The following is a 57,671-nucleotide window of genomic DNA, read 5'->3' on the forward strand; positions in this document are numbered from 1 at the left end:
CTCTCCTTCTGAATTTATTTTATTTATATCTAGCTTTTTTACAATTATGAGTTAATTATAGCATATTTTTCAAATACCGTACTATTCAATTTTCTAAGATCACTTAGTTCGCAATATCTACACAGCTTGTACTTTATTAGTATTACGCACTAAAAAATACCGCATATTCATTTTCAATAACACGGTATTTTAAGTAATTTAATATTTAATTTTATCTTCGTAGTACTTTAATATTCCTCACTAAATATACTCTACAAATTGGAATTTATCTTTTTGATTTATCTTTTCTCATTTTCCACACATTGTATAAAATATCCTTTAGAACCAGTAAGCTGTCTAATTCACTGTATTGATATTCCTGCTTTAATTCATCCAACATTACACACAATCTACGAGCATAGTTTGGATGATTAACTTCACTTTGGTATCTTAACAGAATAGGGTACTTTTTCCCCCATGCATTTGTCCAATCAATTTTTTCTTCTACTTCTTCACTGGTTTTATCAATAATCTCCTGAATCTCATTTATGTCAATGTCAAAATCAATCAGTTCATCCAACGACATATTGTACAGCACAGCCATTTTTTTCGACTGATAAATGTCAGGAACCGTTTCATCTGTTTCCCATTTTGAAATGGTCTGCCTGCTTACCCCCAGTTTCTCTGCTACGTCCTCTTGAGAAAGCCCACATTTTTTTCTTGCATGAAACAAACTGTTTCCTAGATTCATTATTTTTCCTCCTTGTCAGTTTATATTTTTATTATAATGTTTGACAAGGCCAAACTCCACCAACTATACTTATCATATTTGCCCGTATTCTTAACATGATTTAATTCACCGATGCATATAATGGATTTGCTTCTCTAACCATACCTGAATATACTTCCTTTAACTCTAAAAATGCCTCTTCAACTTCATTTGGTATATCAACATGAGCAATGAAACCTTTACCCCTAGGACCATATCCATCTTCATTATCTGCTAACCTTGGAATCTCCCCCATTAAAAGCGTTATATATCTATCCATGTCCCACATCCCCAAAATTTCATCTTCAAAAGCAAGTTTTGAGTTTTTAACAATAACTTTTGCTGAGTAAACTGCGTAATTAATAATTGTAATGTTATCATTAATATACTTGCGAAGTCCTGCTTCCATTCGATGTTGCATAGTTGAATCTTGAGCTAATAATATACTATTAAAAGAAATATTATTTTGTTTTAATAGCTCTAGAAGAAATGTTATATTGTTGCCACAATTTGTAGAATTGCACTCTAAATAATCTACTTCTAATTCGTATTTATATTTTAAGTATTTAGCAAATATTTCTGCTTCAGATAATCCATTTGTTCCAATACTCGGAAATTCTTTATTTATTTTTATGCGTAACGCTTCTGTTGTATGACCTACTCCACCTACGATTATATATTTCTTTGCAATATTATTCTTTATTGCACTTGCTAATACATCACCACCATATATAATACTTCCACCAAATAGAACCATTACATCTACTTTCGAAAAATTATATTTTCTTTCTAATTCTTCTGTGGTTAAGTATTCTATATCTCTCTTTCCACAAAATCTTCCTAATACATTTATGCAATGGGCAATCCTCTGTTTCATAAATAACCCTCCTTTAAAACTTGCTAATTAAACTTTTTTATAAATTGTAATTTAAACGTCCTTTTCTATAAAATGAACTTCATAGTTATCCCAGTATTTTTTATACACTCTGTCATCTTGTCCATCAAAATTTAATTGATACATTCTAAATGTTACTAATATATCTTTAGGTTGCCATTGTTCTTTATAAGAATATTTATAGCTCATACCTAATTGTTTCATCACTCCACCACTACGAGTGTTTTTGACATCATGTGTGGCTGTAACGTATAAAAGTCCATCTTTTTTCAACTGTCCTATAACAGCTTTACATGCTTCTGTTACAATTCCATTATGCCAGAATTCTTTCCTTAATCCATATCCCAAATCATGACTATTATCCATGCTTACGTTAACATAACCAATAGGTAAATTATCTGTTTTTAAACAAATAGCATATCTATATCCCCTATCCTTTTTATATTCTTTGATATATTTCTCATAAAAAAATGTTTCTGCTTCTTTCAATGATTTAAGAGGAAACCAGGGAAGATATAAATTTACTTCCTCATCTTTATAAATATCAAACAAAGCTTTTATATCATTCTCAGTGAATTTTCTTAATATCAATCGTTGAGTTTCTAATACTGGCGTATTCTGATTATTCATATCCTTCTCCTACTAAATTCTAATTTGTAATTTAATAAAAAACATAATCCATGTAATCGTAAAATCTTAGCTAATTATAGCATATTTCTCCAATACCCTAATATTCAATTTTCACAGATTATATTTGCTTAATTACTTCGTACTTTCTACATGGCTTGTCCTTTCTTAATATTGCACATAAAAAAATACCGTATATTCTTTTTTAATAATACGGTATTTCATGAGTTCAAATTTTAACTTTTGTATATAACAAATAATATCATTTCTAATTCCATTATTTATTTTCATGATTACTTCTATAATTAAAAATCATTCCGCTAATTAATATACACAGTGATAAAATAACACCACCTATTTTTATTGGTGCTGTAAAATCTCCATACAAAAATAATCCTATTAACCCAACTCCAACACCAATCAGCAATGGATAAATGATTTTTTTCACCATAATTATTTCTCCCTTTATTATCATTACGAATTCATTATAACATATTTTGTAAATGCCGTACTATTCAATTTTCACAGATTATATTTGCTTAATTACTTCGCACTTTCTACACGGCTTGTCCTTTCTTAATATTGCACATAAAAAAATACCGCATATTCTTTTTTTATAATACGGTATTATCGATAATCTTATTTCACAGGTTATTTAGATGGTTCAAATGTTATAGCTATCTCCCCATCTCCTACTATTCCTATTGTTTTTCCAGGTTCGATATTACGTAAGTAGAAATGATATTGATATGGTGCACTAGTTAAAAACTCAACATTCATTCCTTTATCAATAATCATAATTTTAGTAGGTGTATCATTAAGAAGCGTTATACCTATATCAACATTAGTTTTATTATCAAAACTATAAAATCCTGATTTATAAGTGTCAGAAACAGTTGGTATCTTTATTTCATTAGAAATTGTACTTGCTTTAACACTATTAGGTAATATTATAAACATTATAGCTACTATTAAAAAAAATATTTTTTTAATCATACAAATTTCTCCTTTTACCTTTACTTTTAATCTTAGTATTCGGCAAAATAGCTTTTTTATACTATTTCTCAGTGAGCCTCTCTTCAAATATCTTCAGCACTTTCTTAAGTCCATCATTCTCTTCCATCAACTTCTTATTCTCCATAGCCAAAATCAAATTCCTATTAGCATATCCACTAAGAGCAATCTCCAACCTCTTAATCCTCTTCTCATCCTCTCCATTCAAACTTACCACATCCTTATACCCAATGCTTGTCCTCACTAAACTCTAAGTTCATTAGTATATCCCAGCCTTGTCCACACGTTCCTCTTATTATCCCCACTGCTTATCCACCCCCTTCTTATCTTTGTTATCCTTATTCTCTCTATTAACTCTTCTTACCTTCTTACCTTTATTACCTTTATTATCTTTATTAACTCTATTAACTCTTCTTACCTTTTTATCTTCTTACCTTCTTACCTTGTCTCTTCTTCCCTATCTCAACCTATAGTTATTCTCAATCTTTTTAGGTATCTCCACCACATACCTCTTACACATTTCATATATTCTAGAGCCAACCCCTTCATCAACAGATAGGAGCTTGTCTACAGTAAACTCAGTAGAAACTATAATTGGTAGGCAGTTATAATACCTGTAGTTTATAATCTCAAACATTATGTTAATATCACTCTCATTTATCTTCCCTTTAAAGAGATCATCAATTAAAAGCACATCACAAACCTGATATTTATTAATAACATTTGCATAATAATCTCCATCTAACATATTCTGCTTTATTGAAGTAACCACATCTCTATAAGGCAAATACACAACATTTAACCCACTCTCAAGGAAATTTAAGCTTAGTGCAACAGCTAAGTGAGTTTTACCAGCGCCTACTTGTCCACAAAATATAATGCTATTATGCCTTGAATATCTTATAACTTCAAATTTTACATAATATGAAGATGCACTATCCTTAGCTTTTCTAGAAAAATCATTCCATACCTTATAATTACTAAATGTGTACTTGCACATGTCCACTTTAATTCCCGATTCTTTCCACTGTCCCTTTACCTTAGTAACATTTTGACATTCACATTTCACAAACAAGGCTTGGGCATGTTCCCTAGGAATTATAATCCACCCTCTATCATGACACTTTTCACACTTATATAAGGTCTTCTGCTCTTCCTCTCTCATTCTCTGACAAAACTTCTGGCTCATTTGGTTTAAATCCACTAAACTCCCCTCCATCACTAACTCCCTTCTCCTTTGGGTACCCTTCTCTTGCCCAGTTTTTAAGAATACCATTTATATACCCCATAGTAATCTTATCCACTTCAATAGCCTTATCAATTGCCATTTTCACATATTTAAGATCATACATTTTTAAAGCTAATCTTATTGATGATATATTTAGCACTCCAACTCTACCTAAAAGCTTTTCATAGTAAGATATTAATTCCATACTTTTTTTATCTATATCTTCATTCTCTTTCTTAATAGATATATTTATATATCTATTATCTTCTTCTTCTTTCTCTTTAGTTACTGTAACGTTACTTTCCATTACGTCATTTATACTCTCTTCATTTTTCTTTTTAGTTCTACATTTTGCTACCCTTTTTCTAGTTTGCTCTCTAACTCTCTCCATACCTTCTACATTTTGATATTTTTCCCAATTAACAATTCTTATAATATTATTTTTGTCAATATCTATCATACCTAAATTTCTCAGCGTTCCCACACCTAACCTAATGGAGTTTATTGGTCTATTAAATATAGTAGCTAACATTTCTTCTGTGTAAGGTTTTCCTTCTGATAAAAAAATTAAACCACCAGCATTAGTCCTTGCTGCTTGAATCAGTAACTTAATCCAAATACAAATTATAGTATCATTTTCTTGCATTGCTTCTATTAGCTTCATCTTTTCATCATGAAATATACTTGTACTTAACTTTATCCATTTTAAATCCATCGTAAGCCTTACTCCCCCAAAAAATTTATTTTTAAATTCAATTAAGCCTTCCCAAGATGCATCTAATTTCTTTACTTCACAGAAATTTATATAAGCTTGTAGAATTTTGAAATCCATTCCTCCCCCTATGATTATCCCTCACCATCTTTATTAAATAATTCATCAACAGTAAAATTTAGAGCATCTGCAATTTTATTTTTAGTGTCATTTTTTATGTTCTCCCCCTTATTTTGTTCAAGCCTTGAAATAATTGTTCGACATACCCCAGACTTTTCTGCCAGTCTTTCTTGAGTAAGCCCTTTAATAGCCCTTGCAACCTTTAAATTCATCATTTCCTCCCTATAAAAGTTAATGGTTTTTACATATTTTGTTAATATTCTTTACAAAAAGTATATCTACTAATAACACTAACTGTCAACCATTATTTTACAATTTGTAAAATTTCTTAACCTTTTGTTATTCATCTCTACTTATCGTTTACTTTTTTACACATTTTGTATATAATTCCAATTGTGAGGTGTTTTTATGGATATTAATAATAAAATAAGAAAACTTAGGTTTGAGTTGAATTTAACCCAACAAGAATTTGCAGATAGAATAGGCATATCTAGACCCTCTTTATCTAATTATGAAAAAGGTACTAGAATGCCTTCCATGACTGTAGTTCAAAAGATTTGCAAAGAATTTAATGTAAGTCTTAGCGACATAATTGATCAAGATTATTCAATTTCATCATCAGACTCTAACTTATTAAAAAAAAGTAATTTATATGAATATCAAGTTAATACTAAAAAGTCAGCTGATCATCTTAGTTATAAAATTTTTAAAGAATTCTTAACATCTTTAGGTTATCCTGTAGAATCTATGGAGGATATAAAATTATTGAAACTTTATGAAGCTAGTAAAGAATTTTATCAATTTGAAATGTTTAAGATTGGTTACATACAAATTTTTGAAGATTAAATTAAGAGGTGATTATCTCACCTCCTTTAATCATATTTTGCTAAAATCGTGATTTATTATTTCTATTAGCTTAAATTCATCATTTTCAAATTCAAATTTTAGTATACAGCAATTACCTAATCCCTCTTTTTGATCAACATCACTAGTATGAGCCCAGTATCTCATAAATTGGCGACAAGCAGCTCCATGAGAAACAGCTAAAACTGTTTTATGATCATCATTTTTCATAATTTCGTAAAGAGTTTCTGCCACTCTGTTTCTTAATTCAAATTCATCTTCACCACCATACTTAACAAAAAAGTCTCCATAAGGTAGGGGTGGATTTAAATCTTCACTTTCTCCCTCAAAAGTGCCAAAATTCCATTCTTTCAGACCTTTTACTCTCTTATAAGGAATATCAGTAACATACTCTAATGTATCACAAGCTCTTTCAGATGTAGATGAATAGGCATGATCAAAGGTTATGTTATTACTCTTAAAATACTCTCCAGCAATGATAGCTTGTTTAACTCCTAGATTAGTTAATGGAGCATCACACCATCCTTGAACCTTTCTTCTAAGGTTAAATAGTGTTTGTCCGTGTCTCATTAAATATAATGTTTTTTTCATAAATCTCTCTCCCCCTAATTATCTAATAAGGCTTGCCAACATTTCTACTGATGAGGCTTCTTGATGATTAAAGAAAGAACTTTCTTTTTTATCTAAAGCAGAAATTTTATTCATATCATCTTCATTTAATTCAAAATCGAAAACATCTATATTCTGCAACATTCTTTCTTTCTTCACTGTTTTTGATAGTGGAACAATTCCTCTTTGAAGTAACCACCTTAAAATAACTTGTGCAATTGATTTACCATACTTATTTCCAATTGACTTTAAGGTAGCATTATCAAATATTCCATTTTTTCCTTCTGCAAATGGAGCCCATGCCTGTAGTTGTACCCCGTACTTGCTATTATAGTCCTGTGCCATTAATTGTTGATGGAATGGATTAATTTCAATTTGGTTTACTGCTGGTGTTACTTCATTGAATAAAGCTAAGTCAACTAAACGATCTGGATAAAAGTTTGATACACCTATAGCCTTAATTTTCCCCTCTTTATATAAATCCTCCATAGCTCTATAAGTTCCATAGTAATCATTTAGTGGTTGGTGGATTAACACTAAGTCTAAATAATCTAACTTCATTTTCTTTAATGAAACTTCTATAGATTCTTTTGCTTTATCATATCCTCCATTACTAATCCATACTTTAGTTGTAATAAATAATTCTTCTCTAGATACAAATGATTTAGCAATAGCTTGTCCAACCCACTCCTCATTTCCATAGGATTGTGCTGTATCAATTAAGCGATATCCAACATCAATAGCATCTAGTACAGCCTTAATGCATTCTTCTTTATCTGTAATTTGAAAAACTCCAAACCCAACTGCTAGCATTTTTATACCATTGTTTAATGTTATATATTCCATTTTTACCTCTCCTTTATTTTTATTATTTTATTCTATATAATATATACTATCAGTCGGTAGTAACTACCGAGCAAGTTTTTTTATTATTGGGGAGTGATTTTATGTTTACACCAAAAGGGGTATGTGAGGAAGTAGGAATATCTTACGAAACATTAAAGTTTTACTGCAAGGAAGGTTTAGTTCCAAATGTGAAAAGGGATAAAAATAATTATCGTATTTTTGATGAGAAAAACATTGCATGGTTAAAGGGATTACAATGTTTAAAGAAGTGCGGTATGAGTATTAAGGATATGAAATTATATATGAATTATTGTATGGAAGGTCCATCTACAATTCCTGAAAGAAAAGAAATGCTTAACAAATTAAACGAATCTTTAGTGAAAAAAATTAATGACCTTAATGAATGTATTCATTTTATTGAAAATAAACAAACATTCTATGATGATGTATTAGATGGAAAAATAAAATATATAAGCAATTTAATTGATATAGAAGATTAATAAAGCCAATGACTCTTTTAAAGTCATTGGCTTATTTCTATTTTGCTTTATTTTTAAATATTAGCTTAGCTACAAATGCACCAATTAATGCAGGTATAATCCAATTAAAACCTAGATTATTAAAAGGAAGCTTGTGTATAAAACCTATATTAATACCGAAGCTATCTATAACAGTTAATGCACTAATAACAAGTGTGATATAAGCTGCCCCCTTGAACATGCTGTCAGTAGTAAATATTTTTGGCATAGAACTAAGTAAAACTAAAATGATAGCAACAGGATATAAAACTGTAAGTATTGGCACTGCAATAGCTATTATCCTATCAACCCCTAGGTTGGACATTATTGTACTGTATATGCATATCCCCATTACTAAGTACTCATATTTAATTTTATTCTTTGTTAAATCTGAAAAGTACTTAGCAGTAATTGATGTTAAACTTGCTGCAGTTGTAAAACATGCACAAGCAACAATTATACCTAATAATATAGTTCCTAAGTTTCCTAATAAACCTCTAGTTATAGTAGATAATAGCTCTGTTTGAGACATTAATCCATTATAACTATTTGACATAGTTGCTCCTAAGAACGCTAGTCCACCATATACAACTATCAATCCAATTCCAGCTATTAAAGAAGCCTTAATAGTAAGACTAGCTACTTCCTTTTTATCACTGTATCCCCTACTTTTAAATGAGGCTATTATAAAGGCAACTACTCCACCCATTCCTAAGGCATCCATTGTTTGATACCCTTGTGTAAGTCCATGGGCAAATAAACTTTCTGAATTTATATCTGTTCTGATATCTCCAAGGGGAGAAATTATACCCTTCACAATTAGAACAAATAATGTAACTAAAAGTACTGGGGTTAAGTATTTTCCAATAATGTTTACAGTCTTAGATGGCCTCATTGTTAGTAAAAATACTAGTGCAAAGAAAATAATTGAAAATATAACTTTATTAAAATCACCAAATATAGGTGCTATACTTAGCTCAAAAGTTGTAGCACTAGTTCTAGGAATAACAAGTATTGGTCCTAAACAAAGCATCATGATAAGTTCAATTCCAATACCAAACCTTTTACCTGCACGACTAGCGATATTTTGGTATGATCCTGCCTTTGCAATGGCATAAATAGATAAAAGTATTATTCCTATATCTGCCACAATAAATCCCATAAAACTAGTTAACCAATTACTACCTGAAGTTGCTCCCAAAAATGGTGGAAATATTAAATTTCCTGCCCCAAAAAAGTTAGCAAATAGCATAAATCCTATAATTAAAACATCCATTCTTTTTCTCATTACAATCCCTCTTTCTTTAGTTTATATACAGAAAAGCCACATAGTATACACTACATGGCTTTTTATTTCTTAGGATTGAAAAAACCACATAGCATCATCTATGTGGCTTAAAAACAACAAAAATTAGCCATCATAGATACAAACAATCTCTAGTCTGTATCTATGATTAATATTACTATCTATCACAAATACAAACCTAACTATAATAGCTAAAATAATACTTATTTATTTTTACTTTCTTACTTAAGTTTATATTATTAGTCATTTTGCTTTCTTCCTTCTGTAAAAATATTATTGCTTTTTAAATTATAACTATTTTCTTCCATAGAGTCAACTATAAACAAACTTCTAAACCCTCTTTTTTATATACATATAGTTATCTCTTTTAAATATAGCTGCCCATATATCAAATAATACTCTTAAGTCACTAATAATATATCCTACTTCAAATTCAATAGTCTGATCTTCCATTATTTCAAATTCTACTAAAGGGCTGCATAGCTTACGTTCCTTAACATATACAGTATGATATCCAGGTCTTAATTCAACTTCTGTTACATCATCCTCTAATAATATTTTTTTGTTATTTTCAAATATTAAATATTTATTAGGTAAATGAGTACAATTCATTTTTCTTATAAATCTTGCTTTTCCCATATAATCACCTTCAAATTAGATTAAATAAACTATCTTATTTTATTTTAACATATATAAAACAAATCTTAGATACATTCTGTAAAGTTTATTGATATAATATATTTATAACTTTTTAGGAGGATATATAAATGACGAAAATTAAGAAAAAGTCATATTTATTGTTACTTTTTTTAATACTTGTTTTGGTATCTTTTTTAACTTTTTCAAAAAAGCAAACTATAGATACATATAATTCTAATAATTATAGTATCAAAATAAAAGCTAAAGATTCATTTTCATTTGGGCCAAATAAGATTTTTATTTACTATAAAACAAAAGATGATATATTTTATAATCATCTTTTTGATACACTTCTTTTTAATGATGGTTCTACTATAAGTAAAGATAATTTTAAAGTTGAATTTAAGAACAACAATTGTATTCTATCACTATCAGGTTGTGAAGGTAGTAGTTCATATTTGATAAGTTTTTCTGAAAATAAAGTTTCATATACTGATATATCTGGGATTCAATCTAATTAAAGTATATTTTTATTAAGAAAATATATTTAACCTATTCAACTTTAATAAATTTAAAAATTTAATTTTTCTCAAAATATTCTATTTATAGATATTGTAATCAATTAAGTATTTTGATAAAATTTTATAAGTTGTGTCTAATCTTGTATTTTTTACAAAGAAGTACATTTATTACTAACTTAGAATTTATAGATAGGAATTAAAACACATATGAGGAACAAGAATAAGAAACTAATTATTGGTGGAGCTATATTTTTTATACTTTTGGCATTTTGTACAACCCTTTTTCTATTTAATAGAAAAAAGGACAATGAGTCTTTAGTAAATAATCTCCCTCAACTAGAAGATGTGAATACAGAAGAAAATACTAATGATAATACATCTACTGAGGAAAAAAATACTGAAAATAAAACAAATGAGGATGAATTAGCAGATAATACAACATCTAAGAATGAACCAACAGAGGATAAAAACACTAAAAACAACCCATCTTCTGATAAAAAAGATGAAAATAAACCAGCTAATAAGCCTACTGTAGATACACCAAATGGTAATAAACCTACTGGAGGAGGTAGTAGTAATTCAAACCCAGGAACTAGCAAGCCACCTACAAAACCTTCTAAACCAACATATGCTGGTTTAAAAATTGGAGAAGTTCCAGCTTTACTTAAAAGCCTAGGCTATGAATACACACCCCGTTTAATACTGTACCATATATCTGAAATTAGAGAAGATGGACTTCCTTCTACTAAAGCTTCTGCTCAAGTAGTAGAAGATGGAGAACACATGCAACTTGTGAATTTGAAATTCATGGTTAATACACCTGAAATGCTTAATATAATTCAAACCCTATTAAACAAAATTGTTCCATCAGGTGCAGGCAAGCTTTTTAATATTATAACTAATAATGAATATATATCTACTCAAATCTACAAATATGATGGAAAAACTGTAAGAATTCATACAAATGGAGAAGTTCTAGATATTGATATAGATTACTTAGGAAACTATGTTAATTAACATAAAAATTTTGAAGTTACTAACTATTTAAATATAAATTCTAATCTCCCAGAAAATCAGAAAAGCTCAAACTAAAAAACTAAGTTTGAGCTTTTTATTTCTTAGGATTGAAAAAGCCACATAGTATTATCTATGTGGCTTAAGAACAACAAAAATTAGCTTTTTATTTATCAGAAAAAACAGGCTTATGGCTAAACTCAAGAGTAGTAATCAATACATTTTCAGTTTCAAATACAACAATATAATTTTTCTCATTTAGTAAACCAGATGGAACATATAAATATTGTATAGGCCCCTTACTCCAGTACCTCCCAACATTGAAACCATTTATAAATATACATCCTTTACCATACTTAGAGCAATCTATAAAAGTATCATAAATATTATCTAACTCAACTGTAAAATGATAAAACATTGGTGTATCTAATTTAGCTATATTACTTTTCTTGAATTCAATTTTAGAAATCATTTCTTCATCAAAAAGTAATGGATACTGTTCCCAACCACAATGGAAATGGTTATTTATCATAACCCCTCCCTTTATCCCTTTTCTTTGAGTCGGGCTGTTTAGCTTATGTCCATAATTTACTCTACCTAAATTTTCAACCAATATATCAACATTTATAACTTCATTTTCGCTACTAAACTCAATTTCTGTTCCTATTTCATCTTTATATTGAGTAGCAATAAGTTTTTCATCAATATATATGTGGCATCTATCAGCAGCATCTATAACCTTTATCTTTTCATCATGATGATAATTTTTTATTTTACTTCTATATAGCATATATCCATAATTGCAATCTAAATCTTCCATTCCCTTAGGATAAGCTGTCTTTACCTCTTTTGATATTTTAGAGGCAATATCCATAAGATTAACTCTTCCATCTACTTTATAACTACCAAGATTCTTTAATATTCTTTCCCTTGGAGGTAATAGTTCTATATTAGGGTAGATAGATTTCATAACTTTTTGCAATTCATAGTACTTATCACTTGGATTTCCCCACTCTGTTAATATAGCATCATAATCATATGAAGTAACTTGTGGTAAATCATTATTTCCTCTTGCAGAACATCCATTCATAAAACCAAAGTTTGTCCCACCTCTAAACATATAAAGATTAATACTTCCTACTTCAAGCATTTCCTTTACATCTTCAGCTAGATCAATTGCATCTCTACGTATGATATCTTCTCCCCATCTATTAAACCATCCATCCCAATATTCCATACACATTATAGGCCATTTTTTGCCATTTGCTTTCATATAATCCTTTAGCACTTCACAGTTCTCTTTTGATTTAGATCCAAAATTTCCAGATACAAAAATATTATCTTCAATTAATGATCCAGATTCTAATGCTTCAATCCATGTACCATCAGAAGTAAAAAGTGGAACATCTACACCATTTTCCCTCATAATTGATGCTATAATTCTTAAATATTCCTTTTCATTACCATAAGAACCATATTCATTTTCAACTTGCATCATTAAAACAGGGCCACCTTTAGTTACTTGATACTTAACTAATCTAGGTAGTAATTCATTATAATAATTTCTTACTTTATCAATAAACCTATCATCTGAACTTCTAAGTTTTATTTCCTTATCCTTTAAAAGCCATGCTGGAAGTCCGCCAAATTCCCATTCAGCACATATATATGGCGTAGGCCTTAAAATGACATATAAACCTATCTTTTCAGCAATTTGTATAAACTTCTCTATATCTTTGATTCCTTGGAAATCAAATTTCCCTTCATATGGCTCATGAATATTCCAAGGAATATACGTTTCAACTGTATTAAATCCAAGTGCTTTTAAATTAAATAATGTATCTTCCCATTGAGAATAATGTATTCTAAAATAATGAACAGCTCCAGATAAAATTTTAAATTTACTATCATCTAAATAAAATTCTTCTTTTATTTGAAACTTAGCCATTAAACATTCTCCTTATTAGCCATTTTAACGAAAGGTAAGTAAACTGCTATAGAAATTGCTAAATTTACTAATGATAATATAATTGCTCTCCAGTCAAATCCTGTAGAGAAGAAACCATATAATACAGGTGGCATAACCCATGTAACATTTTGAGTAACTGGTGCTACCCATCCAAAGCTTGTAGCCAAATATGAAACTGTTGCCATTAATGTAGGTGATAATATAAATGGTATAAATAAAATTGGGTTCATTACTGTAGGTAATCCATACATAACAGGCTCTCCTATATTAAATAGAACCGGAGCTATTCCAAGTTTCGCCACCTCCCTATAGTGACTATTTCTAGATTGCCAGAATATTGCTATTAATAAACCTAATGTACCATACCATACAAATGATCCATATGATACACTTGTCCATAAATATGGAATTGGTTGATTGTTTTGGAAAGCTTCCATATTAGCTAATAATGTAACTCCAAATAACCCTTCCATAATTGGTGCCATAACGTTTCCACCATGAATACCAAAAAACCAGAATAATTGCGTTAAGAATGCTATAAGAATAACTGCAACAAAGCTTTGTGATAAGCCTAACAATGGAGTTTGAAGTACTTTATATATCCAATCAATTAGTAAGTCTCCAGTAATTCTATTAAATACATATACTAATATAGCCACAACATATAATGCAACAAAACCAGGAATTATTGATAAGAAAGGTTTTGCAATAGCTGGTGGAACTGTATCAGGTAATTTAATCGTCCAATTCTTATTCATTAATTTACTATAAATAACACAAGCTATAAACCCAACAAGAATTGCAGTAAAATATCCATTTGAATTAATCTGATTTCCTGAAATAAGACCACTAACTGTAACAGAAAGACTATTTCCTTCAACAACTATATCTTTAATACCTTCAAAAAGTCCTGATAATACTTGTCCATCAGCATCAGGTAATTGAATAGTTTTAGTAATTGAATTACCAATAGCTATTATAAAAGCTGAAAGTCCAACTATACCAGATGATAATGTGTCTGTATTATAAATCTTAGCTATATTTACACCCAAAGAAAAAATAAATAATAACGATACTATAGCTAAACTTCCTTTAAATATTAAATTATTTATATCTACAAACCAACTAAATGTTTCTGGAATAGAAGTATTTCCAAATTGTCCAGGTACGTCTACTAGGAAAGCATTTAACAAAAGTGCAATAGATCCTGTCATAACAACAGGCATAGTACCTATAAATGAGTCTCTAAGAGCTATTAAGAATTTTTGATTAGCTATTTTTGAGGCAATAGGTAATAAATACCTTTCAATGGATTCCATAATTTTATTCATTGTATCTCTCCTTACAATTATATTTTTCTTTATTTTTCTTTTTGCAAAATAAAAATAATAGTTAATCGTTTTCTTTAAGCGTAGATTATAGCTATCAATAAGTTCTCTATAATTAACTTAAACTTACGATTAATTCCTTAAAAGAGATTATACTTATTAGTTAAACTAAAAGTCTCCCCTCCTCCCCCATAATTAATTATAAATAATTATTTATAAAGTATCTATCTCTTTTAAATTCTAGCAATTAATAATAATTTATTATCAATGACTTCTAAAAGAAGTATAATTTACCAAAAATAATTTGTCAATATAAATACTATCTATTTTTTTATTCTTGAGAGAGTACTATAATATAAAAGGTAGAGTGGATATTTATTTTGCTTGTTCCGTCGCAAGCTCCAAGTCACAGAAAAATAAATATCTATTCCCTTCGTACTTAAGGTAAGGAAGTTATAAAATTATTATCCTTGATTTTATATTTTTTAATATGAAATTGTCATAATACCTTTTTATAAAAAATTAAAATTTTATACTTTTCTAGACATCAAAAAAGGTTGTAGTTTAAACTACAACCTCTAACAATCTAAAATTATCTTCTATTTTGTTCTTTTTTAGCTCTTCTACAAGCTATACATCTTGTTGGTTCGTTAGTGAATCCTTTTTCTTGGTAGAATTCTTGTTCTCCTACTGAAAATACGAATTCGCTTCCACAATCTCTACATACTAATGTCTTATCTGTCATAAATATTCCTCCTAAAATTAAAGATTCTAAATCGATATATAATCTCTAATTTTTAAGAAACTATTTACCTAAATGAAACTTTTTTGTTAGCTTTTTGCTACTCTCTTATAATAACACAGCTTTAACATTATTACAAGACATTTATTGAAATAATATAAATATATTTTATATTAAAAATCATTTCTTGAAATTTCTCTAGGCCATGAAAGTAAACTCTTTCTTGATATCCTTAACTGCTTCTCTTTTGGAAAGTTTAAATCACAGAAATAATTATGGTAATTAGCTGTCCATACATACTTGTCCCATGTTCTTATATTCTTTTTGCTTAAACTTAGCATTTCTTCAATTTTAGCTTTATGCCTAAGAAGCAATTCTATTTGCACTTTTTCAAACTCATATTTATTGTTACATTCTGTATAATATTTAAATATAGTATTTAAATAATTTAAAAACCACTGTCCATCACTACCAATAAGTATTTTCTTGTGTTGTGGAGCAACATCATCATAATTATTTATATATTTTTGTAATCTGCTCACCGTCTTATCATCTAACACAATTCTTGGATAGCAAGCTAGATTACCCTCAGTATTATGTGCATCCAAAAGAGCTGGACCAAAAACAATATCTTCATTTATGTAAAATTCACCAACACTTACTCCTCCTCTAACAAAGAGACCTTCTAGTGCCAAGTTAAATTGATATTCTGATACATTATCCAGTATTTCGTTTAATTCTTCTTCCCCATCATCTTTTATAGGGTATCCAACAATCATATTATCAGTATATATCTTTATCTTACCTTGACTATACTTATTGGGAATTATACACTGCTTGTTCTTATTTATAAGAGAACTAATCTCATTGAGAAGTTTGTTTCCATATCCCTTACTACAAGAGTCTACTATCATTTGTGAAAATCCTAATATATCTATAGTACATACCATAGAATTAATAAGCTTTGGATTTTCTTGATCATATTTTTGCATACTTATTTAAACACATCCTCACCTAAATTCATTCTATTGCTTCTATTTTAGCATGTGAATTAATCTACTGTGAAGATACACATTATGAAATATATATACTTATCCTCTCCCTTTTTCTCAAAATTTATCCATTCACATAATAAAGAGGAAAAACTTGTTTATTATTGTAAAATAATCTATTATATTATTATAATTTTAATTTAATACCTAAAGATAAAACACATTAAACCTACACCAAGATAAATGGAGGCTTTTTATGCAAAATATGAAATATTATTATGATTTTTCAGGCCAAAAATTTGGCTATCCCTTAAGCTTAAGTATAAACAGCTTTAACAGAGAAATATTTTCTCGTCATAACACCCTAGAAATAACCTACGTTTTAAAGGGAGAATATGAGGTTATTACAGAAAATTTCTCTCATATAATTAAAGAACATGAAATAGTAATCATTGCACCCAATGATATTCATATAATTCGACAACATTCTAAAGAAGAAAATGTGATACTAACCATACATATTGATTTTTCTTTATTTCCTCCAGCAATGGTAGGAGAAATAGGACAAACCTATGAATCAATTGTTTGCACCAACAAGAAAAACTCACATTTATTAAAAAAATTAAAAGTTCAAATAGGTAAGTTATTTAGAATTCTATTACATAGTAGCAATAATTTATTTGAACTAAATACAAGTATGATGGAAATAATTTATACAACTTCTAATCACACGCAGTATCCTATTGAACGCTTGCCTACTCAATCTATTCATAGAGAAAACTATATGAAGGCTATTCAGTATATAGACAAGCATTATAAGGAAGATTTACGTTTAACTGATGTAGCAAACACCCTAATGTTTAGTGTTTCTTATACCTCAAAGCTATTTAAGAGATATACAGGTATTTTATTTGTAAAATATGTTGCATTAGTAAGAATTCGTGAATCTATAGAAGATTTATTAGAAGGAAAAAAATCTATTGAGCAAATTGCTGCAGACTGTGGAATGCCAAATTCTAAAGCTTATACTAAAGCCTTCAAAGAACTTTATGGAATTGTTCCTAGCCATTATCGTAAAAAGTTTATAAATAATATAACGCTAAATGAGGATAAAAAAGAACAACTAATGTCTATAGATAATAAGCAAAAACAGCTACTTCAACCTCTGTTAGAAGATATTGAAAACACCATTTATGAAGATGATGGTGTAAAAATCAAAGTTGAAGAAAAACATATTATTTGCTCCATTCAATGTGATAAATATGTGAATAGTACTATATCTCATTGCAATGATGAGATTGTTATAGATATTGCTAGTGTTTAAAACTAAGGATTTTTAATCCACCTTGTAGCTTTCTATTACAGGTCATTTTTTGCATTGATTCAAAAATATAATGACATATTTTAACCTTTAACATCAATCTAAGACAAGGATACTGGTTAAGCAATATGGTACCATCAAAGAAAAGGAGATGATACTATGCAAAAATATAGTCATTTATTTTCACCTATTAAAATTGGTGAAACAACAGTTAAAAACCGTATTTTTATGCCACCAATATCTACAAATCTAGCAGATAAGGGTTATGTAACAGATACTTTAGTTGAACATTACGCTGCAAGAGCCAAAGGTGGCGTTGGCCTTATTGTCACTGAAGTAACTACTGTTGAACCTGTTTATACTTATCTACCTGGAGATATGTCCATATGTGATGATTCTTATATCCCTGGTTGGAAGAAACTTACTGATGCAGTACATACGTATGGTGCAAAAATTCTTCCTCAATTATTCCACCCTGCTTACATGGCTTTTCCTATTCCAGGAACTCCACGTTTAATTGCACCATCAAATGTTGGACCTGCATATGCAAAGCAAGCACCAAGACCAGTAACTATACCAGAATTAAAGGCTATTATTAAACAGTTTGGTGAAGCTGCCTTAAGAATTAAAATAGCTGGTGGAGATGGTGTTGAAATTCATGCTGCTCATGCCCATGGTTTACTAGGAGGTTTCCTATCTCCACTATATAATAAAAGAACTGATGAGTATGGCGGTGATATCAATGGCCGTTTGAAGTTAACCCTAGAAGTTATTGAAGAAGTTCGTAAAACTTGTGGAAAAGACTTCATTATTGATGTAAGAATTTCTGGTGATGAATACTGTGATGGAGGCTTAAACCTTAACGATGGAATATATATTGCTAAACAGTTAGAGAAGGCTGGAGCTGATATGATTCATGTATCTGGAGGTACTACTATAATGCGTGGTAGTTCAATACCAGCACCTGGTACAAAGCAAGGTTCTCATGCTAAGCTAGCAGAAGAAATCAAGAAACATACCTCAATTCCAATAGCTACTGTTGGAAGAATTACTGAACCTTGGATTGCTGATGAATTAATTGCTAATGGCAAGGCAGATATCTGCATGATTGGAAGAGCTAATTTATGTGATCCTGAATTTGCTAATAAGGCTGAAAGAGGTATGGACAAGGATATACGTCCATGCATAGGTTGTCTTCGTTGCTTAAACGGTATTATGTTTGGAAAGCGTGTAGCTTGTACAATCAATCCTTCTCTTGAAATTGAAAATGAAGACACTATTAAACCATCAAATACAAAGAAAAAAATACTTGTTATTGGTGGTGGACCTGCTGGTATGGAAGCAGCTTATGTTGCAAAGAAAAGAGGTCATGATGTAGTACTTTGTGATAAAAATGAAGAACTTGGTGGACTTATGAAGTTAGCTTCTGTACCAATTGCTAAACAAGATCTTGCAAAAGTTACACAATATATGGTTAGAAAGCTTGAAGAAGCTGGAGTTGAAATTCGTTTAAACTGTGAAGTTGATAAAGATATGTTACAAAATGAATTTGCTGATTATGAAGTGGTTATGAGCAATGGTGCTACCCCTGTTGTTATACAACCATTTACAACATTTAAACATTGGGCAACTGCTGATGATATTCTAGGTGGAAAAGCCTTCCCTGGCCGTAAAATAGTAGTTATCGGTGGTGGTTCTGTAGGCTGTGAAACTGCAGATTATCTAGCACCTCTAGTTTATGACCGTCTACCTAGAGACAGAAAAGTCACTGTAATTGAAATGGCTCCAGAAGTTATGGCAACAGAATCAGGTCCAGGTAGAAGCTTACTTGTGCAACGTATGATGAAAAAAGGAATAGAACTAATTTGTAACGCCAAAGTTGAAAAGGTAGAAGAAGATAAAATCTACTACAGCATAAATGGTGAAACTCATTGCATTTCTGATGCTGATACCCTTATCTTTGCAGTAGGTTATCGTCCAGACAAAGCATTAGCCAACACCTTAAATGAACTTAAAATAACTTATCACACTATTGGAGATGCAAATAGTGTTGGAACAATACAAGATGCTATCCACGCTGGATATGCTCTTGCTAAAGAATTGTAATATAAAGAGCATATGACTTTTTTACTAAAGTCATATGCTCTTTCATTTATCTTGAAATCTAGTAATAGGTTCTCTTCCAAAGAGATTTGCTAAACATAATAAGCATTGGATAAATTTCTAATCTACCAGCAAGCATACAGAATGATAATACAATTTTACTTAAACCTGAAAATGCTGAAAAGTTTCCTGTAGGTCCAACCATCTCAAAGCCTGGCCCTACATTGCTTATTGACGTTAATACAGCCGTTGCTGTTGTAATTAAATCAAAGCCATCAAGAGAAACAATTATCATTCCAATAAGGGCTATTACAGTATAGGCTCCTAAAAATAAAAGTACCCCTGATATTATTTCTTCATCTACAACCTTACCATCCATTTTTACACTTTTTACTATCTTTGGATGAAGTATCTTATTTATTGCACGTCTTATGCTTTTTAACATTATTACTATTCTAGTAGTTTTTACTCCACCACCTGTAGATCCAGCCATAGCTCCTGATATCATAAGAAGTAATATTATAACCTTACTAAATGTTGGCCATAAATTAAAATCTACTGTAGCATAACCTGTAGTTGTAACTATTGATGCCACTTGGAAAGAGGATTGCCTAATTGACTCCCCTATTCTGCCACCATTAAATCCTAATATATTAATAGTAATAAATACTATTGCACATCCAATCATTAATAAATAATACCTTAATTCTTCACTCTTAAAGAAACTTTTTATACTTCCCTTTAAAAGTTGGAAATATAGAGCAAAATTCACTCCAAATAGTATCATAAATATTGTAATTATCCACTCAACAGCTGGATTGCTAAAGGCTGCAACACTTGAATTCATATTGGAGAATCCTCCTGTTCCAGCTGTTCCTAATGCATGAATTATAGCATCATAAAAGGAAAGTCCTGCAAACATTAATAGTATTGTTTGTATTATAGTTAATACAAAATATATTATGTACAATATCTTTGCGGTTTCTTTTAATCTTGGAACTATTTTACCTGGGTTAGGTCCTGGACTTTCTGCCCTTAATAAATATATTGTATTAGAACCTAAGGACGGTGCTATTGCTAAAATAAATATTAAGAATCCCATTCCACCTATCCAGTGGGTAAAACTTCTCCAAAATAATATTCCCCTAGGTAGGGATTCAATTTCAGTAAGTATTGTTGCCCCTGTGGTTGTAAATCCTGATACTGTTTCAAAAAATGAATCTACAAAAGATGGTATTGCACCACTTATTACAAAAGGTAGTGCTCCAACAACTGATATTACAATCCATGATAATCCTACTGTAAGGAATCCTTCCTTCTCATACATTTCTTTGTCCCTAACCTTAATACTACGTAATATCAAGGCTAGAGGTAACATTAAAATTATAGTAACAAGAAATGCCTTAGCATCTCCACCTCCATAATATAAAGATACACCAAGTGGAATTATCATAAGCAATAATTCATATAACAATACATTTCCAATAAATTTTAACATCATTCTATAATTCATTTTGACTACCACCTATAAAATATATCATCAATTTGTAATAACTTCTTATCTTTAGAAACAATAATTACTCTATCATTTACCTTTAGGCAATCATCACCTGTTGGAATAATAATCTTATTATCTCTAACAATTGTTACTACTAATGCATTTTCATCAAACTCCAAATCCTTAAATTTTTCACCTATATTAGTTGTATCATTACCTACTATAAACTCTACAGCTTCAGCTTTATCATTACAGATTCTATATATATTTTCTATACAACTCTTTTTCTTATTCTTTAAAGATCTTACATATCTCAATATTTTATAAGCAGTAACTGACTTTGGATTTACCATAGTATTTATCCCTACAGCTTTTCCAATATCTCTACAATTATCTCTTGTAATTTTAGTAATTACATTACTTACAGATTTATTGTAAGCTAAAATAGAGGCTATTATATTATCCTCATCTCTTCCTGTTAAAGTAATGAAACTTTCAACCTCTAAAAGATTTTCAGATAATAAAAGCTCTTCATCCATACCATCCCCATTTATTATTATTGAGTTTGGTAAAAGTTCAGTAAGCTCTTCACAAATAGCTAAATCCTTCTCTATTATTTTGCATTTAACTCCTACTTCACTTACTATTTTAGCAAGGTAATATGCAATCTTACCTCCCCCTACTATCATAGCTCTCTTAACTTTTTTCTTATATTTTCCAAGCTTATTAAATAGGTTTTGAATATCCTTGTGCTCACCTATTACATAAACCTTATCTTCTTTGTTAAAAACATAGTCTCCCTTTGGCATGATAAATTCATCATTTCTTTCCACACCACAGAAAAGTACATTTCCTCTTATAAAGCGAATTTCGCTTATCTTCTTTCCTTCAAGAGCTGTATCTTCAGCCTTAAATCCAACTAAATTTACCTTTCCATCAGAAAAATTATCTATACTACATACTGATGGATACTTAATAAGTTTAGCTATTTCTATAGCTGCAGCCTTTTCTGGATTTATAACTAAATCTATACCAACAGCCTCTGTTAGAAGAGTTATCTCTTCATCATAGCTTGGATTTCTTACTCTGGCTACTGTATATTTAGCACCCAACTTTTTTGCTGCAAGCGAGCAAAGCATATTTAGTTCATCGCTATCTGTAACAGATATTAATAAGTCTGACTCCCTAACTCCAGCTTCCTCAAGAACCTTTAAACTTGTTGCATTACCTTTAACACACATTACATCAAGATTATTGTTTACATGCTCTAGGGCAAGATCTTTCTTATCTATAATAGTTATATTGTCACCATCAATAGATAGATATTGAGCTAGAGTATATCCTACTTTACCTGCGCCAACTATAATAACGTTCATTTCATATCTCCTTATATTTCCAATACTAATCTGTTGCACAATAAATCCATTATACAACACAAATATTATTAATACTATCCATAAAATGATTTTTAAAAAAGGTGGAATGGATATTTATTTTGCTTGTTCCATTCCAAGCTCTAAGTCACAGAAAGATAAATATCTATTTCCTTCGTGCTTAAGGTAAATTATTAGGATAAATAATGGAGCTGTCCCAATATGGTAATAAACTTTTTTGTTCTAAATCATATATTCTCATCTCCTATATAATAAAGAACTTAAGTTATTAAAATGTGACATTAGTTATGTTATTATATAATTAATATAAATTATTTACAAAAGAGTTATTGTATGGAAATTAAATTTTCTTTAGATAGAGACAATATAATAGAATTTCAGTGTTCTAATATAGTAAATACGAAACAATTTAAGAAAGGGCGTATATGGGCTTTTATTTATATGCTTTCCCTATTGGGGTTTGTATCACTTGTGACTGAAAGAAAAGATATGAGAGTTTTTACTATAATACTAGGAGTAATAATATGCATATTTTTTAAAGTGTTATTTAAAATTTTTAGCAGAATATTGTTAAATAAAATATATAAAAAAAGTGAATCTTCATATATATTTGATGAAAAAGTTATATCTATTAGTGAAGAAAATATTTTTATTAAGAATAGCTTAGGTAACAGAGAAATTTTATTTAATTCAATTAGCAGTTTAAATTTAGTAGATCAATATATGTTTATTGTATTACTAAATAAGGAATATTTACTTATTCCAGTATCAGCTTTTAATAATAGTGAAGAAAAGGAACAATTTATTAGATTAATAGAAGAAAAATCCAACTTAAATATAAAAAAATCATATCCGTACAATTTAAAGTATATATAGAAGCTATATCAAAAGTAACGTCTATATTCACTATCTTTCTTTAATATTCATATATTGATACATAAAACAATATAGGATGTATTAATATGACAATATCAAACAAAATAGTTTATAAAACACTTATTATATCTGGTAAAGTGGTTGAATATACCTTTGATAAATTTACTAAAAACTCAGATAAGGTTAATTCTAATACCCTTCTTAACATTCTATCTCTTAATAGTTCAAGCGAGTATAGCTTAAAATATAACTTCAAAAAAATTCACTCTGCTGAAGAGTATAAAAATACTGTACCTATTACAACTTATACAGATTACGAAAAATATATTGATAAGATGGCTAATGGGGAAAAAAATATATTGGTAAACTATCCAATTAGTTATTTTGGACATACCTCTGGCACTACTGGAAGTCAAAAATTAATTCCTGTAACAAAAAAAGCTCAAAAATTTGCAGCTAAATATATGGCACTTTTAGTGCCTAAGTTTTCTTATAACAACTTTAAATATGGATATACTTATGGACGTGGCTTAATGATTTCTGACATAGTTATGACTACCTATACCAAGGGAGGTACCCCTATTTGTTCTGCCACTTCAGGAGGAATGAAAAGTATTAAACCAATACTTTCACTAATGTACACCTCCCCAATAGAAGTTATGGAAATAAAGGATAGAGAAACATCTTTATATCTTCACCTATTATTTGCTTTAAAAGAGAAAAACTTAATGTATATAAGTGCTGTATTTATATCTAGCATTTTAGATCTTCTAAGATTTCTTGAAGATAATTACAAGAAACTAATTAAGGATATTAGAACTGGCTCAATAAATTATTCAGTAAAAATAGACTCTAAAGTTAAAGAAAAATTAAACAAGCTATTAAAACCTGATGCAGCTAGAGCTGATTTTTTAGAAAAGGAATTCTCAAAGGGACTTCAAGGAATATGTAAAAGAATTTGGCCAAAACTTATTTATATAGCTACAGTAACAGGTGCAAATTTCTCAGTTTATGATGATAAGGTGAATTACTATACTGATTATATTCCTATTTACTCACCTGCCTATGCTGCAACTGAAGGAATGATTGGCATAAATCCCTATGCTGAAAATATTAGTTATGTAGTTACACCTGATACAGTTTTCTTTGAATTCATACCTTTAGAACACTGTAATGAAGTATCACCTTCAACTTATAACATTAATGAAGTAAAGATTGGAGAAATATATGAAATTGTTCTTACAAATTATTCTGGACTTTATAGATATAGACTAGGTGATGTTGTTAAAGTAGTTGGATATTATAATAATTCTCCTAAAATTGAATTTCTCTATAGAAGAAATCAAATATTAAATATGGTTTCTGAAAAAACAACAGAGGATCACCTAACTAATAGTATAAAAAATACTATGAAAGCTTTGAACTTAAGCTTATTAGACTATACTACATTAGCTGACAATACACGCTCTCCTGGTAGATATGTTTTCTATATAGAGATACAAGAACAAGCATCCTTACCACTAAAAAATAAAATTGAACAATTATTAGATAAAGAACTTAGAAAATCAAATTTAGCTTATGGAAGATTTAGAAGTAATAATCGTTTAGCAAATCTAAAAGTAATAATTGTAAAGCCAAAAACTTTCTATAAAATAAAAGAGTTTTTACAAAATAAAGGTGTATCTAAAAATCAAATTAAAGTTCCTAGGGTTATAACAACTAATGAAAGAATTAAAAATATAATTAAAAATGAAATAATTAATTTATAATTTTATATAAGAATAGCTAGTAAAACTTTTATAGTTTCACTAGCTATTCTTATGTCTTGAAACAATATTTTAATTAACTATACAAACTTTTTAGCCCTAAATACATAGGATACACCTCAAGATAGCTATTTATTGACGCTATTGAGTTATATACTTTATCTAGTTTCTTGTTTATTGCTTCTTTGGCTTTTTCTTTATCTTTAGACTTTTCAAATTTTACTATCTTATTTAATACTTCATATATTTCCTTTTGTCTACTTACTTCCCTTCCATAAGCTTTGTCCACTCTCAACATGTCCTTCACAGTTTTAAGAAGTTCTTTTATATTTGTATCCTCATATACTGAAAGTACCATTGGGTCTGTTACCTCATATTCTAAAAGTTCCTCATCATCTTCAATATAGTCAATATCAGGATTTATATATAAAGCAGCCTCAAACTTTTCTACATCTCCAGTCATTATATGAGCATAGGCATTTTTCAAGAAACTATTTGAACATCCATCACTTTCTCTTGGAGTTTCAAAATACTTTTCTTCTACCTCACCCTTAAGATATATAGAACTTTCTTTAAAATAATATTTAGACTTTTCATCATCTTCCATTAAACTAAACATAAGAGCAAGCTCAAATAATCTATATCCTAATGTAAGGAAACCAATTTCTTCTTCATCCTCATCATATTCACTTGTTTTTTTCTCAACAAATTCTCTAAATTGTAATGCTATATTTTCTGAATCCTCTAATATTTCTTTAAGCTTGTCATTATTTTTTAATTCATATTGAATATAGAATAAAATATTTAACTCTGATAAGTATTGTGAAAAGTCATCTGCCCTCTCTAGTTTTTCTTTATTTTTAGAAAGATAATTTTCTGCATTATGCTTTAATACCACTAGGTTGTTTATAAAATCTTTCTTATTTTTTAATTTCTTAGGCTTTTCCATAAGAATTCTAATGTCTTCATCCTTTAGGTTTTTAATTAAATCTTTCTCCTCATTAGATAAAGGGGTTACTGCTTTTACCTTATTAAAATCTAAAAGACTTTCATCTGCTTTAACTATTTTATGAGGCTTGTCTATAATGTCACCAAAAACCTCTGGAAAAGTTATTGATAAATCTACTAACATTATGAAATCAAAAACTACATCAAAGTAATCACTTTCAATAGCTTTTTGTGCATAATTTAAGGCTAACTTTTTATATTCTTCCTTATTCTCATCCTCTGTCAAGTAAAGATACAATGAATAATACATCTTTAGCAAAAACTCATCATTTTTTTTGTAATAGCGTCCTACTCGTTTAGTTACGTATAAATCACATAATACTGAATATATGAATTCATCCATACTACAATAATCCCATTTAAAGGTTTTTATTTCATTTTTACTCATAGCTTCTCTATCTCTTGTTACTACAGTATAAATAGGCTTATTATATTTTCTTAAAACCATAATCTCATGTATTTTTATTGTGGTAATATCATATCTAATTACTCCATAAAACCTAGTAAGTTCTTTACACCATTTCTCATTTTTCTTCATATCAGTATCAAATATTCCATTTTGAAACTCGTCGCTACTCAATAGTTCTATATAAGTTTTTTCATCGCCAAAAATATGTGCCACTAATCCATAAATAAAAAAGTCTGAAGCTATGCTCTGATTTTTATGGCCCGAGTTGTTAGCAGTTTTAATTTTCTCTACATCTAAATTTAAGTTTTTCTTAAAATCAAACTCTTCCCTATTTATTGGATTTTTCAATAAAATATCATAGATAAATTTTCTTACTCTTGGTCCTCTAGGCTCTTCACTAAACTGTCTGAATTTCTCTTTAATTTCATCTTCTGATAAACTTGAAAATCTATTCATTTTCTCCTCCTTTTAGTACTTCCACCTATAATGATATAACTTATAATCACTAAACCAACTTAACTTTCCTTTCTTTATGCTTGGTCTAGAATTATGAACTACAAAAGGCACCCCATCGCTATCTCTCTCTGCAGTTACCATGCCAACATGTTGATAAGGCTCAAGAAATAAAATAATATCACCAGGCTGCCACTGTTTTAAATTATCAACATTATCTGGTATTACTTCACTTGTTAAGGTGTCACAATATTTATCAAAATACACCATTAAATTAGGTACTCTTCTAAAATCAATATGAGGATCTGCCTTGTCCTCTATTCTCCAATAATCATCTATATTATTTTTAATATCCTTATCTACTAAGTCCTTTAAGTTTATATCTATTGAAGAAAAAGCTCTCCATATAACATCAGTACAAACTCCCTCATCCTCTGGTGGATATCCCCCTACATAATAGGCATCCACATATTTTGTATTTGAATCTAGCTGTTCTTCTAAATTATTTGAAATATCAATTGGATCTGGAACCCCATTATTATTTCTATCAGCTCTTGAGTATTCTTCTGGGACCTCTATCTTATTCACAAATGGTTCAACCTTTTCTGCAACCTCTGGCTTAAATTTTTTAAGAACTAAAACAGTTCCTGTAGTTACTACAAACATTGTAATTAAAGTTATTATTATTTTCTTTTTCCTATTTATCATAAATTCACCCAAAACTCCTTCCAACCTTGCATTCCTACTATAACTTCTTAAATTCTATAAACCTCATTTGCATTCCTTCTTGTCCATCATAATAATTTACTTCTTTTTTTCTTTATATCCATAATTAAAGAATCTTCAAGCTTTCCTGCCTTCATAGCCCTTACAATATAAGAATCATTTATCATATCATATCTTTCATTATAATAGTAACTTCCCTTTACCATTTCTTTTAATTTCATTTTTAATTCCTCTACCTGTTTTTCATCCTTGTAATTAGTTCTTATGACTAAAGTATATAATCCATAATAAGCTTTACTTAATTGTTCCTCATGATCACGCACCCACTGTATTAAATATTCATTAGTTAAATATCCCTTTACATACATAATTACAATATCTATTGTTCTCATAGCTCCTCCAATATTAAATATTTCTTTATAGCTAAAAAACTATGTTGTTATATTTAATTTTACCACTTTATATACATAATTTCCCAAGAAATAAAAAAAGACCAAGCAATTTAACTTAGTCCTTATTAATTATTTATTAGGTAAAAAGATAGAAAATATAGTTCCCTCATTATGTGATTTCACTTTAATATACCCACCATGTTTACTTACTATTTCTCTAGTTAAATATAAACCAATTCCTATTCCTTCAGCATCCCCAACATTTTCCCCTCTATAAAACCTACTAAATATTTTAGCCATGTCATCTTCTTTTATTCCAATACCATTATCCTTAATATCAACTCTAACAAACATTTCATAACTTTCAATCTTTACATCTATTTTGCCATTTTCACTGCTATACTTAACTGCATTTTCTAAAATATTGAAAATTCCTTCTTTTATCCAATTCTTATCATGATTAATTGTAACTTTATTAACTTCATCTAATGTTATTTCAATATTTTTAGCTTTTGCCTTACTTTGAATCTCATTTATAGCCATTAATAGGGTGTCATTTAATTCGCTAACAGTGTACCTTAAATTTATTACTCCACTTTCCAATCTAGACATTTTTATCATGCTTTCAACCAAAAAACTTAACCTATTTAAAGAGCTCATAACAATTTCATAAAATTCTTTTCTTTCTTCTTTACTTAATGACTCATCCTGTAAAAACTCACCATACATTTTCAAATTAGTTAATGGAGTTTTTAATTGATGTGCTATATCTGAAATCAATTTTTGAATTTCATTTCTTTCCTCTTCAATTTGACTGTTTTTATTATTTAATATAGTAGTTAATTTTATAGTTTGATATTGAAGCTTAGAAAACAAGGTATCTTCTATAGTTGAAAATACTTCCTTATCCTTCATATCTATAATAGTTTGTAGCATGTCAGATAGTTGTATAAATATACTTTCCATATGCTTTTTATAAATTATTTTATAAATAAAAAAAGAAGAAATCATAAATAATGAAAATATTAAGGTAGCAAGAAACACCTCTCTACTTTCTGATATCACATATATATAAACATTAAATATAATTGCTGATACTATAATAATTTTACTTAATACATTATTTAATTTGTCAAACTTAATCCTCATAAAATTATTCTCCCAAGGTATATCCAATACCAAATACAGTCTCTATATATTTAGGATTTTTAGGATCTTCCTCAATCTTCTTTCTAAGCCTTCTTATATTCACACTTAATGTATTTTCATCAACAAAGTTTCCATTGCTATCCCAAAGTTTTTCTAAAAGGATTTCCTTTGTTACAACTTTACCTCTATTTTTAACAAGTATCTCTAATAGCTTATATTCTGTTGCTGTTAAGTTAATTTTATTATCATTTACAGAAACAATCATCTTATCAAAATCTATTATTAAACCTTTATGCTGAAAAGTATTTTTATTATTGCTATTTATTTTAAGAATAGCATTTACCTTATATTTTAATAACTCTACTGAGAATGGCTTGGATATATAATCATCACAACCAACTTCATACCCCTTTACCATATCCTCTTCTGTATCATTTGCAGTAAAAAATACTATAGGAAAGTTCACATATTCTCTAATTTCCTTGCATAAATCTAACCCATTTCCATCTGGTAAGTTTATATCTAAAAGTAAAAAATCTATTTTATTATTTAATATCATTTGCTTTCCTTCAGCTTTATTATAAGCAGATAAAATTTCATAACCTTCCCTTTTTAAAGCAAAAGCTACTCCTTTATTAAGTGCTTTATCATCTTCAATTATTAAAACTTTTGTCATATATTATCTTCCCCCTTATTTTTCATTATAGCAAAATGTGGCAAGCCATACTACTTGCCACATCTCCTTTATTCTTCTATTTCTCTAATTCTTTCAGTTACACTTTGCTTTGAACATGCTTTAAATACTATTGATGGAGTTACTAAACATATAATAAATATTACAATTGTTAAAAATATAAGTGGTACTGCTGGGAATGTAAATACTGCATAATCTGCTATATTTTGAGCTAATACTGATATTCCAAATATAATACCAGTTCCTAGGGTACAAATTAATAATGTTGTTATTCCTGCATAATATACTCCTTCAAACACAAGCATCTTTTTAATTTGCTTCTTAGTCATTCCTATACTTTCCATTACAGCAAGCTCTTTTAATCTTATATTAATTCCTGTTATCATAACATTAACAAAATTTAATACCCCTATTAATATCAAAATTAAAGATACGCCCCCACCAAGAACTCTTTGCACCATTGATGTTTTCTTAAATTCTTCAGTTTTAGTAGTTTTAGCTTCTAAATTTAATCCTTGGCTCTTTGCTATATCTTCTAAATAAGTTTTAATTTTAGATTCATACTTTTCTTCTACATTTATGTAGGAAAGATAATTAGCAGGATTACTATCTATCTTTTCTAAAGCTGATTCACTCATACAAATTGTTGGTATACCTACTGGAGCTTCTAACCCTGACGGTATCTTTGTATCTAAATCCACTACTTTAGCATCATATTCTAATGATTTATTAGTAGTAGGATTGGTAATTTCTTGCTTACCCTTTATATTCTTATAGTTATCTCCATAATACCAGTTATCTACAAGAATTAATTTACCTTCCTTAAAAGCTTCTAAATCAAATTTTTCTTTGTTTTCCTTATATATTTTTTCAATAGTACTATCACTAATTCCAATTATACTAGCATTCATAAATTCAGGATTTATTTTTGAATTTTCAATAAAACTATTAAGTTCCTCATCACCTAATCCAAATCTACTATAACTTTCTTTTAGTGCAGGTAATAGTACTTCATCATTCATAGTTAATCTAAGAGTACTTAATTTAAATGTATCTATACTTTCCACACCAGTTATATTACTAATATTATTCAAAATATCATTATCCATTTTTCCTTTTACTGCACCTATATTTTGAAGTTCAAAATCATTAGGAACATACTTGTTTATATAATTTTCAACCTTTATACTATCAATAAACGTATTAACACTTAAGAAAGTAACTATCCCCATAAATAATGATAAAAATACTAGTATAGCTCTTTTTTTATCTCTAAAAACATTATACCAAGCCATTTTATAAAGCTTACCACCATTAGTTGTATTTCTATTTTTCTTTTGCTTTTTTGATGTACTTCCTGTATATTTCATAGCTTTAATTGGAGAAATGCTACTAGCTATTTTAGCTGGTTTTCTATAACTTATTAGTACTGTTGTTAAAGAAAATAATGCTGCTAATATAAATATTATTGGGCTAAATGATACATCACTTGGCATTGCTGTTGCAAAGGCTCCTGTAAAAAACATACCTAAAACTACCGGTACTACACCAAATGAAACTATTGCTCCTAATGCTAATCCTATTGGAATTCCAATTATAGAAAGCTTCAAGGCTTGTCCTTTAACTATCTTTTTAATCTGTTTAGGGGATGCTCCTAAAGTTTTTAATCTTCCATAAAAATTAATATCCTTAGTTACAGCTATATATAAAACGTTATAAATTAATAGGTATCCACTTAAAATTATAAATGCAACAATCACAAAAACTGTAATACCAGTACTAATAGCAATATCTGAAGAATCTTCTACCACATATGAATAATTAAACTTTTGATCTTTTTCAAGCTTAACTTCACTCTTTAATATATCTTCTGATGAATATTTATAATTATTTTTTACTGTCATTGAAAACAATCCATTATTTTTTAGTGATAGATTATTTTCTTTAATAAAACTTTCAGAAACATAAATATAGCCTGTATCTTCTGCTAATCCATAAGAGGTAAATATGCCACTTATAGTAAACTCTTTATCAATAATTTTATTATTTATTTTGCATGGAATACTTATTTTATCTCCAATATTTGCATCACTTTTCTTAAGTAGTTCTAATGCTAATCTTGAAATCATAATATTATTTGCATTAGTTGGATAATTCCCTTTTATATCATCTAATGCAGGTATTAATTGCTTTTCATATCTATCTTTATCATGATATTCTAATTGTATACTTGTCTTATTTTCACTTAAAATATCTAAACTTACATTTCCAACACTTATCTTTGATCCTGTATTTTTAAATATGTCTAAAGTCTTAAGTTTTGCTATTTGCTCTTCTGTTGGATTTTGAAGTGAAATATTAGCTGTTGTTCCTGCTAAACGAGTCTTCATTATTCCATAGTTTTTAACAAAACTTATTCCAATACTAAAAACTGATGACATCATAAAAGTTGTTAATATTATAGCAAGTATTGCAAATATATTTCTGACTTTATTTGTTCTTAATGAACGATTAGTTATTCTTTTTATAATCTCCTTATTATTATTTTCAAACTTCATTACTTGCCACCTCTTACAAAAACTTTTCCATCCTCAATTCTTATAATTCTATCTGCAAGTTGAGCAATTTCTTCATTATGAGTTATCATAATCATTGTTTGATTAAACTTTTTACTAGTTGTTTTTAAAAGCCCTATAACATCCATACTAGTTTTACTATCAAGATTACCTGTTGGTTCATCAGCTAAAATAATACTTGGCTTTGTAGCTAATGCTCTTGCTATTGCAACTCTTTGTTGTTGTCCTCCTGATAAATTATTAGGCATATTAGTTAGCTTTTCTCTTAACCCTAGTGTGTTAATTATTGAATCCACATATTCTTTATCTATTTTTACTCCATCTAATTCTATTGAAAGTACTATGTTTTCATATACATTTAATATTGGTACTAAATTATAATTTTGAAATATGAAACCTATATTTCTTCTTCTAAAGACTGTAAGCTCCTCATCTTTCATAGAGCTAATCTTTTTTCCATTTATAATTGTTTCTCCACTTGTTGGTGTGTCTAATCCTCCTAACATATTTAACAAAGTAGATTTTCCACTACCTGATGTCCCTATAATAGCAACAAATTCTCCATCATTTACTTCTATACTTACATTATCTAAAGCCTTAATTTTATTAGGCCCTTCTCCATAAATTTTCACTAAATTTTCTGTTTTTAAAATACTCATTCTGTACCACCTCATAATATTTTTCTACTATAATTTGTATTTTAAACAGAACTTCTTACGATTTTCTTACATATATAATTTTTCTATAGCTTATACAAAAAAGGTGGAGTGAATATTTATTTTGTTTGTTCCGTCGCATAGTCCATAGATATTTATTTTTCGTGTTCCGTCGCAAGCTCCAAGTCACAGAAAAATAAATATCTATTCCCTTCTTACTTAAGGTAAGGAAATTATAAAATTACTATCCTTTATTTTATATTTTTAATATGAAATTATAATAATACCTTTGAGCTATAGCTAATTAAAATTTTATACTTTCCTATACATTAAAAAGAGACTAAGCTATTTAGCTTAGTCCTTAAAAAGTGATTTATTTTCAGTTTTTTTGAGAGTACTTTACCCATGTATAGAATATAAGAACTATTCCTATAATAAGGCATCCAGCACTTATTGCCTCAATAAATCCTGAGAAAAATTGTTCATAAGCTTTTTCACCAGGTTGCCATATAAGAGAATAAATTGCTGTAATAAATGATATTAATATTGCACATAAAGCCCCAATCAATGATTCATTTCTTTTTAATTTTTTAATCTCATTTAGTAATGAGTTTATAGTTTTATTACTTTCTACCTCTACATTTTCTTCTTCAATATATTCACCCTTTAATAATTCACTCATAGATACATCCAACACCTTACTTATATCTTCAAATAATGAACTATCTGGTAGGCACTTACCACATTCCCATTTAGAAACTGCTTTATCAGTTACATTTAGATGTTCTCCTAGTTCTGCCTGTGTAAGTTTTTTCTTTTTTCTAGCATCTGCTATAAATATTCCGATTTTTTTTGTATCCATAATTACACCACCTTTAATATCATTATAATTTCAATGGCACTAAATCTAAACCTACCACAGGTAGAATTGGTAGAGTAGATGTAGAAAATACAAAATTTTAATATGAACTTTACCTAAATTTTGCGCGTACATCAATAAGTTTTAGAACATCACTAAATATTTCATCCTTATCTTCTAAATCTATCATTAACCAACTTTAACTATCTCTGCACAGAAATCATCAAATAGTGAATTTCTAATATATTCACTTATTTCACCTATGTCTGGACAATAATTATAATTTTTAATATCTATCATAGTATTCCTGTTCCTTTCAAATACCTATCCACTTCTTACAATAATTTACTATTCCAATTATAACATAAGCCAATGATCTATTTTAATATCATTGGCCTAATTTTTCCCCTTAAAATATCCCATAAAACTTGATACACTCATTTTGGGTAATATTTATACTAACATGATAATCTATGTACATCATTCATTTTCAATGTTCTCATTCCGATATTAAAACACAGTTACCAAGCCGTATTTCTACTATATCAGAAGGAGTTTTTTTATAATACTCATAGCCATAAACTATCCGAACCCCAACGTCTAACACGGAGTTTTCTAAATGCAATTAAAGGAGCTGTCGCAATAGAGAATAATTTTTTCTATTGCGACAGCTCCACTATCTATTTAATTCTTAAATTCTTAATGTCATCTATATTTAATTGCTTCCTCTACGCTTAACAATTCAGCTTATCTCATTGTTTTTATCTTTAGTTAAATATTTTCTTTATATACTTCTTCTACCAACTCAATACTTACTTCAAGCATTTCTGAAATCAATTCTTTACTCATTCCCTTTGATAACATATTTCTAATTGCAATTTTAGCTCTATTCAAATCTCCTCTTTCTTCTGCTGAACTAATCATATTAGCTCTTTCATGTAATGATCTTTCTCTCTCGTAATAAATCCTCATTGTTTCTTCATCACTACTTAGGTATTCGATTTTTTGTTCAGCTTTTTCTATTGCTGTATCCAAACTCATCAACTCCTTTAATGTAGTTTCAGGTGTATCTTTTTCTAAAAACATAAGCCATCTTTCTATCGCATTTTCTCTATAATCTTTATCTTTTTTCTTTCTAAACTTCGGTAACTCTAAAAAGTGAATCTCAACAACATCTGTTAACATATAGTCCTTTTCTATATCCTCCCATAGATGAAATGAAGATTGATAACTCTCTGTTCCTAAAAATTCAAAATCTAAGATATTAATTGTGATTACCTTTTCTAAACTAGTGTAATCTTGACCCTGCTTTATATTTTCAAGATACATCTTCCCACAATAAAATAATGTCCTCTTATCCATGTTACCTTGATCTGTAAGTTGTACTTCTATATCTATATTTTCTCCATTAGATGTTTTTGCTCTCACATCAATAATTCCTGTTTTATCTAAAATTAATTCCTTCGTTAATTGTTTATTATCTATAATTTCTAACTCTACTATCTTCTCTTTCTTAGTTCTCTTTAATACGGCATTTATGAATGATATTAAAATATCTTCATTTCCTTTTTCACCAAATACCTTCTTAAAAATGAAGTCATTAAGTGGTTTTACTTTTCTCATATATAAATTACCTCTTTGCTTCTTATCTTTAGTTAAATTATTATCTTTTATTAAACTTATTATAACATTAATTGAAATTTTCTTTAATAGAAACTTGATTATACTTTTAATTTACTTATACTATAAATATCTTATAAATGCTTAAAAGTTTTTTTTAAATCAAATACTAACCCTTAATATTTTTTCTAATAATTTTGGTTCTCCACAGATACCCTTAACCATATCATAAGTAAAAAAGTTTAGACTTTCCTATATACAATATAATTAAGAACATTTCAAATTTAAATTTTACCTATATTTTCATACAAAAATAGCTAATAAAACTATTATTATTTTACTAGCTACTTTTGTAATATATTTTTTGCCCAATTGGGTACTTTATTATCGCTCCATATTATCTTACCATTTTTTAAATATATAACTTCCTTTAAAACTTCTGTATTATCATATATATTTACTTCATCACAAATCTCAATTACATCATTCAAGTTATTTAGTGAATCTGCTAACTCCTGCAAAAATTGTATAAGTTTTCATATTATTTACCTATAACCTTAGCTTGCTCTTTTTGTAATACTAAATTAGATAATGTCATATAAAAGTCTTGCTCTTCTTTTGTCTTCGCATTTTTAAATAATTCCTTCAATTGACTATATGAATAATTTATAAAAATATCATATAAATTAATATCCTTATTTACCATTAGATTTCCTCCTAAAGAAGCATTTATATGAATATTATATACCAAATTCAATGTATTATAAACCTAATTCCACATATACAGTTCACCATTCATTATGCTAAATTCATCCTAGAGGTACCAATAATTGCAAAAGGCTAGGCAACTACTGCCTAGCCTATTTATTTTACTTATTATGAGTTTACACTATTTCTCTCTTGAAATAAAACCAGGTACCATCTACCCCTGCTAATTCCCATCCTTCATTTCCAAGTACATTTAGCTTTTCACTAATCTCTTTTTTATATTTATTTTTATCTACTTTAAAAACACTCTTTAGTTCAATTTGAATTTGCTCAACTCTGTATTCATACCGTTTCATATAAATCATCCCCTAAAATTAATCATTTTTCTTATAAAAATACTTCTTTAAAATAAACTCTACACTTATAAAAGCCATGACTACTATTGCAAATTCAACTTCTAACATAATAACACTAACATTATTAGTATCTAAAAAGCTTGTAGCATTTAAAATATCTGATTTGTTTATTATTAATACTATAGCAGTTATTATAAATGTAACTAATCCTGATAAAAGCCAAATCATCCCACACTTTTTATTAGAAGATTGTAGTGATTTTTTACCCTTTAAAAAATCACTATTATCTACATTTCCTAAGCCACTACCAATCATAGCAATAGGAATAAACAAATCTAATATTCTATTTATTCTTTTGTTGGAATGTCTATTATATAAGCACCCTATACAAATCATAATTACTGGAACAATAATGTTGCAAAACAAAATAAATATCTTCATATAATAACCTCCATATCGATAATCGTTTTTCCAGAGAATTCTTACTTAATAAGAGTCAATTTATATAATTATGTATATTCTTTTTTATTTTGATAGTCATTTTTAGTTATAATCCAAACAGGTAAATCTTCTTCATGAGTTTCACTAATTTTCATTCCTAAAGACGTGATTGTTGAAATTGATTTTTTATTATTTAAAACTATTTCAGCCACAATGCTCTCAAGATGTAATTTATTAAAACCATACTCAAATAATGCAAAACTTGCTTCCCTTGCATATCCATTCCTTTGGAACTTTTCATTAAAAATCCATCCCAATTCATATTCTGAAGGTTTATTAAACTCATGAAATACTATATGTCCTATTACTTTACCTAAGTGTTTTTCTTCTGCTGCAAATATCATTTTTTCCTCAATTCCATATTTCTGAATGAACTCTTTAGTCTGTGAAATTGTTAAAACAGGCTCTATATACTCCATTACTGCAATGTCTGAAAGATATTCAAATGCATCTTTATAATCTTTTTCTCGAAAATCCCTAATAACAAGTCTCTCTGTTTCGACTCTCATAACTTCCCCTCCATATATAGCAAGTATTTTTTTAACAATATAATATTTACAGAATCTTTTTAAATTCACTAACCTTATCCTTTATACTCTAATGAATAAACTAGAATTTACCTCGTTAAATGAACTAAATATTCAATAGTATCTTCTTCAAATTTCTTTTCACCAGTTAGATTAAACCCATGTTTTATATAAAAAGAAATTGCCCTTTCATTTTTTTCTAATGCCCAAAGATTATTAGCACTATACTCATTAATTGCATATTCTATAAGTTCTTTTCCAATTCCTTTACTTTGAAAAAAAGTATCTACATATATTTTACAAATCTCTCTTTCTTTCAATTGAACAAATCCTTTTATTAAACCATCATCATAAACTAATATATTTTTTAATATTTCATCTTTTCCAAAATAATTATCAATCATAGCAACTACCTGCAATTCTCCAAAAGAAAATCCATCATCCTTAAAAATTGGCCAATAGTTCATTCGATTATTAAAAACATATATTTCTGCTATTCTTGATAAATCTTTTTTTGTTGCTTTTCTAATATTCACTCTTCCCATCCCCTATTTATTCCGCTACTTTTTACAATAATTTTCCAACACAATTATATCACAAGGCATTATCAAATATCTTATAAATTATTTCTAATTTTTCCTCTCCACAAATACACTTCACCATACAATATGTTAAACTTATCCTAGAGGTGGTTACAATGAAAAAGATTATAAAAGTTGTAGGAGCTATAATAGAAAACTCTAATTCAGAAATTCTTTGTGCCTTAAGGTCACCAAATATGAGTATGCCAAACCTTTGGGAATTTCCTGGTGGAAAGATAGAAAAGGGCGAAAGCAACGGACAAGCTATTGAAAGAGAAATTAGAGAAGAATTATCCTGCAAGGTAAAATACATAGAGGATTTTAATGATAATACTCATGAATATGAAAATATTATAGTTAATCTTATTACAGTTAAGTGTAAGCTTGTAGAAGGAACACCAACTGCAAGTGAACATTCTAAACTTATATGGCTTAAAAGAGAAAATCTTGATTCATTAAAATGGGCTCCTGCAGATATCCCTGCTGTGGAGGAATTAAAAAAATCTCATAAACTGCAAGACTAACCTTGCAATTTATGAGATTTATTACTTAAGGAGCTATTGAGTATCCACCATCAACTAATAAACATTGACCAGTATAGTATTTGCTATCTGGACCTGCTAAAAATGCTATAACACGTCCAATATCATCTTCTCCATCTCCAAACCTCTTCATTGGTTGAGCTTCCATTATTTCTTTATACTTCTCAGGGAATTTTGCTGCCCATACCTTAGCAGCTGGACTTTCTGCACCTGGAAGAACACAGTTTACAATAATATTGTATTGAGCCCATTCCTTAGCTGCAATCTTAGTAAGTCCACGTATAGACTCCTTGTTACATCCATAAGCTAATTGCCCTGCATATCCAAACATACCTGTTGCAGAAGCAAAGTTTATTATTCTTCCTTCATTTTGGTCTTTCATATAAGGGAAACATTCTTGCATCATATTTAATGAACCTATGGTTCCTGATTGCCAAGCTGTAAGCATTTGTTCATAAGTTGTATCTTCAACCTTAGCTGAACCAGGTAAACTTTGGGCATTATTTACCACAACATCAACGGTTCCATACTTTTCAACTGTAGCTTTTACTACTTTTTTAACATCTTCACGATTTCCAACATCACAAGTTATGGCAAAGCCTTGTCCACCTGCTTCTTCTACCTCTTTCACTGTTTGGACTATTGGATCTAGACGACGTCCTACACAAACCACCTTAACTCCACGTTTTCCAAGGTGAAGCGCTATCCCCTTACCAATACCTTGTCCTGCACCTGTAATAATAGCCACTTTCTCATTTAACTCTTTCATAAAAACCCTCCATCCCATATATAAACTCAGGTCTATTTCTAAACTAGTCAAATTCTTAATTGTGAAGACCTTATAGAAAAGTATATTACTTCTTGTATACATTTACAACATATTTTCCCAATTTTAAGTGTGTGACAACACAGGAAACATTATTCTCTCTCTATTAAATGGAGTTTCCTTTTTACTCCTTATAAAAAGGGTATAGTATAACAAAAAATAGAAGCTACATATGTAGCTCCCATAATAAATACATACTCTATTAATATGTAACAAGCTCTATATTATTCTCTTTAATATAATCCTTTAACCTATCATCACATAATGTTACTAATTCTTTTAATCTATAATTATTATAGCTACTAATCTCCCTTAATTTACAATCACTATATCCTGGATGAACCATAACTTCAATAAACTCTTCATTCTTATTCTCTTCAAAAATATTTATAAGAGTTTCAACTGTTGCATCTTCACCAAAGAAACCTGTAACATACTTAAACTTCCCGTGTCTTCTACAAGTAAGATTATATTCCTTGCATAGTTTTTCAGTAATTGGATATGTATACAAATTATCATGTACGCTATGATGAGAATCTATATGTGTTGGCTTTCTTTTAAATAATTCTATAAACCTCTCTATTTGAGCCTTCCACTCATTATATATCTGATCTTTATCTAAGTTTTCTAATACTAAATCCTTTTTGTTATAGAAGTTTCCATTTTCATCACATATGGTTTTACCATTAGTTAATGGTTTACCTAACGTTAAATTAAGATGAATACCAAAACCTAAGTTCGGACACTTTTTTGCTTTTTCAACTGATCTTTCTATATCGTCAGAATTAACTAATACAGTTGTTGAAGATAATATTCCATTTAAATGACAAAATATTATTCCTTCTGTAATTCCATCTGTAAAACCATAATCATCTCCATTAATAACAACTTTCATAAATCTCATCTCCCTATTAACTATTTATCTCCTTAGCAACAAAAGAGGTTAATAAATCTATAAAAACTGAAAAGACTACTGTATTTTCAGTATATATCTTTTCATTTTGGTTTTTACTGTTTGGTAACCAAATATAATGTTCATAACTACTTTTATTTACAACCTTACTATTCATAGTTATTAAAGCAACATTCATTTCTTCATTAAACATCTCTTTAATAAACCCTTTAGTAGATTCACAATTAGCACTAATTACTATAACTAAATCATCCTTATTGGCTACATTTATTAACTCATGTCTATCGTCAGAAGAAAAGGAATTGCAATTTATACCAAATTTCATTAAATTATATTTTAAAAGCTCTGCTGAAAGCCTACTTTTATGAGTACCTATAGTAAAAACCCTTCTTGCCTTTATAATAGACTTTGCAAAACTTTCAAGTTCCTCTTTGTTTATAACTGTATCTAATTTTGAAATCAACTTTTTATAAGATTCTAAAACTTGATAAGACATTTCAACATCATTTTTATCACTTAAAGCTTGTTTCTCAGCCTTATATAAATGCATTTTAAATGAACTAAAGTTATCATATCCAAGTTTTTGACAAAACCTTGTAATGGCAGGTTGAGATACCCCTATATCAACTGCCATATCAACTATTGTTCCTCTAAAAATTTCATAGGCATTTTCTTTTACATATTCATATATCATTAATTCATTTTTTGTAAAGCTATCCTTTTTAAGCTCCATCAATTCATATGGGTTCATAAATTAAGACCTCCTAAAACTCATTATATAAATTATAACAAATCTTTAACCCCTTTTATAACCTTATCTATAAATATATCCGCTTCTCCTTCATTGCACCTAGAATTAAAGGTTTCAAAATATTTTCCATACTGCTCTTTGTTTACAAGATAATTGCAATATGTATTTGTATAGCAAATAATTATAACCTTATAGTCACTAAAAGCTTCTTTTATAAGTTTCCCAAAGGCACTAACAACATCACCTGGAAGTGATACTATAATTACCTCTCCTAAATTTATTATTGAACTAATTAAATTCATACTAAAAGATCCAAAACCTAATTTCAATTCACATCGTTTCTTTAGCATATTAAGCATAGGATTATCAACATTGCTTTTTAAAGTATTAATAGTTGTTAAATCATTTGAAAAATCACTATAAGTCGTATATTCTACTTCCTTGCTATTAATAAAATTCAAATTTATACTTTCTAAAATTGCTTTTTCTTTTATTTGATTTATAACTCCACTACTAACATACTCTAATTCATCTATACCACTTGTTCTTCTATAGAATCTAGTTGATACATCTCCTGTTGTTCCATTACATATAATAGTAGGTGCATTTGTAAGATTTGAATATTTCTTTCTTATCCATCCTAATAAATCACTAGACAATAGTACGTTACTACCATTTAATAAGGTTGGATGAACTGAAATATTTAATAGGGAACATATAACTTTATCTTCTTTATAAAATTCTAAAATGTTAATGCTTTTATCGCTCCATCCATCTTTTTCATTCCTATTACCATATAATCCTTCAATAGAGCAATTCTTATATGTAACTTTACATTCAGTTTCACATTGCAGAGCTTTTTCAATAGATTTAATCATTTGTTCTTTAACTTCTAATTGAAGCTCTTTTTCAACTTTAGTATTTTCAAAAACTAATTTGAAGAATGCTGGTGCAGAATGTGTATGAATACATCCAATTAAAATATTACTTTTTTGAATATTATATTCAGAAGAAATATAATTTCTTATATCTTCGCAAAAGCTTTCTTCTAACATTATAGAATCTAACATTGAAATAATTACTGGAGTATTATTAGATACAATTACTAAAGTGTTTATTTCAATATTATCTAAAATCCCTTTGCTTTTCTCCTGTCTATCATATCCTGCCATATTTACATTCTCTTTTGGAGTAACATCAATTTTATTAAAGCCAATCTTCATTTTTATCACCTCTTCTTACAATATATATTTAATCATAAAAGCCGTTTTTTGTAAATAATATTTATTTTTTTAATTTTGATATTGAATATATTATTCAGTAATGATATAATCATTTTGTAATAAAAAGCTTTACATTACACAAATTGACTTTTTTAGGAGGAAATATTATGAGTAAAGAAAAAGGATCAATGATGGAAAGATTTCAATCTTTTATGGAAGAACACATTCTACCAGTAGCATCAAAGATAGGAAGTCAAAGACATATGGCTTCTATTAGAGATGGTATGAGCCTACTTATCCCACTAACTATTATTGGAGGAGTTGCAATGATTTTAGCAATACCACCAATACCAGCTGGAATTGAAGGGACTAATTTTTTCTATAATTTCTTGCTAGCATGGAAGGACTTTGCTTCTAATTTCTATAACACATTGATGGTACCTTATAATTTAACAATCGGAATTATATCAGTTTATGTTGTAATGGGTATTTCCTATCAATTAGCAAGATCATATGAATTAAATGCTATAAATAATATGGTCTGTGCATTATTAGTATTTTTGTGTATTGCTGGTTTTCCTGAAAACGACTTAGTATTTAGTACATCACAACTTGGTTCTACATCAATGTTTGCTGGAATTATTATTGCTATTGCAGTAGTTGAAATTAATAGATTCTTTACAAGTCATAATATCTGTATCAAATTACCTAGTTCAGTGCCCCCAAATGTTGCAGCACCGTTTAATGTTTTAATACCGACTATAGCTAATATAGTTTTATTCTTAGCTTTAAATGCAATATGTTTTAGTGCTATAGGTGGTGGATTAACTACATTAATATATAAGGTTATCCAACCATTATTATCTGCTGCAGGATCCTTACCTTCGATTTTACTAATAAACATTTTAATGACAACTTTCTGGTTCTTTGGTATCCATGGTGCAAACATGGTATCAATTGTTGTTACACCAATAACTACAGCTGCTTTAGCTGTTAATGCAGAAGCTTATGCAACTGGACAACCTCTACCTGAAATTTTTGCTGGTGCTATAAACTCTGTATTTGGTAACTGGATAACTTACACTGCATTTTTAATTATTATGATATTTGTTTGTAAATCTTCACAGCTAAAATCTATTGGTAAAATTGCATCTGTACCTACATTATTCAATATTAATGAACCAATGATTTTTGGTATACCAACAGTTTTAAATATACTAACATTTATACCGCTTTTATTATGTTCAATTATAAATTTTACAACTGCTTATATATTAATGGATATTGGTTTCTTAGGTAGATTCTTCACTACATTACCATTTACTGTTCCTGGGCCACTACAAGCATTCTTAGCTACAATGGACTGGAAGACAATACCTGTATGGTTTATTTTACTAGCTGTTGATATAGTTGTTTGCTTACCATTCCTTAAAATGTATGACAAACAATTATTAGCAAAAGAAGCTGAAGAACAAGCATAAATAATTAGAACGATAGACCTTTATAAGGGTTTATCGTTCTTTCTTAAAAATAGGGGGAATTATGGAATTAGGATTTATACTATTAAAACAAATATTAATCATGTTTATATTCATGGCAATAGGATATGTATTATTTAAAAAAGATAAAATTACTACTCATGGTTCTAAGGATATAGGAACTTTACTTATATATTGCGTTATACCTATAATAATTATTAAATCTTTTTGGATATCGTACTCTAAAGAAAAACTAGAAATTTTAATTTCTACTTTCTTTATTTCATTAGCAGTATTATTAATTTCAATATTAATATCTTATTTATTTTTTAAAGATAATGGAGTTAAAAACTTTGGCGCTGCCTTCAGTAATGCTGGCTTTATCGGTATTCCATTAGTAACTGCAGTCTTAGGTGGAGATTCTGTATTTTTTATAGCTTGTATTATTGCAGAACTAAACATATTTCAATTTACCTATGGCGTTTTTATAATGACAAATAAAAAGGACGTAATATCTTATAAAAAGATATTAACTAATCCAATATTAATTTCTTTTATTGTAGGTATATTTATTTTTTTACTAAGAATTCCTGAAATTGATATAGCAACACAAACTATGTCTTTAATTAGTGGAATCAACACCCCTTTAGCTATGATAATTTCTGGAGTATACTTAGCACAAGCTGATTTAAAATTAATGTTTTCAAGTAAAGATTTATATTTAATTAGTCTTGTTAGACTTGTAATTATTCCAATTGCAACTCTACTATTCTTAATGATTTTACCAAAAGATCTATATACAGCTAAACTTGCCATTCTTATTGCTGCAAGCGCACCAACAGGATCAAATGTTGCAATATATGCCCAGCAGTATGAAAAAGATTATTCATCAGCTGTACTTATTGTTTGTATTACTACAATACTATCAATTATAACTCTCCCTATAATAACCTCCATAGCAGCAACTTTATTTTAAAATAAAATGAGAAGGTAATAATTTTTATACCTTCTCATTTTAATTAATCCATTTTGAATCATTATAAATGCCTATATTTATATATTTATATATTTATATATTTATATATTTATATATTTTTATCTTCTTATATTTATATATTTTTATAAATATGGCCTTTTATATTAAGCTTTCCTTTGCCATCCTTATAATATTAGATACCTCATCTACGTTCTCAATATTATAAAACATAAATCTGTTTGGCATTACCCTTCCCCTATTTCTTCTATTATCATATCCATTGTCATTATACATATCGTAGTTTGTATATCCCATGTTAAATTCAATACTTCCTCTTCCGCTTCTCTCTTTATACTTATTTACAATCTCTACATCCTTAAGCTCTAAATATTGAAACGATATATTCTTACCCATATTACAAAATAAAATTCTCTTATTACTTACTGCATATACCCTGTTCTTTATAGCAATAGCTCTTCTTATTGGTAATCCAAAAACCATATTTAATCCAACAAAAACAAAAAATCCTCCAAATAAAAGCATAACTAAACCTGCTCCACCTTTATAAGCAGTGTACTCCCAATAAAGTGCAAAGCTTAACCATACAATCATAAATAATAATTGAAATAGGCTACCCTTTTCAAAAAATTTATATTTTCCTTTTCCACTCCAAAGTATTTGTTCATCACCTTGTAATTCATTATAGAAAACCTCTTTCATAATTCCATTTCCTTTCTTTCAACTTATTTCCATATTAATATTCTTTTGAACTTTTTTCAATAAAGATGAGGATAAAACATTTTCTTTAAGTTATTTGTAATGTATATTACTGACAGATTGTAGAATTGTTAAAAAATTAAAAAGATAATATTAGATATATTTAATGACTCCCATTATTTGTATATAATATAATAAAAAAGTTGGAGTGGATATTTATTTTGTTTGTTCCGTCGCTACGCTCCAAGTCACATGGAAACAAATATCCAAAAGGAAGGTGAACTTTAAATGAAAGATTTTATAATAATATTAGCATCATCAACCTTATCAAGTACTATATTTTCTTGCTTATTCTATTGGTTAAACAATAGTAAATTAGGATTATTTAAATCAATACAAAGAAAGATAGATACTTTAAATGAAAAAAAGAAACGTAATTTAAATATATTTACTAATATATTATTAATAATAATAGGTTTATTTTGCCTAGCTAATAACATAAACTTTTTTGCTACTGGTTTAATTTTAGGAATTATAATAGCATTTAACTTAGTGTGTTTTAGAGAATTAGAAAATACTTTTAAAACTGATAATAAGGATCATCAGAACCTTTAAAGGTATTAAATTATTAATAACAATATAAAAAAAATCGCCAAGGCGACTGTGGAGCCGTCGATTTTTTTCGCCCATCTGCATAAGTGATATTCCAAATTTAAATTTGGTAAATAGAACTTACTCATTAGAGCTTCCGAAGCTTGCCTGAGGAAAATCTTGCAGGGGCATATATTTTATTTTTTATTCTTTAGGAAGAAATGAACTAATATATAGCTAAATTGTTGAAGTTATCCACAATTTAATAATAGATATAATTTCCTAAAGAATAAAAAATCCCTAAGAATATAACTACTCTTAGGGATTTTCTTACTATTATATAAATAGATTTAATCCTGAATCTTCAGTTGCTCCTAAATAAGAAGCTACTCCACCAATTTCTACACCTTCAATAAACTCTTCCTTCTTAATTCCCATAAGATCCATACTCATAGAACAAGCAACTACATTAACTCCCATATCAATTGCATTCTTTATAAGATCTTCTAAAGAATCTACATTATTATCCTTCATAATCTTTTTAATCATGGCAGGTCCCATACCCATCATATTCATTTGAGATAATGGTAACTTACCTGGGTGACTTGGAAGCATGCAATCAAACATCTTTTCTACAGTTTTCTTTTCAACCTTAGGTTTATCCTTACTCTTAAGAATATTAAGACCCCAGAATGTAAAGAACATAGTAACTTTTTTACCCATGGAAGCTGCACCTGTAGCTATTATAAATGAAGCTATAGCCTTATCTAAATCTCCACTAAATACAACTAAAGTCGCTCCATCCTTTACTGTACTACATGTAACCTCCTTATCTCCTTCTTTCCCCTTCTTTATATAAGCCACAAAATTCTTCTTTTCATCTTTATCTGTTTTCACTAAAGTATTTCCTGTTTTCTCACACCATGAACTTATATCCTTCTTAAAACCAGGATCACTTGCAATTACCTTTAATACTTCCCCTTCATTTAAAGATTTTGTTTCTTCAAATACTCTTTTTATAGGTCCTGGACATTGTAATCCACATGCATTTAAAGTAACCTTTGCATTTACCTCTGTTATATCTAAATCTTTTTCTAGTGACATAGTTGCAACCTCTTCCTTAACATTATTATCCTCATTATAACTTTCTAAGGCTCTCTTAACTTGTAAATATGTCTTTACTCCACCATCTATATTGAAGGAATCATATCCATGTTGAGATAAAATCCTAGAAGCTATATATCCTCTTAATCCAACTTGGCAAGTTACATATATCTTCTTACTCTTATCTAGTTGGTCAAATCTATCCCTTAACTGTCCTAATGGAATGTTAATTGAATTTGGTATTGTTCCTGTCATTAACTCCATTTCTTCCCTAACATCTAGAATTATTGAATCCTCCAAATTTATATTATCAACTTCATTCCATTGAATTGTTTTTACATCACCATCCATAATATTAGAAGCATAATATCCCATCATATTAACAGGATCCTTTGCTGAATTATATGGTGGTGCATAACAAGCTTCCACATCTTGAAGGTCTTCTACCTTAAGGCCTCCCTTAATTGCAGTAGCAATTATATCAATTCTTTTTTCTACTCCATCCATTCCTACACCTTGAGCTCCATAAATTTCCCCTGTCTTTGGATTAAACAACATCTTATAAGCTATTGGAAAAGCTCCTGGATAATATCCTGCATGAGAACCTGGGTGAATATGAATAGCTTTATATTCAAGTCCTAATCTTTTTAGTGTTTTCTCACTATTTCCTGTAGATGCAACAGTATAGTCAAATACTTTTGCTACTGATGACCCTAAAGTCCCCTTATATTTAACCTCTTTACCTGAAATATTATCTGCTACTAATCTTCCTTGTCTATTTGCTGGCCATGCAAGAGGAATCATTGTTGGCTTTTTATTTACAAAGTCCATTATTTCAACAGCATCACCTAAAGCATAAATATTAGGATCTGAAGTTTTCATATATTCATCAACTATAATTGCCCCTCTTTCATTTAACTTTAGCCCTGCTTCCTTTGCTATAGTCGTTTCAGGTCTAACACCTATAGATAGGATTATCATGTCACCATATATTTCTTTTCCACTTTTTAAAATAACCTTCTTACCATTATTCTTAAACTCTTCAACACCATCATTTAAAATTAAATCCACTCCATTATCAATTAAATGAGAATGTATAATACTTGCCATTTCTATATCTAATGGCCCCATTACTTGGTTACTTCCTTCAACTAATGTAACATTAACTCCTTTTTCATGAAGATTTTCTGCCATTTCAAGGCCTATGAAGCCTCCACCAATTACAATAGCTCTCTTTGGCTTCTCTTCTTCTAAAAAGCTTTTTATATTATCCATATCTGGAATGTTTCTAAGGGTAAAAAGGTTTTTACAATCTTCTATTCCAGCTATAGGTGGTTTTATTGGCTTTGCTCCTGGTGATAAAACTAGAGTATCATAGCTTTCTTCATATACTTCACCAGTTCTATAATTTTTAACACTTATCTTTTTTTCTTCTTTATTTATGGAGATAACTTCACTTAGATTTCTTATGTCTAAATTAAATTTTCTGCTCATTTGTTCAACTGTTTGAACTATTAACGCTTCTCTTGTAGGAATCACATCCCCTATATAATAAGGAAGACCACAGTTAGCAAAGGATATATATTCTCCCTTTTCAAACATAATTATTTCTGCGTCTTCATCAAGTCTTCTAAGTCTAGCTACAGCTGAAGCACCTCCTGCTACTCCTCCAACTATTAAAACTTTCTTCTTCATAACTCTATCTCCTTTAATACTTTTTTCAATATACTCTATTATAGCGTTCCCTTTCATTTTCTTCTGTGACTTTGTCACATAACTTATGGGGGATATTTATTCACTTTGTACTAAAGGTAAATAACACCTTTAATTTATATCTAATTAAAATTTTATACTTTCCTAGCCGTTAAAAAGAAGATATAAAACTATACCTTCTCAATTATTCTTATCAAATAATTTGAATCTTATTATTAATAAAAAAACCTCAAGAAAATCAATCTATTTCTTGAAGCTTTTTTATTATAACTATCTTATAGAATTATAGAATTTATCAAATATTTCTTTATTATATTCATCTGCTCCATCTACATTAGAACTTTTAAATACAGGTGGAACAAAACCATCTTTTATCATCATATCTATTGCTGTTGTTACAAGTGCTTGTACAATGGCAACACCTGTTGCATCAGAAGTTGCTCCTACAGGTGTATCTAACCCTTTAACTTCGAAGGCAGCATCTCCATACTCTGCACAATTATCAATATTAACATCTGATAACTCATAGATTTTCTTACCGCTTGAATGTCTTGAATCTATATTCTTTGAATGCTTTAGAGAACACATAGTAATAATATTAACCTGTTGACTTTTTGCCTCTAAACACATTTCTACTGTTGCAGCATTTCTTCCTGAATTTGATACAACAAGAATAGTATCTCCCTTTTGTATCTTATTTAAACCAAAAACTATTTTTGAATAGCCTTCTAATCTTTCAATCAATGTACTTTTATTAGGCTTTTGATTAAGCAATATTTCTGGCTCTAATATTGCATTTACTAATGCTAAACCACCAGCTCTTTGAAAAACCTCTTCAGCAATTATGTGAGAATGACCTGTTCCAAATATATAAAATCTCCCTCCATTTTTACATGTATCTGCAACTAATCTTGCTGCTTTTTCTATATTTTTAATTTGACTAGCCTTTACTTCATTTAGCTTGTCTATTATAAAATCCAAATAATCTATTGTTATCATATTCTCACCTATCCAATATATTTTGTTATTTGCTCAGTAATCCATTGAGGTCTTGTTATTGCAGTTCCAACAGTAACAAAGTCCGCACCCATTAAAAGAGCTTTTTTAACATCTTCTTTAGTTGAAATTCTACCTTCTGCATTTATATAAACTTTATCGCCTAAAGCATCCCTTATATCTTTTATAAGCTTAAAATCTGGCTCTTCCTGTCTTGGACTATAATCAGTAAATCCTGATAAAGTTGTAGATATAATATCTGCTCCTAATTTATAAGCATTTATACCTTCTTCTAAAGTAGATATATCAGCCATTACAGGAACATTTGGATATTTACTTTTAAATTCTGGAATATAATCATAGGAATATACTCCTTTATAGTTCTTTCTAAATGTACAATCTATAGCTATAATATCTGCTCCTACTTTCAAAATCTCTTCTGCACTTTCAATATCAGGAGTAATAATAACCTCACACCCTTCTGTGAACTTCTTATTAATTCCTACAATAGGTAAATCAACCTCTTGCTTCATTGCTTTTATGTCCAAAGGACCACAACCTCTTAATCCCTTTGCGCCCCCTATTTTAGCCGCCAAAGCCATCTTCGCCATAAACATTTCACCATGCAATGGTTCATCTGGATAAGCTTGACATGATACTAATAATGTACCTTTTAAATCATCTAATATCTTCATCTTATCTTCTCCTTTAAATATTAAGTAATATTTCTTCAACTAACCTTTCACCTTCACCCTCTTTAAATGGTGATGAAAAAGTCTCATAAGTTTTAACTTCATATGCAAATTTATCTGGAATATATCCTATATAACCATTTCCATATCCTATAACAATATTGTTCTTACTATTATTATCTTTAATTCTTTTTCCTAAGCTTGAAAAAAGCTCGCCAGGTATATATATAAGGTTATAGTTATTAACTTTTAGTATCTTAACCTTTGCAACTATTTCTTTAACATCAGAAAATCCTAAAGCCATCTTATAATTATTCGTTAATCCTTCTAACTTTGATTCCAACAATCTCAAAGATTTTGAATCCATGTTTTTACTTTTTGCTATTTCTACCTCTCTAGCCTTCTCTTTAACCTTTTCTTTAGCATGCTCTACTGAGTCAAATTCCTTGACCAATAATGGTATCTCTAATTCTATAGAATTTACTTTTTCTATATCTTCATAGCTGTTTACTTCTGGCATATTTCTTATTTCTAGTGAAACTTGAGTTCCAATTCTATCTACCTCTTCAAAAGTTGATGCATTCCTTGTAAATCTTGTACTTATATCACCACAGCTTCCATTTAAAAACATTACCAAATCATATTCATTAAGCATTTCCTCAGTTTTATTAGGAAAATCACCTGTAATAGACAAATTATCACTACTCATTACAGTTGGATGACATGATAAGTTATATAATAAAACTTTTTTTCCATCCTTTCTTAACAAATTAATACTAATAAGTTCATTATCATAAAACCAGTCTTTATTATTTCTATTACTGCAAATATTATTTACCATCTTTCTACTTACTGATAATTTAGCACTATCTTCATTGCTTATAGCATCAACTACAGCTTGCTTAATTTTGTTTACAATATAATCTACATATTCTGCATCATATTCTCCAAATACTTGTTTTAGGCCTTTTTGATATCCTTCATTAGTATTCATTGTTCCAGTTGGCCCTGAATGAGTATGAGATGTTGATACAAAAATGTTTTTTTCATTAAAGTTTAATGAACTCACAGAATTCTTCACTAAACCCACAAAATGGTAATCAACCCCTACAAGATCCAATTGAACAATTAGATAATTATCCTTTCCTCTTAAAGTTAATACTCTTGCTTTTAATTCATCATGAATTTCCTCTGCTTTTCTAATTACGTCATACCCTGCTAATAAACATCCTAACTTAGGAGTTATTATTTCTTCCTTATATCCAACTTTATAATTACTCATAATAATTCTCCTTAATTATTATCCTAAAAATCCACATAAAACTCCTACTATTGACAATGCAATTATTCCAAATAATATAAGGATAGAGCTCTTTCCTTTCTTTAATAACTTATAACAACCTAAAGTAGTTAATAGTGGAATTAATTTAGGTAAAATACTATCTAATGTTGCTTGAATTCCAAGTTCCAGTTCTCCAATGTTAAACACTGTTGGAATATTTATATTTACTAATTGTGGTATTAAACCACCTACAAGAATTAATCCTAATATAGTGGCCATTGTAGTAAATCTTTGAACTACCCCACTATCCTTAGCTTTATCTAAAAATTTGATTCCTTCCCTATATCCATAGTTAATTCCGTAGAACTTAATCCCCATATTTAAAGCATTAAACATAAGTAAAGCAATTACTAATCCGAATGGATTTCCTTCCTTAGCAAAGGATGCACCAATACTCATACATATAGGTAACCATGTTAAAAATACTATACTATCTCCAAGCCCAGCTAATGGTCCCATTAATCCCACTTTTATTCCTGATATAGTTCTATCAGCTTTATTTCCTTCCTTTTCCTCAAGTGCCGCTGTTACACCTAAAATAGGTGATGCAAAAGTTGGCATTGTATTAAAAAATTCTAGATGCCTCTTCATAGCTTTTGATCTTTCTTCTTTTGGCTTATCTCCATATAACTTCTTTAATACTGGTTTTATACTATATAAAAAACCTAAAGATTGCATTCTCTCATAGTTCCAAGATCCCATTAAGAGATTAGATCTCCAAAATACTTTTCTTATATCTTTCTTGGTTAACTTCTCCATTATAAATCATAACCTCCCTCATCATTTACTTGTGTATTTGCACTTGCTTCAACTGTTGATGCTGAATCCTTTTTACTATTAGTAAATATATCGTATAATACTGCAAATATAATACCAATCATAGCTAACCCTATAGTTGGTATATTTCCATATATAGTACAAACAAATCCAACTAATAAAAATACCCATAATTTTTTATTTAGCATTAATGATAGTAACATACCAAACCCTAATGCAGGTAATATTCCCCCTGCTACAGTTAATCCCTTCATAATAAACTCTGGAATATATCCAAATAAGTTTTGTACAAAATCTGCTCCAAAGTAAACTGCCAAAAATACTGGTACAGCCCTTGTTAATGCATACATTGGAAATCCTATAAGTTGCCATTTATCTATTCCATCAATGTCGCCTTCTTCTGCTAATTTATCAGCTTTATGTGTAAAAGATATTGCAAAAGTTCTTGCTAACATATCAAGTTGTTGACACACAACTGCTACTGGTACTGCAATAGCTATCCCCGCTACTGATCCCTCTCCAGATATTATTCCTACTGCTGTTCCTATTATTGATCCAGAAATAACATCTGGTGGTACATACGCCCCTATTCCAGTTACACCTAACCACATAAGTTCTAAAGTTGCTCCAATTATAAGCCCCTGATTAAAATCACCTAATATAAGTCCAGTAATAGATCCTGCAATTAATGGCCTATATAATGATGTTTGAAATGAAAATAAATCAAATGTACATATAGCAGCCCAAATTGCTAATAGTGTTGCTTGAATTAACATTATTAATCACTCCTTATTTTATAAATTCTTTCATATTTGTAACTTTATCAGCAGGAATCATTTGTATTTCAACATTTACTCCTAAATTCATTATTTCTTTAAAATCCATTTTATCTTTTTCATCTACTGCTACTGCCTTAGTTAACTTTTCTTTATTTAATACATGCTTCATTCCTCCTACATTTAGATACGGTATTTTAACTCCAGCTTTGAGATTCCTATACACATCTTCTGGATTCGTATAAATTAACATTGTTTTTCTTTTAATAGGATTATTCTTATATACCTCTGTAAACTTATCTACACCAAAAAGTAAAATTCTTATTCCTTGTGGTGCTGTCATTTCTAATACAGACTTTTGAACTGGATCATTAGCTAATAAATCATTTATCACTATTACCTGCTCAATTTCATACTTTTTTATCCAAGTAGTAGCTACTTGTCCATGCACTAACCTATCATCTATTCTTACAAAATCTATTGCCATTTTACATTCCTCCATTCTTATTTATGTACTTCTCCATATCAATAAATGATGATTTACCAACCTCTATTAAATGTTCTTTTAGTTCATTTAAATTCATATGTTCATTAGTAAATGCTTCTATCAATACAGGTAAATTTAATCCACTGATTACTTGTACATTATTATTTGATATCAAACTATAAACTGATGCATTATTGGGTGTTCCACCCATTAAGTCAGTTAGAATTAAAATATTTCTTTCAACACCAAACTCATCTACTACTTTTTGTATCTTTTCTTTAAACTGATTTAGGTCTATCCCTAATGTCATTGATAAGGCTCTAACTTTATTTTTACTTTGTTCTCCTACAATCATTTCAGCACTTTTTAAAGCCTCTTGTGCAAAATATCCATGACTTGCAAGTATAAATGCTATATCTGTCATAAACCATTTCTTCCTTTCTTTATTTTCTCAATATTATTTATAGCAATTCTTATGCCAATGCTCTTAAACTATTAAAATTTCATATTTATATGCTTTATAATGCACATTAATACGCTTTAACCAAAAAGAAGCAATGCACTTTAAATTAAGTGCATTGCTTCTTTTCAATAAATATAAGTAATAGATAATATATTTCATCATCAGGTATCTCTATAGAAAATCCAACTTCTATATTCCTTAATGCTCTCTTTATAAAATTAAATTCAGTAAATAACTTAGCTTTTACCTCTTCTAAATTTTCATCTGACTTAAGAATATTATTACATAGTAAAATTCTCTCTATCATACAACATACATGTACATATGTGCTTGCTATCTCATTTAAAGCTAACTTAAAAATATTACTATGCTCTATGCAGGAAATAAAATCTACTAAATAAGGATGTACTTTTTCAACATCTAAACATTGAAGATATTTAGATGTTACATCAGCAGCAGCCCCAAGAACCATATCTCTATTAACATCAATAATAAGGCTCTCATCATTTTCTATATTAATCTTTTCATCAATGAGATTAACTAATTTTTTAATTCCAGAATACGTTAACATTTCTTGCAATGATATATAAGGAATATTGTTATATATAAATTCCACTGCTCCAACTATTGCTATTATATATTTCTTTTCTTCATGAATTGCTAAATCTATAATCCTTTCTGCCTCTTTTTTATTACTTACGCTTATAGGTATTACATTGATATCATAAATATTATTTTTCTTTAGTATCTTTTTTATAGACTCCTCAATATATGTTGCTGTTCCTTGACCTGTATTGCAAATTGTAAATATTACTTTCTTGCTATTTCCCATTTCTTCGTCTAATCTTCTTTTTTGTTTTTCATAAAGATTCTTTTGAAGCTTAACCAAACTATACATAATTTCATCAATATTAGCATTAGGCATTATAGCCCTCCTTGATGCCTCAATTAAAGATAGTATGTTGGTATTTTCAATAACTTTCACCTTAAGTCCAGTTCTTTCTTGTATTTTTTCCCCTATAAATACTAGAGATCCCATGTCAACCATTATCAGTGTTCCTTTATTATTCTTGCTACTCTTAACCATTTCTAGCGCTTCATCTAAAACAATTTCTGGTTTCATCGTAAGTGGCATATTTATATATTTTATATGATCTATTCCTAATAATAAGTTTGCTGTCTCTGCTAATTTTTCTGCGATTAAATCTCCATGTGCTATTACTATAATATCTATAAAATCATGCTTCTTATTGCTTGATAAAACAAAGAATATTGTTGCCAAAAGATACGGCTCATACTTAGAACACTTTATATTAAATTCTTTTTCTATCCTTTTCACTACTTTTATAGCCACAGAGAATTCTTTAGAATTTATAATTTTAATATAATGTTTATATTCTTCATTTAACGGTTCAATATAGTTAAATTCAGATATATTTTTAAAATGGAACGCTAGGCTATAGTAAACTTCTTTATCAAAAACTAACTGTAGGTCTTCATATACAATTTCTGATATAGTACTTACAATCTCAATAATTTCATCATTAATGATATTTGCATACTTATAGTTTGAATACATATCCTTTACTACAGCTTGTGTAAAATCATCATATACTTTAGTTAAATTTATAGAATCACTATTAATCTTTTTTCTTAAATCATTGAAATACTTTTCAAAATCATACTTAGGAACCTCAATATCTAAATTGCTCTTCTCACTTCCTGAATACTCAAAATAATTATCATAAGCTAATCTATCTATTTTATATCTAAGATTTTCATCTACCTCTAAGCAAGAATCCCTAACATAAGAAGGTAAAAAATCAACAATAACTTCTATAAAATCTTTGTAATTACTTCTATACTCTAAAAATGCACGTGCTACTGTAATTTGTATATCACTTCTTAACTGCCCTATATTTCCTGTTGGTTTATATATTAACAAAGAAGTCATTACATCTTTATGGACGCATATTTTCTGACCAATTCTTTTTGACTCTAGGGAAAATAATGTTTTTAAAATTGATAATCTTTCTTTAATACTTCTTTCCCTTAATGGTGGAATACTTATACTTACTGGAATTCTTCGTGTGAACGTTCTCAATAAACTCGATTCAATTCCTTCAGTTGTTGCTCCTATTATCATTACACGAGCATTTCTATCATTTTTTGATTCCCCAAGTCGTCTATATTTTTCTTTATCCATAAAGAAAAATAACATTTCTTGTCCTTCTGGAGGAAGTCTATGTATTTCATCTAAAAATAAAACACCACCATCAGCTTCTTCAAGCACTCCTTTTCTATCTTCTAACGCGCCTGTATATGCACCTTTTTTGCTCCCAAATATTTCAGCTAATAATAATTGAGGATTATTTGCATAGTCTGCGCAGTTAAATGTTACAAACTTTGAATCTTCACAAAAAACCCCTTCACTTTTTC

60 protein-coding genes (1 of these 60 cut by a window edge) are annotated in these 57,671 nt (G+C 28.8%); 12 read left to right on the forward strand and 48 right to left on the reverse strand.

Going from position 1 to position 57,671, the window contains the following annotated elements:
* Nucleotides 1-265 precede the first annotated feature (265 nt).
* The 9 genes from I4V16_RS02325 to I4V16_RS02365 all read right to left on the reverse strand — a co-directional run bounded on the left by I4V16_RS02325 (nucleotide 266) and on the right by I4V16_RS02365 (nucleotide 5,556).
* On the reverse strand, nucleotides 266-730 hold the full coding sequence (locus tag I4V16_RS02325; RefSeq protein WP_099330146.1) for a helix-turn-helix domain-containing protein: 465 nt from the start codon (nucleotides 728-730) through the stop codon (nucleotides 266-268).
* 100 nt (nucleotides 731-830) lie between these two features.
* Nucleotides 831-1,625 (reverse strand): hypothetical protein, encoded by a 795-nt coding sequence (locus I4V16_RS02330; RefSeq protein ID WP_049180073.1) that lies wholly within the window; start codon nucleotides 1,623-1,625, stop codon nucleotides 831-833.
* A 51-nt stretch (nucleotides 1,626-1,676) separates the two neighbouring features.
* On the reverse strand, nucleotides 1,677-2,273 hold the full coding sequence (locus I4V16_RS02335; protein ID WP_049180072.1) for a GNAT family N-acetyltransferase: 597 nt from the start codon (nucleotides 2,271-2,273) through the stop codon (nucleotides 1,677-1,679).
* Nucleotides 2,274-2,547: 274 nt separating this feature from the next.
* Complete coding sequence (locus I4V16_RS02340) at nucleotides 2,548-2,721, reverse strand: hypothetical protein (protein ID WP_161954443.1); 174 nt, start codon at nucleotides 2,719-2,721, stop codon at nucleotides 2,548-2,550.
* Nucleotides 2,722-2,921: 200 nt separating this feature from the next.
* Entirely contained in the window at nucleotides 2,922-3,266 is a 345-nt protein-coding gene (locus I4V16_RS02345; protein WP_195573647.1) for a hypothetical protein, read from the reverse strand.
* Between the two features lie 61 nt (nucleotides 3,267-3,327).
* Complete coding sequence (locus I4V16_RS02350) at nucleotides 3,328-3,492, reverse strand: hypothetical protein (protein ID WP_153246656.1); 165 nt, start codon at nucleotides 3,490-3,492, stop codon at nucleotides 3,328-3,330.
* Between the two features lie 249 nt (nucleotides 3,493-3,741).
* Nucleotides 3,742-4,473: an ATP-binding protein gene (locus tag I4V16_RS02355; protein ID WP_243270465.1), complete on the reverse strand. Its 732-nt coding sequence runs from the start codon at nucleotides 4,471-4,473 to the stop codon at nucleotides 3,742-3,744.
* Nucleotides 4,418-5,344: a phage replisome organizer N-terminal domain-containing protein gene (locus tag I4V16_RS02360; RefSeq protein ID WP_243270463.1), complete on the reverse strand. Its 927-nt coding sequence runs from the start codon at nucleotides 5,342-5,344 to the stop codon at nucleotides 4,418-4,420. The genes I4V16_RS02355 and I4V16_RS02360 overlap by 56 nt, the downstream gene beginning before the upstream one ends.
* 14 nt (nucleotides 5,345-5,358) lie before the next feature.
* Nucleotides 5,359-5,556: a helix-turn-helix transcriptional regulator gene (locus I4V16_RS02365; RefSeq protein ID WP_243270462.1), complete on the reverse strand. Its 198-nt coding sequence runs from the start codon at nucleotides 5,554-5,556 to the stop codon at nucleotides 5,359-5,361.
* A gap of 196 nt (nucleotides 5,557-5,752) precedes the next feature.
* Between I4V16_RS02365 and I4V16_RS02370 the strand changes: the two genes are divergently transcribed.
* Nucleotides 5,753-6,190 carry a helix-turn-helix domain-containing protein gene (locus tag I4V16_RS02370; protein WP_195966470.1) on the forward strand — a complete coding sequence of 146 codons (438 nt, stop codon included), beginning with the start codon at nucleotides 5,753-5,755 and terminating at the stop codon, nucleotides 6,188-6,190.
* A 30-nt stretch (nucleotides 6,191-6,220) separates the two neighbouring features.
* Here I4V16_RS02370 and I4V16_RS02375 read toward each other — a convergent pair whose 3' ends face one another.
* Together I4V16_RS02375 and I4V16_RS02380 are read right to left on the reverse strand one after the other, a co-directional pair.
* The gene (locus tag I4V16_RS02375) at nucleotides 6,221-6,799 is read right to left on the reverse strand and encodes a histidine phosphatase family protein (RefSeq protein WP_195541983.1); all 579 of its coding nucleotides are present in this window, start codon (nucleotides 6,797-6,799) and stop codon (nucleotides 6,221-6,223) included.
* Between the two features lie 18 nt (nucleotides 6,800-6,817).
* Nucleotides 6,818-7,663 (reverse strand): aldo/keto reductase, encoded by an 846-nt coding sequence (locus I4V16_RS02380; protein WP_195966471.1) that lies wholly within the window; start codon nucleotides 7,661-7,663, stop codon nucleotides 6,818-6,820.
* Nucleotides 7,664-7,764: 101 nt separating this feature from the next.
* On the opposite strand from I4V16_RS02380, the gene I4V16_RS02385 reads away from it, so the two are divergent.
* Entirely contained in the window at nucleotides 7,765-8,163 is a 399-nt protein-coding gene (locus I4V16_RS02385; RefSeq protein ID WP_049179176.1) for a MerR family transcriptional regulator, read from the forward strand.
* Between the two features lie 37 nt (nucleotides 8,164-8,200).
* Here the strand turns inward: I4V16_RS02385 and brnQ are convergent, their stop codons facing one another.
* Both brnQ and I4V16_RS02395 read right to left on the reverse strand, forming a co-directional pair.
* The gene (gene brnQ / locus I4V16_RS02390) at nucleotides 8,201-9,469 is read right to left on the reverse strand and encodes a branched-chain amino acid transport system II carrier protein (RefSeq protein ID WP_195541985.1); all 1,269 of its coding nucleotides are present in this window, start codon (nucleotides 9,467-9,469) and stop codon (nucleotides 8,201-8,203) included.
* 348 nt (nucleotides 9,470-9,817) lie between these two features.
* Nucleotides 9,818-10,126: a hypothetical protein gene (locus I4V16_RS02395; protein WP_049179178.1), complete on the reverse strand. Its 309-nt coding sequence runs from the start codon at nucleotides 10,124-10,126 to the stop codon at nucleotides 9,818-9,820.
* 128 nt (nucleotides 10,127-10,254) lie between these two features.
* Here I4V16_RS02395 and I4V16_RS02400 point away from each other — a divergent pair, with 128 nt between their 5' ends.
* Both I4V16_RS02400 and I4V16_RS02405 read left to right on the forward strand, forming a co-directional pair.
* Nucleotides 10,255-10,647 (forward strand): hypothetical protein, encoded by a 393-nt coding sequence (locus I4V16_RS02400; RefSeq protein ID WP_049179179.1) that lies wholly within the window; start codon nucleotides 10,255-10,257, stop codon nucleotides 10,645-10,647.
* Between the two features lie 207 nt (nucleotides 10,648-10,854).
* Nucleotides 10,855-11,664, forward strand: coding sequence for a hypothetical protein (locus I4V16_RS02405; RefSeq protein WP_049179180.1), 810 nt, complete (start codon nucleotides 10,855-10,857; stop codon nucleotides 11,662-11,664).
* 163 nt (nucleotides 11,665-11,827) lie between these two features.
* Here I4V16_RS02405 and I4V16_RS02410 read toward each other — a convergent pair whose 3' ends face one another.
* The 4 genes from I4V16_RS02410 to I4V16_RS02425 all read right to left on the reverse strand — a co-directional run bounded on the left by I4V16_RS02410 (nucleotide 11,828) and on the right by I4V16_RS02425 (nucleotide 16,692).
* Nucleotides 11,828-13,609, reverse strand: coding sequence for a beta-galactosidase family protein (locus tag I4V16_RS02410; RefSeq protein WP_049179181.1), 1,782 nt, complete (start codon nucleotides 13,607-13,609; stop codon nucleotides 11,828-11,830).
* Nucleotides 13,609-14,961, reverse strand: coding sequence for a PTS sugar transporter subunit IIC (locus I4V16_RS02415; protein ID WP_049179182.1), 1,353 nt, complete (start codon nucleotides 14,959-14,961; stop codon nucleotides 13,609-13,611). Before I4V16_RS02415 ends, I4V16_RS02410 begins: the two co-directional genes overlap by 1 nt.
* A gap of 589 nt (nucleotides 14,962-15,550) precedes the next feature.
* Complete coding sequence (locus I4V16_RS02420; protein WP_027099044.1) at nucleotides 15,551-15,703, reverse strand: zinc-ribbon domain-containing protein; 153 nt, start codon at nucleotides 15,701-15,703, stop codon at nucleotides 15,551-15,553.
* A 170-nt stretch (nucleotides 15,704-15,873) separates the two neighbouring features.
* Complete coding sequence (locus I4V16_RS02425; protein WP_207738449.1) at nucleotides 15,874-16,692, reverse strand: hypothetical protein; 819 nt, start codon at nucleotides 16,690-16,692, stop codon at nucleotides 15,874-15,876.
* 256 nt (nucleotides 16,693-16,948) lie between these two features.
* Here I4V16_RS02425 and I4V16_RS02430 point away from each other — a divergent pair, with 256 nt between their 5' ends.
* Together I4V16_RS02430 and I4V16_RS02435 are read left to right on the forward strand one after the other, a co-directional pair.
* A complete protein-coding gene (locus tag I4V16_RS02430) occupies nucleotides 16,949-18,016 on the forward strand; it encodes a helix-turn-helix domain-containing protein (RefSeq protein WP_099330222.1) in 1,068 nt (355 codons plus the stop codon).
* A 156-nt stretch (nucleotides 18,017-18,172) separates the two neighbouring features.
* Nucleotides 18,173-20,119, forward strand: coding sequence for an FAD-dependent oxidoreductase (locus I4V16_RS02435; RefSeq protein WP_195966472.1), 1,947 nt, complete (start codon nucleotides 18,173-18,175; stop codon nucleotides 20,117-20,119).
* 58 nt (nucleotides 20,120-20,177) lie between these two features.
* Here I4V16_RS02435 and I4V16_RS02440 read toward each other — a convergent pair whose 3' ends face one another.
* Nucleotides 20,178-21,629, reverse strand: a complete 1,452-nt coding sequence (locus I4V16_RS02440; protein WP_195966473.1) for a TrkH family potassium uptake protein — start codon at nucleotides 21,627-21,629, stop codon at nucleotides 20,178-20,180.
* A 5-nt stretch (nucleotides 21,630-21,634) separates the two neighbouring features.
* A complete protein-coding gene (gene trkA / locus I4V16_RS02445; protein ID WP_195617960.1) occupies nucleotides 21,635-22,990 on the reverse strand; it encodes a Trk system potassium transporter TrkA in 1,356 nt (451 codons plus the stop codon).
* Between the two features lie 351 nt (nucleotides 22,991-23,341).
* Here trkA and I4V16_RS02450 point away from each other — a divergent pair, with 351 nt between their 5' ends.
* Together I4V16_RS02450 and I4V16_RS02455 are read left to right on the forward strand one after the other, a co-directional pair.
* Entirely contained in the window at nucleotides 23,342-23,884 is a 543-nt protein-coding gene (locus tag I4V16_RS02450; RefSeq protein WP_049178407.1) for a YcxB family protein, read from the forward strand.
* An 86-nt stretch (nucleotides 23,885-23,970) separates the two neighbouring features.
* Nucleotides 23,971-25,653: a GH3 auxin-responsive promoter family protein gene (locus I4V16_RS02455; protein WP_195966474.1), complete on the forward strand. Its 1,683-nt coding sequence runs from the start codon at nucleotides 23,971-23,973 to the stop codon at nucleotides 25,651-25,653.
* A gap of 73 nt (nucleotides 25,654-25,726) precedes the next feature.
* Here I4V16_RS02455 and I4V16_RS02460 read toward each other — a convergent pair whose 3' ends face one another.
* The 15 genes from I4V16_RS02460 to I4V16_RS02530 all read right to left on the reverse strand — a co-directional run bounded on the left by I4V16_RS02460 (nucleotide 25,727) and on the right by I4V16_RS02530 (nucleotide 38,820).
* The gene (locus tag I4V16_RS02460; RefSeq protein ID WP_195966475.1) at nucleotides 25,727-27,523 is read right to left on the reverse strand and encodes a hypothetical protein; all 1,797 of its coding nucleotides are present in this window, start codon (nucleotides 27,521-27,523) and stop codon (nucleotides 25,727-25,729) included.
* 12 nt (nucleotides 27,524-27,535) lie between these two features.
* Nucleotides 27,536-28,228, reverse strand: coding sequence for a DUF1287 domain-containing protein (locus I4V16_RS02465; protein ID WP_195542515.1), 693 nt, complete (start codon nucleotides 28,226-28,228; stop codon nucleotides 27,536-27,538).
* Between the two features lie 86 nt (nucleotides 28,229-28,314).
* The gene (locus I4V16_RS02470) at nucleotides 28,315-28,638 is read right to left on the reverse strand and encodes a hypothetical protein (protein WP_099330219.1); all 324 of its coding nucleotides are present in this window, start codon (nucleotides 28,636-28,638) and stop codon (nucleotides 28,315-28,317) included.
* A 129-nt stretch (nucleotides 28,639-28,767) separates the two neighbouring features.
* Nucleotides 28,768-29,787, reverse strand: coding sequence for a HAMP domain-containing sensor histidine kinase (locus tag I4V16_RS02475; protein ID WP_195966476.1), 1,020 nt, complete (start codon nucleotides 29,785-29,787; stop codon nucleotides 28,768-28,770).
* A 4-nt stretch (nucleotides 29,788-29,791) separates the two neighbouring features.
* Nucleotides 29,792-30,463 (reverse strand): response regulator transcription factor, encoded by a 672-nt coding sequence (locus tag I4V16_RS02480; RefSeq protein ID WP_195966477.1) that lies wholly within the window; start codon nucleotides 30,461-30,463, stop codon nucleotides 29,792-29,794.
* Nucleotides 30,464-30,531: 68 nt separating this feature from the next.
* A complete protein-coding gene (locus I4V16_RS02485; protein ID WP_195966478.1) occupies nucleotides 30,532-33,039 on the reverse strand; it encodes an ABC transporter permease in 2,508 nt (835 codons plus the stop codon).
* Nucleotides 33,039-33,716 (reverse strand): ABC transporter ATP-binding protein, encoded by a 678-nt coding sequence (locus tag I4V16_RS02490; protein WP_049179230.1) that lies wholly within the window; start codon nucleotides 33,714-33,716, stop codon nucleotides 33,039-33,041. Before I4V16_RS02490 ends, I4V16_RS02485 begins: the two co-directional genes overlap by 1 nt.
* A 376-nt stretch (nucleotides 33,717-34,092) precedes the next feature.
* On the reverse strand, nucleotides 34,093-34,575 hold the full coding sequence (locus I4V16_RS02495; protein WP_099314283.1) for a helix-turn-helix transcriptional regulator: 483 nt from the start codon (nucleotides 34,573-34,575) through the stop codon (nucleotides 34,093-34,095).
* A 768-nt stretch (nucleotides 34,576-35,343) separates the two neighbouring features.
* A complete protein-coding gene (locus tag I4V16_RS02505; RefSeq protein ID WP_195966479.1) occupies nucleotides 35,344-36,195 on the reverse strand; it encodes an Rpn family recombination-promoting nuclease/putative transposase in 852 nt (283 codons plus the stop codon).
* Nucleotides 36,196-36,536: 341 nt separating this feature from the next.
* A complete protein-coding gene (locus tag I4V16_RS17305) occupies nucleotides 36,537-36,713 on the reverse strand; it encodes a hypothetical protein (protein ID WP_242966629.1) in 177 nt (58 codons plus the stop codon).
* Nucleotides 36,714-36,733: 20 nt separating this feature from the next.
* Nucleotides 36,734-36,898 carry a hypothetical protein gene (locus tag I4V16_RS02510; RefSeq protein ID WP_099330061.1) on the reverse strand — a complete coding sequence of 55 codons (165 nt, stop codon included), beginning with the start codon at nucleotides 36,896-36,898 and terminating at the stop codon, nucleotides 36,734-36,736.
* Between the two features lie 178 nt (nucleotides 36,899-37,076).
* The gene (locus tag I4V16_RS02515; RefSeq protein ID WP_049180460.1) at nucleotides 37,077-37,256 is read right to left on the reverse strand and encodes a hypothetical protein; all 180 of its coding nucleotides are present in this window, start codon (nucleotides 37,254-37,256) and stop codon (nucleotides 37,077-37,079) included.
* An 18-nt stretch (nucleotides 37,257-37,274) separates the two neighbouring features.
* Nucleotides 37,275-37,697, reverse strand: coding sequence for a hypothetical protein (locus I4V16_RS02520; RefSeq protein WP_195966480.1), 423 nt, complete (start codon nucleotides 37,695-37,697; stop codon nucleotides 37,275-37,277).
* Nucleotides 37,698-37,765: 68 nt separating this feature from the next.
* Complete coding sequence (locus I4V16_RS02525) at nucleotides 37,766-38,266, reverse strand: GNAT family N-acetyltransferase (protein ID WP_195966481.1); 501 nt, start codon at nucleotides 38,264-38,266, stop codon at nucleotides 37,766-37,768.
* Between the two features lie 107 nt (nucleotides 38,267-38,373).
* A complete protein-coding gene (locus I4V16_RS02530; RefSeq protein WP_195966482.1) occupies nucleotides 38,374-38,820 on the reverse strand; it encodes a GNAT family N-acetyltransferase in 447 nt (148 codons plus the stop codon).
* Nucleotides 38,821-38,981: 161 nt separating this feature from the next.
* On the opposite strand from I4V16_RS02530, the gene I4V16_RS02535 reads away from it, so the two are divergent.
* Nucleotides 38,982-39,389, forward strand: coding sequence for a (deoxy)nucleoside triphosphate pyrophosphohydrolase (locus tag I4V16_RS02535; protein ID WP_195966483.1), 408 nt, complete (start codon nucleotides 38,982-38,984; stop codon nucleotides 39,387-39,389).
* A 25-nt stretch (nucleotides 39,390-39,414) separates the two neighbouring features.
* Here the strand turns inward: I4V16_RS02535 and I4V16_RS02540 are convergent, their stop codons facing one another.
* The 4 genes from I4V16_RS02540 to I4V16_RS02555 form a co-directional block, all read right to left on the reverse strand.
* Nucleotides 39,415-40,176, reverse strand: coding sequence for an SDR family oxidoreductase (locus tag I4V16_RS02540; protein ID WP_049179624.1), 762 nt, complete (start codon nucleotides 40,174-40,176; stop codon nucleotides 39,415-39,417).
* Between the two features lie 259 nt (nucleotides 40,177-40,435).
* Complete coding sequence (locus I4V16_RS02545; RefSeq protein WP_195966484.1) at nucleotides 40,436-41,128, reverse strand: carbohydrate deacetylase; 693 nt, start codon at nucleotides 41,126-41,128, stop codon at nucleotides 40,436-40,438.
* Nucleotides 41,129-41,144: 16 nt separating this feature from the next.
* The gene (locus I4V16_RS02550; RefSeq protein WP_195966485.1) at nucleotides 41,145-41,897 is read right to left on the reverse strand and encodes a MurR/RpiR family transcriptional regulator; all 753 of its coding nucleotides are present in this window, start codon (nucleotides 41,895-41,897) and stop codon (nucleotides 41,145-41,147) included.
* 32 nt (nucleotides 41,898-41,929) lie between these two features.
* On the reverse strand, nucleotides 41,930-43,120 hold the full coding sequence (locus I4V16_RS02555; protein WP_195966486.1) for a neutral/alkaline non-lysosomal ceramidase N-terminal domain-containing protein: 1,191 nt from the start codon (nucleotides 43,118-43,120) through the stop codon (nucleotides 41,930-41,932).
* 167 nt (nucleotides 43,121-43,287) lie between these two features.
* On the opposite strand from I4V16_RS02555, the gene I4V16_RS02560 reads away from it, so the two are divergent.
* Both I4V16_RS02560 and I4V16_RS02565 read left to right on the forward strand, forming a co-directional pair.
* Complete coding sequence (locus I4V16_RS02560) at nucleotides 43,288-44,601, forward strand: PTS transporter subunit EIIC (RefSeq protein ID WP_195966487.1); 1,314 nt, start codon at nucleotides 43,288-43,290, stop codon at nucleotides 44,599-44,601.
* A 61-nt stretch (nucleotides 44,602-44,662) separates the two neighbouring features.
* Complete coding sequence (locus I4V16_RS02565) at nucleotides 44,663-45,574, forward strand: AEC family transporter (protein WP_195966488.1); 912 nt, start codon at nucleotides 44,663-44,665, stop codon at nucleotides 45,572-45,574.
* 159 nt (nucleotides 45,575-45,733) lie between these two features.
* On the opposite strand, the gene I4V16_RS02570 is transcribed toward I4V16_RS02565, so the two are convergent.
* Nucleotides 45,734-46,294 (reverse strand): hypothetical protein, encoded by a 561-nt coding sequence (locus I4V16_RS02570; RefSeq protein WP_049179637.1) that lies wholly within the window; start codon nucleotides 46,292-46,294, stop codon nucleotides 45,734-45,736.
* Between the two features lie 285 nt (nucleotides 46,295-46,579).
* Between I4V16_RS02570 and I4V16_RS02575 the strand changes: the two genes are divergently transcribed.
* Complete coding sequence (locus I4V16_RS02575) at nucleotides 46,580-46,906, forward strand: hypothetical protein (RefSeq protein WP_049179639.1); 327 nt, start codon at nucleotides 46,580-46,582, stop codon at nucleotides 46,904-46,906.
* Between the two features lie 312 nt (nucleotides 46,907-47,218).
* Here I4V16_RS02575 and I4V16_RS02580 read toward each other — a convergent pair whose 3' ends face one another.
* The 9 genes from I4V16_RS02580 to I4V16_RS02620 form a co-directional block, all read right to left on the reverse strand.
* Nucleotides 47,219-49,681: a CoA-disulfide reductase gene (locus I4V16_RS02580; protein WP_195966489.1), complete on the reverse strand. Its 2,463-nt coding sequence runs from the start codon at nucleotides 49,679-49,681 to the stop codon at nucleotides 47,219-47,221.
* A 288-nt stretch (nucleotides 49,682-49,969) separates the two neighbouring features.
* On the reverse strand, nucleotides 49,970-50,698 hold the full coding sequence (locus I4V16_RS02585; RefSeq protein ID WP_034866762.1) for an SIS domain-containing protein: 729 nt from the start codon (nucleotides 50,696-50,698) through the stop codon (nucleotides 49,970-49,972).
* 8 nt (nucleotides 50,699-50,706) lie between these two features.
* Nucleotides 50,707-51,390, reverse strand: a complete 684-nt coding sequence (locus I4V16_RS02590; RefSeq protein WP_034866772.1) for an N-acetylmannosamine-6-phosphate 2-epimerase — start codon at nucleotides 51,388-51,390, stop codon at nucleotides 50,707-50,709.
* A 13-nt stretch (nucleotides 51,391-51,403) separates the two neighbouring features.
* Nucleotides 51,404-52,669, reverse strand: coding sequence for a neutral/alkaline non-lysosomal ceramidase N-terminal domain-containing protein (locus I4V16_RS02595; RefSeq protein ID WP_195966490.1), 1,266 nt, complete (start codon nucleotides 52,667-52,669; stop codon nucleotides 51,404-51,406).
* A gap of 18 nt (nucleotides 52,670-52,687) precedes the next feature.
* Nucleotides 52,688-53,488 carry a PTS system mannose/fructose/sorbose family transporter subunit IID gene (locus I4V16_RS02600; protein WP_027099084.1) on the reverse strand — a complete coding sequence of 267 codons (801 nt, stop codon included), beginning with the start codon at nucleotides 53,486-53,488 and terminating at the stop codon, nucleotides 52,688-52,690.
* Nucleotides 53,488-54,282 carry a PTS sugar transporter subunit IIC gene (locus I4V16_RS02605; RefSeq protein WP_027099085.1) on the reverse strand — a complete coding sequence of 265 codons (795 nt, stop codon included), beginning with the start codon at nucleotides 54,280-54,282 and terminating at the stop codon, nucleotides 53,488-53,490. Before I4V16_RS02605 ends, I4V16_RS02600 begins: the two co-directional genes overlap by 1 nt.
* Before the next feature lie 13 nt (nucleotides 54,283-54,295).
* Nucleotides 54,296-54,769: a PTS sugar transporter subunit IIB gene (locus I4V16_RS02610; RefSeq protein WP_027099086.1), complete on the reverse strand. Its 474-nt coding sequence runs from the start codon at nucleotides 54,767-54,769 to the stop codon at nucleotides 54,296-54,298.
* 1 nt (nucleotide 54,770) lies between these two features.
* Nucleotides 54,771-55,193: a PTS sugar transporter subunit IIA gene (locus I4V16_RS02615; RefSeq protein WP_027099087.1), complete on the reverse strand. Its 423-nt coding sequence runs from the start codon at nucleotides 55,191-55,193 to the stop codon at nucleotides 54,771-54,773.
* Nucleotides 55,194-55,338: 145 nt separating this feature from the next.
* On the reverse strand, nucleotides 55,339-57,671 hold the 3' portion of the coding sequence (locus I4V16_RS02620) for a sigma 54-interacting transcriptional regulator (protein ID WP_055254989.1). The gene runs 502 nt beyond the window's last position; the window shows 2,333 of its 2,835 coding nt (coding positions 503-2,835); its start codon lies off the right edge, out of view; its stop codon occupies nucleotides 55,339-55,341.

This window comes from Clostridium sp. 1001283B150210_160208_E6 (assembly GCF_015669365.1).
Lineage (GTDB): Bacteria > Bacillota > Clostridia > Clostridiales > Clostridiaceae > Clostridium > Clostridium paraputrificum.

Coding starts and splice junctions, on each gene's coding strand:
- I4V16_RS02365 (WP_243270462.1), bottom strand. CDS start 5,556: ATGAATTTAAAGGTTGCAAGGGCTATTAAAGGGCTTACTCAAGAAAGA.
- I4V16_RS02600 (WP_027099084.1), bottom strand. CDS start 53,488: ATGGAGAAGTTAACCAAGAAAGATATAAGAAAAGTATTTTGGAGATCT.
- I4V16_RS02580 (WP_195966489.1), bottom strand. CDS start 49,681: ATGAAGAAGAAAGTTTTAATAGTTGGAGGAGTAGCAGGAGGTGCTTCA.
- I4V16_RS02385 (WP_049179176.1), top strand. CDS start 7,765: ATGTTTACACCAAAAGGGGTATGTGAGGAAGTAGGAATATCTTACGAA.
- I4V16_RS02575 (WP_049179639.1), top strand. CDS start 46,580: ATGAAAGATTTTATAATAATATTAGCATCATCAACCTTATCAAGTACT.
- I4V16_RS02520 (WP_195966480.1), bottom strand. CDS start 37,697: ATGAAGATATTTATTTTGTTTTGCAACATTATTGTTCCAGTAATTATG.
- I4V16_RS02565 (WP_195966488.1), top strand. CDS start 44,663: ATGGAATTAGGATTTATACTATTAAAACAAATATTAATCATGTTTATA.
- I4V16_RS02555 (WP_195966486.1), bottom strand. CDS start 43,120: ATGAAGATTGGCTTTAATAAAATTGATGTTACTCCAAAAGAGAATGTA.
- I4V16_RS02370 (WP_195966470.1), top strand. CDS start 5,753: ATGGATATTAATAATAAAATAAGAAAACTTAGGTTTGAGTTGAATTTA.
- I4V16_RS02440 (WP_195966473.1), bottom strand. CDS start 21,629: ATGAATTATAGAATGATGTTAAAATTTATTGGAAATGTATTGTTATAT.
- I4V16_RS02360 (WP_243270463.1), bottom strand. CDS start 5,344: ATGGATTTCAAAATTCTACAAGCTTATATAAATTTCTGTGAAGTAAAG.
- I4V16_RS02560 (WP_195966487.1), top strand. CDS start 43,288: ATGAGTAAAGAAAAAGGATCAATGATGGAAAGATTTCAATCTTTTATG.
- I4V16_RS02590 (WP_034866772.1), bottom strand. CDS start 51,390: ATGAAGATATTAGATGATTTAAAAGGTACATTATTAGTATCATGTCAA.
- I4V16_RS02495 (WP_099314283.1), bottom strand. CDS start 34,575: ATGGATACAAAAAAAATCGGAATATTTATAGCAGATGCTAGAAAAAAG.
- I4V16_RS02325 (WP_099330146.1), bottom strand. CDS start 730: ATGAATCTAGGAAACAGTTTGTTTCATGCAAGAAAAAAATGTGGGCTT.
- I4V16_RS02535 (WP_195966483.1), top strand. CDS start 38,982: ATGAAAAAGATTATAAAAGTTGTAGGAGCTATAATAGAAAACTCTAAT.
- I4V16_RS02345 (WP_195573647.1), bottom strand. CDS start 3,266: ATGATTAAAAAAATATTTTTTTTAATAGTAGCTATAATGTTTATAATA.
- I4V16_RS02490 (WP_049179230.1), bottom strand. CDS start 33,716: ATGAGTATTTTAAAAACAGAAAATTTAGTGAAAATTTATGGAGAAGGG.
- I4V16_RS02570 (WP_049179637.1), bottom strand. CDS start 46,294: ATGAAAGAGGTTTTCTATAATGAATTACAAGGTGATGAACAAATACTT.
- I4V16_RS02400 (WP_049179179.1), top strand. CDS start 10,255: ATGACGAAAATTAAGAAAAAGTCATATTTATTGTTACTTTTTTTAATA.
- I4V16_RS02485 (WP_195966478.1), bottom strand. CDS start 33,039: ATGAAGTTTGAAAATAATAATAAGGAGATTATAAAAAGAATAACTAAT.
- I4V16_RS02610 (WP_027099086.1), bottom strand. CDS start 54,769: ATGGCAATAGATTTTGTAAGAATAGATGATAGGTTAGTGCATGGACAA.
- I4V16_RS02430 (WP_099330222.1), top strand. CDS start 16,949: ATGCAAAATATGAAATATTATTATGATTTTTCAGGCCAAAAATTTGGC.
- I4V16_RS02335 (WP_049180072.1), bottom strand. CDS start 2,273: ATGAATAATCAGAATACGCCAGTATTAGAAACTCAACGATTGATATTA.
- I4V16_RS02605 (WP_027099085.1), bottom strand. CDS start 54,282: ATGTTAATTCAAGCAACACTATTAGCAATTTGGGCTGCTATATGTACA.
- I4V16_RS02410 (WP_049179181.1), bottom strand. CDS start 13,609: ATGGCTAAGTTTCAAATAAAAGAAGAATTTTATTTAGATGATAGTAAA.
- I4V16_RS02375 (WP_195541983.1), bottom strand. CDS start 6,799: ATGAAAAAAACATTATATTTAATGAGACACGGACAAACACTATTTAAC.
- I4V16_RS02615 (WP_027099087.1), bottom strand. CDS start 55,193: ATGACAGATATAGCATTTATACTTGCAAGTCATGGATATTTTGCACAA.
- I4V16_RS02450 (WP_049178407.1), top strand. CDS start 23,342: ATGGAAATTAAATTTTCTTTAGATAGAGACAATATAATAGAATTTCAG.
- I4V16_RS02380 (WP_195966471.1), bottom strand. CDS start 7,663: ATGGAATATATAACATTAAACAATGGTATAAAAATGCTAGCAGTTGGG.
- I4V16_RS02595 (WP_195966490.1), bottom strand. CDS start 52,669: ATGAGTAATTATAAAGTTGGATATAAGGAAGAAATAATAACTCCTAAG.
- I4V16_RS02545 (WP_195966484.1), bottom strand. CDS start 41,128: ATGAAAGTTGTTATTAATGGAGATGATTATGGTTTTACAGATGGAATT.
- I4V16_RS02340 (WP_161954443.1), bottom strand. CDS start 2,721: ATGGTGAAAAAAATCATTTATCCATTGCTGATTGGTGTTGGAGTTGGG.
- I4V16_RS02415 (WP_049179182.1), bottom strand. CDS start 14,961: ATGAATAAAATTATGGAATCCATTGAAAGGTATTTATTACCTATTGCC.
- I4V16_RS02465 (WP_195542515.1), bottom strand. CDS start 28,228: ATGATAAATAGGAAAAAGAAAATAATAATAACTTTAATTACAATGTTT.
- I4V16_RS02395 (WP_049179178.1), bottom strand. CDS start 10,126: ATGGGAAAAGCAAGATTTATAAGAAAAATGAATTGTACTCATTTACCT.
- I4V16_RS02425 (WP_207738449.1), bottom strand. CDS start 16,692: ATGCAAAAATATGATCAAGAAAATCCAAAGCTTATTAATTCTATGGTA.
- I4V16_RS02460 (WP_195966475.1), bottom strand. CDS start 27,523: ATGAATAGATTTTCAAGTTTATCAGAAGATGAAATTAAAGAGAAATTC.
- I4V16_RS02355 (WP_243270465.1), bottom strand. CDS start 4,473: ATGAGCCAGAAGTTTTGTCAGAGAATGAGAGAGGAAGAGCAGAAGACC.
- I4V16_RS02515 (WP_049180460.1), bottom strand. CDS start 37,256: ATGAAACGGTATGAATACAGAGTTGAGCAAATTCAAATTGAACTAAAG.
- I4V16_RS02510 (WP_099330061.1), bottom strand. CDS start 36,898: ATGGTAAATAAGGATATTAATTTATATGATATTTTTATAAATTATTCA.
- I4V16_RS02525 (WP_195966481.1), bottom strand. CDS start 38,266: ATGAGAGTCGAAACAGAGAGACTTGTTATTAGGGATTTTCGAGAAAAA.
- I4V16_RS02585 (WP_034866762.1), bottom strand. CDS start 50,698: ATGATAACAATAGATTATTTGGATTTTATAATAGACAAGCTAAATGAA.
- I4V16_RS02455 (WP_195966474.1), top strand. CDS start 23,971: ATGACAATATCAAACAAAATAGTTTATAAAACACTTATTATATCTGGT.
- I4V16_RS02505 (WP_195966479.1), bottom strand. CDS start 36,195: ATGAGAAAAGTAAAACCACTTAATGACTTCATTTTTAAGAAGGTATTT.
- I4V16_RS02480 (WP_195966477.1), bottom strand. CDS start 30,463: ATGACAAAAGTTTTAATAATTGAAGATGATAAAGCACTTAATAAAGGA.
- I4V16_RS02540 (WP_049179624.1), bottom strand. CDS start 40,176: ATGAAAGAGTTAAATGAGAAAGTGGCTATTATTACAGGTGCAGGACAA.
- I4V16_RS02470 (WP_099330219.1), bottom strand. CDS start 28,638: ATGAGAACAATAGATATTGTAATTATGTATGTAAAGGGATATTTAACT.
- I4V16_RS02550 (WP_195966485.1), bottom strand. CDS start 41,897: ATGAACCCATATGAATTGATGGAGCTTAAAAAGGATAGCTTTACAAAA.
- I4V16_RS02405 (WP_049179180.1), top strand. CDS start 10,855: ATGAGGAACAAGAATAAGAAACTAATTATTGGTGGAGCTATATTTTTT.
- I4V16_RS02420 (WP_027099044.1), bottom strand. CDS start 15,703: ATGACAGATAAGACATTAGTATGTAGAGATTGTGGAAGCGAATTCGTA.
- I4V16_RS02330 (WP_049180073.1), bottom strand. CDS start 1,625: ATGAAACAGAGGATTGCCCATTGCATAAATGTATTAGGAAGATTTTGT.
- brnQ (WP_195541985.1), bottom strand. CDS start 9,469: ATGAGAAAAAGAATGGATGTTTTAATTATAGGATTTATGCTATTTGCT.
- I4V16_RS02475 (WP_195966476.1), bottom strand. CDS start 29,787: ATGAGGATTAAGTTTGACAAATTAAATAATGTATTAAGTAAAATTATT.
- trkA (WP_195617960.1), bottom strand. CDS start 22,990: ATGAACGTTATTATAGTTGGCGCAGGTAAAGTAGGATATACTCTAGCT.
- I4V16_RS02435 (WP_195966472.1), top strand. CDS start 18,173: ATGCAAAAATATAGTCATTTATTTTCACCTATTAAAATTGGTGAAACA.